Genomic DNA, 57,671 nt, shown 5'->3' with positions numbered 1-57,671 from the left:
CGAGCAATGTCCAGTTCTGAGCATTATTAAGGCGACTCTCTACCTCGGTTGTATCGATCATAGGGGTTTGCTGCATCTTCTCGCCTTTAGCAGCGGCAGGGACGACACCCACATAACCACCTATGACATTATCAAAAGCAATACGTACCAGATGCTCCATCGCAGTCGCCAGTTGTTCTTCATTAGAGGCTACCAGTGCCAAGCTTTGTCCTTCCTCGATAAACCATCCAGCAAACGCAGGTAGCATATTGACAGGTAAGCTCATAGAACCGGGCAGGTGTCCTGACGCATACGCCATTGGTTCACGAATATCGATGAGATGATCAGCATCGCAGTCATTTAGCTGTTTGAGGGAAAGGTTACGCGGACGCATAACCACTGGAGGCGCTTCACCACCTTCCATATTAAGGTGCTCCATCAATCTGAAATAAGGCGGCTGATAATGGTTTTCGCTAGTCTTGAGGTCAATAAACGTCTCACGATCGGTAATCTGTAAACGTGGGTTGTTGATTCTTTCGTGACCGACGGTAGAAAACTCACGTTCCGCCATGCCTGAACCACAGACTGATCCTGCACCATGAGCTGGATAAATAATCGCCTGATCACCGAGCGCTAAAATGTCTTGTAAAGAGTCATAAAGTAAACCTGCAACTTCTCTACGACGCTCAGGATAGAAGTCAGTACGACCGACATCACCTACAAAGAGCGCATCCCCAGTAAAAACGCCAACAGCCCTATCTGGGTACGCCGTGTCAAACAGCGCATAAGCAATATGATCATCAGTATGGCCAGGCGTTTCTAAGACACGGATTTCTAATTGGCCAATTGAAAAGCAGTCTCCATTACGTACTGTCTCAGCGTAGACAACAGGTTGTTCTGGATTAGGTCCATGCAAAACTGTTGCCCCTGTCATTGCGGCCAACATAGGTGCTCCAGAAACCAAATCCTCATTACGATGTGTCTCAAAAATATGAGTAATCTCAAGTCCTGCTGCACGCGCTTTTTCTACATATATCGCACAGTCACGACGTGGATCAATTACCGCTGCTTGACCGCCAGAGCCTACCAAGTAGGATAAGTGCGAAAGTCCAGGGGTCTTAATTTTCTCTAGTAGCATGGTCATTTCCTTATTGTTGTTTTAATCATAATAGTTATTTTAATCAGGTTTATTGGCAGTACAGAGCGAGAGCTACCAGCCAAATTTAGTTTTACTGTTGCATAAACTCTTATTCAATCTAGCATGAACTTATAAGTGTCATCAATATACAATAACATATATTAAACTTGTTATTTACATAAGGCCAAACGTAGAGAGTTTTAGGTTGAAAAGGTGAGGTGATCATTATTTCCACTATTTAGTTAATTGCTTTTACTTGTTGATATATATAGGTTAATTACACAGAGATATCTCTTTTAGAATAAAAATATCTGTAAAACATTGAATTATTTTAATATGTCTGTATTATTGGACATATGGAAATAACTAATGCTATCGCAAGCTTTGCTGCGCTCTCTCAAGATACTCGTTTAAAGGCTTTTAAGCTGCTAGTCAGCCATGAGCCTGAAGGCCTACCTGCGGGCGAAATAGCCCGTCAGCTCTCTGTTCCTCATAACACAATGTCAACCCACTTATCGGTGTTGGCACGAGCAGGGTGGGTGGTCTCACAGCGTCATAGCCGACAGATTATCTATCGTGCTTCGCTATCACATATGGATAACGTCATCCAGTTTCTGCTGCAAGATTGCTGTGCGGGACATCCAGAATTATGTGCGTCACTCATGGATAGTTTGAGTGGCTGCAGAGTAAATGAGTCTGCTGAGCAAAGTAATGATTAAACCAATTATCAATTCAATAAATACATAAAATAGGTGTAAAAACTATGAAGCCATTAATTTTTCATAATCCTAAATGCGGTACATCTCGTAACACGCTTGCTATTATTAAAGCATCAGGTGAAGAGCCAGAAGTGGTGGAATATCTGAAAAATACACCAACGCGCGACCGCTTAGTTGAGCTATTGGCACAAATGCAGATTTCGCCTAGAGAGCTATTAAGAAGCAAAGAAGCTATTAATGATGAGCTTGGTCTGGATAATCCTGAGTTGTCTGACGATCAAATTATCGATGCCATGATAGCGCATCCTATTTTAATCAACCGTCCTATCGTAGTGACTGATAAAGGCGCTGCTCTATGCCGTCCGTCAGAGCGTGTGTTTGAATTACTAGCCAATCCAGTAAGTAGTTTCACAAAAGAAGACGGCGAGGTTGTTACTCATGACAAACACTGAGGTTGACCAAACATTAGCCGTTGATCCTACTGTTTCGCCAGAATTTAGCTTAGACGATTTGCCCAATATTGATATAGATAATCTTCAGCCTATCGATATTGAGTCTTTGGTTGCACCGAATGACTCACGTCATCCGCCGAAAATATTAGTGCTATACGGTTCTGTCCGTGCACGCTCGTTTTCTAGATTGGCCGCTGAAGAGTCAAGCCGGTTGCTACGTTGGTACGGTTGTGAAGTAAAAATGTTTGATCCATCCGGCTTGCCGTTGCCTGACGATGTAGACTCAGACCATCCCAAAGTGCAAGAATTGCGGGAGCTGGCGCAGTGGTCAGAAGGCATGCTGTGGGTGAGTCCAGAGCGTCACGGCAGTATTACCAGTATCATGAAAGCGCAAATCGACTGGATACCGCTGTCACTAGGTGGCGTGCGTCCAACTCAAGGTAAGACACTAGCGCTAATGCAAGTCAGCGGCGGCAGTCAGAGCTTCAATACAGTTAATCAAATGCGTATTCTTGGGCGCTGGATGCGGATGATTACTATCCCCAACCAATCTTCGATACCCAAAGCATTTTTGGAGTTCAACGACGACAATCGCATGGATATGTCTCCGTTATATCTGCGTCTTGTCGATGTCTGTGAGGAGTTAGTGAAGTTTACTTGGCTTACACGCGGACGTTCAGATTATCTTACTGATCGCTATTCAGAACGCGTTGAGAGTGCTGAAGAACTATCGAGCCGCGTCAATCAAAAATCGATCTAACCCCCTAATCGATCTAATTCCCTATATTAAATCGGCTGAATAAAATCAGTTTAAGTAAGGTTGTACAATGCTTGCATTTGCTATTTTTGTGGTCACTTTAGTATTCGTTATATGGCAACCTAAAGGATTGGGCATCGGCTGGAGCGCCATGGGTGGTGCCTTGGTCGCGTTAGCGCTTGGCGTCGTGCAGTTATCAGATGTGGGTATCGTCTGGGATATTGTCTGGGATGCGACCTTTACTTTTGTGGCGCTGATTATCATCTCGCTTATCTTAGATCGAGCAGGGTTTTTCGGCTGGGCTGCATTACATGTGGCACGCCTTGGTAATGGGCAAGGGCGCTTATTGTTTCCGATGATTGTCGTGCTCGGCGCTTTTATTTCTGCCTTTTTTGCCAATGATGGTGCTGCGCTACTACTGACCCCGATTGTCATCGCTATCTTGCTACGTCTGAAATTTTCGCCACCATCAGCTCTGGCATTTATTATAGCGACGGGCTTTATTGCTGATACGGCAAGCCTACCATTGGTCACCTCAAATTTAGTCAATATCGTCAGTGCCAATTATTTTGACATAGGCTTTGGTCGTTATGCGGCGGTGATGGTACCGGTCAATATAGTGTCTGTATTAGCGACGCTACTGGTGTTGTGGGTTGTATATGCACGTCATATTCCAAAAACTTACTCGACTAGCGAACTCAGCGCACCAGAGTCTGCTATTACCGATCCATTGGTATTCCGAGCTGCTTTTCCACTATTAGGCTTGCTACTGGTCGCCTACTTTGCAACAGAGCCGTTGGGGCTACCTATTTCACTGGTCACGGGCATCGCTGCTGTTGCACTAATGGCAATCGCTGGTCGTATATGGCAAGGCGGGCGTGGTGCAGTGGTCTCTGTGAGTGACGTAGTACGTAAAGCGCCTTGGCAAATCGTCCTGTTTTCGATCGGTATGTATCTGGTGGTATATGGTCTGGGTAATGCAGGGCTTACGGCCTATGGTGCACAAGTACTCAACTGGTTAGGACAACAAGGTGCAGTCATTGCTACGGTTGGAACTGGGTTCTTGTCCGCTATAGTTGCTTCTGTTATGAATAATATGCCAGCAACCTTAGTCGGCGCGCTTGCGATTGATCAAGCACAAGTGCCTGCCGCAACGCGAGAGCTAATGATTTATGCCAATGTCATCGGTAATGATTTGGGCCCTAAGTTTACGCCGATTGGTAGTCTGGCTACTTTGCTATGGTTACATGTGTTGGCAGAGAAGGATTACAAAATCAGTTGGGGACAGTATATTAAGATTGGATTAGTGATTACACCGCCAGTGTTGTTAGTGACCTTGTTAGCCTTGGTGTTCTGGTTGCCACTGTTGCCAAGTTAACTGATGAAAAACTTACTACAGTAATATCCTATCGTGACAATGATATTCATTTTTAAATAACATGGTCACTATCAAGTATGAAACAAAGTAGTTATTAGCGTTTATCAAAGCGGCAAAATAGATAAACAATATTAGGGTCTGTTGAACATTCAAATATTAGGACTGCTGATGGCGAAAATCGCATCAAACTAGGCGTAAACCGACGATAATGTCGAGACCTTAACTAGGCTTGCAACAACGTTTGAGGTGATTTTAGCATCAGCCTTTCAGGACAGGGCTGTTTTTTGCCAATATATGGCGAAATTGTCTAACCTAGAACGACTAGGCGTCAAAAATTTCACTGCGTATTGTCTAAAAAATAGTCACTGCCAGTACCACATTTGAATGTTCAACAGACCCTAAATGATACGCATAAAAAAACCCTCATCAAATTGATGAGGGTTTTGGCAAATGCCATAATTGAATCAAAGTTGACTCAAGAAAATTACTACTAAAATGTGGCTCTCCAACCTGGGCTCGAACCAGGGACACACGGATTAACAGTCCGTTGCTCTACCAACTGAGCTATTGGAGAATAGGCTGTAAGTGTTTAATCGCTTACAACGAGCCTTAGAAGTCTCTAACGAGTTCTTGCTAAGTGGGGCGTATTCTAGCAAAGTTAAAAAATACGTCAAGCCTTTTTTTGCATAATTAGTAAAAATTGTCATTTTAATGATGAGATAGCGTGTTTTTCCTAATTATGTCTAAGACTCTCGCAAAAAAAGACGCCCTATAGAATGTATATGGCGTCTTTTTTATGAACAGCGGTAAGACTCGTTGCTTTTTACGATTTATTCAGCAACGTCTAAGTCAGCCACTGCTTTTTCGATACGCGATAGGGCATCTTTCAATGTTGCCTCATCAGTAGCGTACGAGATACGCATATAGCCGCCAAGACCGAACGCATCACCAGGTACGACTGCTACGCCTACTTTGTCCAATAACCATGCTGAGAATTCAGTACATGATGACAGGCCAGCCGCTTTGATGAGCGGTACGATATTTGGGTATACATAGAATGCGCCATCAGGACGCAAGCAAGTAATGCCTTTAATAGCATTTAGACCATCTACGACTAGGTCACAGCGTTTCTCAAAAGCGGCTACCATCGGCTCTAGTACGCTCTGATCACCACTGATAGCAACTTCGGCAGCCACTTGGCTGATTGACGTTGGGCAAGAGGTAGATTGTGACTGCACCTTTTTCATGGCGCCAATTAGCTTAGCAGGGCCACCCGCATAGCCGATACGCCAGCCAGTCATCGCATACGCTTTAGACACACCGTTCAAGATGATGGCGCGATCTTTTAGCTCAGGTGCCGCATTTAAAATATTGTAGAACTTATCGCCTGTCCAGCGAATGTGCTCGTACATATCGTCTGAAGCTACATAAACTTGTGGATGCTTCTTCAATACTTCAGCGATGGCTTTTAGCTCATCTAACGTATAAATCATACCCGTTGGGTTAGATGGGCTGTTTAATACCAACAATTTAGTCTTGTCAGTAATAGCCTCTTCTAGCTGCTCAGGGGTGATTTTGAAGTCTTGCTCAGCTGGACATTTAACGATGACTGGCACGCCTTCCGCGATGATAACCATGTCAGGATAGCTGACCCAGTATGGTGCTGGGATGATGACTTCGTCGCCAGGATTGATAAATGCTTGGGCAAGGTTAAAAAACGACTGCTTACCACCGACCGATACTAGGATTTCGTTTGGCTCATAGCTGATGTCGTTGTCGCGCTTGAATTTCTCGATGATGGCTGTTTTTAGCTCTGGCGTACCATCGACAGCTGTATATTTAGTAAAGCCATCATTGATTGCATCGATCGCTGCTTTTTTGATGTGTTCAGGAGTATCAAAATCAGGTTCACCAGCGCCCAAACCGATAATATCTTTACCAGCTGCTTTTAGCTCTTTGGCTTTATTGGTAATCGCTAGCGTAGGTGATGGTTGGATGTTGTTGACGCGGTCAGACAGTTGCAACTCGCTCATGAGAGATCCTTTTTTATATGAGGGTGGGGTTGGTGAAAATCTGATATTAATTATATAACGTTTTCATTGCTATCAGGACAAGATGTCAGATAGTTTAAGAAAAGATAGCGTCATTTTACCGTGATATGGCGGTCATTCGATTATAGATAATGGTGATGATGCTTCGGCAAACGACGCGATTGCTAATTTTTGCATTGTAGCATGCTGATATTGAGCTGTCTTACGACGCTAGTAACAGAATATTGTGTCGTTGCTTGTGATAGCAGTATCCTTGTGAAAATGACGAACAACACGCTGAGCTTAAGCTTAAGCCCATATGATTGCGAAGACACAACAATAAACCTGTAGCCGACCACTATAACTATTTAGATTTGTTAAATAAAATGGCTTATAGCTTAATGAAATGCGACCAATGATATCTGCCAAGAATAATGATAATAGCTAGCTGTTATCAAAAATCTAAATTTTCATTGAGCAATCAGTTTAAGAGCATTAATTTCATATTATGAAAATACTTAAAAAGATAAGAATACTCAAAAAGGATATTTACGATGACAGATTCTACTGAAAAATTACATATTCTCGTTACTGGGGCGACGTCAGGCATTGGTAAGCAGTTGGCAAAAGACTATCTGCTAGCAGATCATCATGTATATGCAGTTGGCCGTGACGACGAAGCGTTGGCTGAGCTTAAAGCGTTAGGCGCAGAAACGATTGATTTAGACCTCATGGATCGAGAAAAGGTCATCGAAGCTTTTGAAAAAATCGACAATGTCGATCTAGCGATTTGCGGTGCTGGCATGTGCGAGTACTTAGATATGCCGAACTTTGATAGCAGTGTCTTTATGAAAGTGATGTCAGTCAATATGGGTACCTTATCGCATGCGATCGAAGGAGTGCTGCCAAAGCTAATCGCTTCAAAAGGTCGCTTGGTCGGTATCGGTTCAGCGTCTGCTTATGTGCCTTTTGCGCGCGCTGAGGCCTATGGTAGCTCAAAAGCTGCTATCCATTATTTGATGAAGACCCTACAGATTAGCCTTGCTCCGCATGATGTGTCAGTTAGCTTAGTCGTACCTGGCTTTGTTGAGACACCGATGACCAAACAGAATGACTTTCCGATGCCATTTATTCAAACGCCAGCGCAGGCCAGTCACGCCATACGCGATGGTATCGAAAGCGGGCATGAGGTGATTGAATTTCCGAAAAAACTAACCATGCCTTTAAAAGCATTGGGTACGTTGCCTGATTTGGTCTGGCAGCAAGTTAGTGAAAAACTTAATAAAAAGTAATCTACTATCAATAGAACTCTTAGCCAACATATCGACAGAAAAACACAGAAGGGAATGCTTTTATGCCTTTTACTATGCCTTTTACTCGTTTCAAGCGTGCAGGTAACCAAAAAAATGCTACTAAGGTTGCAACAGATTCTGACCATCAGACTACCCCAAAACGTATCGCTATCATCGGCTCAGGTATATCAGGACTGACATGCGCCCATTATCTAGGTACGCAACATGATGTGACGGTGTTTGAAGCCAATGATTATATCGGCGGGCATGTAAATACGATTGATGTGGCACTACAAGACGGTAAAAAAGCAAAGAGTAGCAATGTAGAGAGTAGTGCGATAGATACAGGGTTTATTGTCTTTAATGAGCGCACATACCCGAACTTCTTTCGTTTGCTCCATGAATTGCAGGTGCCTTTTCAGGCAACGGATATGAGCTTTTCTGTCAAAAATACTGCACGTCATTTTGAATACAATGGTCATACGCTCAACACTTTATTATCGCAACGCAAAAACGTACTCAATCCGAAGTTCTGGCAATTTATGAAAGATATTCTGCAGTTTAACAAGCATATCAAACAGCTACGTCAAGATTACGATAGTGCGCGCTCCCAAGGACAAGATGTCAGTAGCTTTACAGAGCAAACGCTCGGCGGTTACTTAGCACAAAAGAAATACGGTCAGCTATTTACCGATAATTATCTACTACCAATGGTCTCGGCTATATGGTCAACCAGCCTAGATGAAGTACAAGAATTTCCACTGGTGTTTTTTGCACAATTCTTTGACAACCACGGTTTGCTCGATGTGGTCAATCGTCCGCAGTGGTTTACGATAAAAGGCGGCTCAAAGCAATACGTCAATAAACTGATTCCGCGCTTTATCAAAGCGGGTGGCAAGATACGGGTCAACAGCCCAGTACAGTCGGTGGTTCGTGATGGCGATCAAGTAACTTTGACGGTACAGAATGCTTTGACAGTGCAGGATAAAGGTAATGCTAACAACCGTAGCGAAAATCTTGTATTCGACGAAGTTATATTTGCTTGTCATGCAGATACCGCACTAAAGATTTTAAAGGATGCGAGCACCGATGAATCTGAAGTATTAGGTCATTTTCGCTTTACCAGAAACACGGCTGTACTGCACACCGATACCAGTGTTTTACCTAAGAAGTCACTGGCATGGGCAAGCTGGAATTACTTAATAGATGAGACAATTTCAGGCAATACTAAGGATGAGCAAGCGGCTGGAAACGCACAGATACCTGCAAAGCCAGTGCTGACTTATCACATGAATATCCTGCAACGTTTGACCAAAAAACACAATTATTTGGTCACCCTAAATCCAGCTGTAGACAACAAAAGCGTCGATGATAAACAGATAGTTAAGAGCATCGATTATAGTCATCCAGTGTTCGATCTTGCGATGATTGATGCGCAGACCAAATGGTCGAGTATCTCTGGTAACGGTTCGCACACACATTTCTGCGGGGCTTATTGGTTTAATGGCTTTCATGAAGATGGCGTGCGAAGTGGCCTACGTGTCTGTCAGGCGCTCGGTCTTGATATTGATATAAAAGACGAGGTTGACCCAGCTCATTTACCTGACGTTGATAGCGCGCATACGCCGTTTCGTTATAAAGACTTACCTATAAAAGCGGATACCAAATTACGTAGGTTAAATAAGCGCGAAGTAACCACAGCGACGACCAATCAGGAACTGGTTGAGTATGCTAATCGTTTGCAGAGTTCAACTGCTGATACGAGCCAATATAAGAAACGTGGCTTATTCGGTCGCCGTAAAACCAAATAATATGATGATTAACGTCGTTATATATTCTAAGTATTTTGAAAGATTCGCCATATAAAAGTATGCCGTTACACAAGAGACTATTTATGACCACGTCCGCTCAAGATACCAATGCTACGCCAAATCATGAGTCTTCTTATGATACAAATGCATTGCCGCATCAGCTGTTTGAGGGTACGACATGGCACAGTCGGCTGCTACCTAGTGTGAATAAATTCGTTTACCCTTATCGCTATTGGGGCGTCAATATTAGCGCGCTAGCGGCAGGACAGGAACTTCTTGAAATTAGTACGGCAGCATTTGATGAGAGTAAGTTTTTAGAAAAATTACCATTACGTAAAGTTTTACCGAAAAAGCTACTAGCAAAAGGTCTGCCTCTATTTTCACTAAAGAAAAAGGCGCTACAACAATTCTGTCCTGATGACTATCTACAGCATACTGACCTACAGAATACCAATAGCCTAAGCAATGCTAAAAAACTTGATAGTAATGGGCAGTCTATTCAAGCACTAGAAAAACGTCTAAGCCGAGCATTTGAAAAACATGCAGGTAGCGCGCCTGAAGGCGATATGTTGGGACTGCTTGTCTGCCGTAATGCGGGCATGTACTTTAGCCCAGTCAATTTTTACTTGGGGTTTGATGCGCAGCAAACGCCCACTCATCTATTGGCTGAAGTCTCTAATACGCCATGGGACAAGCGTCATTACTACGGGTTTCTGTTAGAAGGAGAAGACACTGAGTTCTGTCATAACAAGGATTTTCACGTATCACCTTTTAACCCTATCGATCAGCTGTACCGCTGGCAGGTCACAGTAAAAGGTACTAAAACGGATGAGCTGCCTAATACTGGCTTACAAGTGCATATTGCTATCAATATCAGCGATGAGCGCGGTGAAGTGCTAAAAACTGGTATAAAGATATCAGGGGTGCCAATGACAGAAGAGGCTATTCGTCATAGCTTGCGAAAAAACCCCTTGATGAATATAACGTCTTTAACACGTATTTATTGGCACGCGTTCAAGCTCTATGCGATAAAAAAAGTGCCGTATATCAACTACGATGAAAAGTTGGCCGACAGTCACCAGAAAAGCAGCCATCAGGACAGTAGACAGAAGAAAAGCAGCTAGCAGTATCGAGCGCAAAAGATGTCTTATAGTTACAGCAATTTTTAAATATCAACAATCCAAAAATCTCGTCAATATAATACTAAAAATGAACCACTAAAAATAAAGCATTTAAACAAGGATAAATACACGATGCCAGCACGACCGACCGATCGAGCACCAGTCACAAAACTAGAAAAATTAACTGCTCGTGTGAGCAAAGTAGTTAATGAAAGTGCTGTACTACAGCCAGTCAGCAATAGTATGAATAACTTAGCTAGAAAGCTTATATTTCGTGCGTTACAGCACGTTCAGTTTGGTAGCCTCACGCTGATTGAAACATTTGACGAGCAGGAACCTAAGACAAGTAGCTTTGGCAAAGTAGCTACTAATGACGCTAGTAGCTCGGCGGTTGGTCGCCATTCACTACATGTGACGTTACAGATTCATGATAGCGCTGTCTATCGTCAGCTGCTTTTAGGAGGCTCTATCGCGCTAGCAGACAGTTATATCGATGGTGAGTGGGATACGGATGATCTGACAGGTTTGATTCGTTTGGCGGCTCGTAACTTAGCAGTGCTCAATAAACTAGAAAATCGTTTTGCAGGTATTAGTAAAGCATTTGAAAAAGCGAAGCATCAGCTACGTAGCAATGACAAATCTGGCTCCAAATCCAATATCCTAGCGCATTATGATTTGGGCAATGATATGTATGAGCGGTTTTTGGACGATACGATGATGTACTCATCGGCAGTCTATCCTACGCCTGACGTGACGCTTAGCGATGCTCAGCAGCACAAACTATCGCTTATATGCCAACGTTTACAGCTTAGCGCTGATGATAATGTGATCGAAATTGGTACAGGGTGGGGCGGTTTTGCTATCTTTGCGGCCAAGCATTACGGCTGCCATGTGACCACCACGACTATCTCTGATGCCCAGTATGATGAAGCGAAGCGACGAGTCGATGCAGCAGGTCTGTCTGACAAAATCACACTGCTCAAACAAGATTACCGCGAGCTGACAGGTCAATATGACAAGCTAGTCAGTATCGAGATGATTGAAGCGGTGGGCCATGAGTACTTACCGACTTTCTTTGCCAAGTGCAATAGCTTGCTCAAGCCGACAGGTCTTATGGTATTGCAGGCCATCACTTTTAATGATCAAAATTATCAAGACTATATCGATTCGGTTGATTTTATCCAAACGCATATTTTCCCAGGTGGTTGTCTGCTCTCAAACCAAGAACTGACGACCCAATTTACTGAACAAACCGATATGGTCGTCAAACAATTGCATGATTATGGCTTCGATTATGCGTACACGCTGCGTGATTGGCGTGCTGCGTTTATGGCGCAGCGTGCAGAGATTCAAGCGCTTGGCTATGACGATGCCTTTATCCGCCTATGGGAGTTTTACTTCTGTTACTGCGAAGGGGGATTCTTGGAGCGCACGATCGGTGTGGTTCAAGTCACTGCGGTGAAGCCTAACAATATTGACACGCTGCATTTTTCCGATTTGCCAAGTGCGGTCTTAAAAAACGAAACGGTTTCGAACGATGAGACGGCCTTTCATGATGCAGATATGGCAGACACAGCGACAGTATAAGTTAAGTGATATAGATACGGCTTTTTCATAACACTTATATGGTCTCATACTGTATAGACAGTTTGAGACCCTTATGTTGAGAGGTTGTATATTGAAAAGTTTTACATTGAAAGGTTCTATGATGTTTGCAGGGCACGCTTATCAAGTAGACCTGAATAGCGTGTTACCGCTAATGCCATTAAAGAGATAACAGCACCGATCCAAGCTGTATCTTGCAGTGACATATTTTCAACCACGCTACCACCGATGACTGAGCCCAGTGCAATACCGATATTAAATGCAGCAATGTTCAATCCAGAAGCGACATCGACAGCGTTCGGTGTATATTTTTCAGCTTGTTTGACCACGTAGATTTGTAGACCCGGTACATTACCAAAGGCAAAAGCACCCCATACCAAAATAGTGAGTACAGCAGCGATCTTGGATTGCATAGTAAAGGTGAATAATAAAAGAATGACACTTAAGGCGCTAAATATAATGCTAAGCGCACTAATAGGGCCACGTTTATCTGCAAGTTTGCCGCCCCAGATATTACCGATCGCAACGGACACGCCATATACGAGCATGATGAGCCCAATGGCTGATGGCGCAAATTTGGTCTGCTGCTCTAAGATAGGTGCTAGGTAGGTAAATGCTGTAAACGTACCGCCATAGCCAAGAATAGTCATTAGATAAACCAGTAATAACTGTGGTTTTACAATGACTTGTAATTGCTCTTTGAACGTTGCAGGGATAGATTTTTTTAGGTTTTTTGGTACTAATATTGCGCTACCAATTAAAGCAATTAAACCCAGTACTGAGACGACCAAAAACGTAGCGCGCCAACCGAAATGCTGTCCAATCCATGTGCCAAGGGGTACGCCAGTGACGAGCGCTACGGTAAGCCCAGTAAACATAATGGCAATCGCGCTGGCTTCTTTTTCTTTACTGACAAGGCTAGTAGCAATCATGGAACCAATAGAGAAAAACACCCCATGCGCTAGACCGGTCAAGATACGGGCAAGTATTAAGGTTTCATAACTGGGTGCTTGCCAAGCCAATAAGTTGCCGATGACAAACAGACCCATTAGGCTCATCAGTACTATTTTGCGGTTCCAGCGGCCAGTGAGTGCGGTAAGTATAGGGGCACCGATGGCAACACCGACGGCATATAGGCTGACGAGTAACCCTGCTGAAGGTAAGCTCACGCCCAGATCTGCGGCAATAGTTGGTACCAATCCAACGATGACAAATTCGGTTGTCCCAATTGCAAATGCGCTTAGAGTAAGCGCCCATAAAGCGAGTGGCATAACGACATCCTAATAATTAAATGATGCGCGTAGTTTGACGGACTTATAGTTTGCAAAAAACAGCACAAATGACAAAATACCTTTGTCAATTTTGTAAAGGTAATCATGATGATGGGACATGCTAAAACAGAAGACATAGAGATATTTTTGACGGTAGTAGACACGGGCAGCTTTACTGGCGCTGCCAACTTATTGAATCAGCAAGTAGCCAAAGTATCTCGTGCAGTGTCCAGACTCGAAGATACACTGCAATGTACGCTGCTAAATAGAACGACACGGCGTTTGGAGCTGACGGAGGAAGGGCATGTCTTTATAAGATATGCGCGTGAGAGTTTAAATACGTTATATACCGGTGAAGAAGCGATTAAGCTGTTAAAACAAGCGCCGAGTGGGCATTTACGGATTGACGCCGCGAGCCCGTTTGTCTTTCATCAACTGACGCCTTTGGTTGGTGATTTTGTAGCGCAGTATCCACATATCACTCTCGACCTTACCTCACATGACAATATTATTGATTTACTCGAGCACAAGACGGATCTGGCTATCAGAATTGGCGATTTAAAAGACTCGAATCTGCATGCACGTCTATTAGGTAAAAGTAAGCTGCGGCTAGTAGCCAGTCCTGAATATTTATATCAGCATAATGAGGTGGATCATATTGATGATTTGAATATTGAGGATTTAAGCACTCATAAATTAATTGGCTTTAACGATGCATCAAAACTAAATAGTTGGCCACTAAAAACTCCAGTGAAACTGAATTTTCATATGACTGGCAGTAGCGGCGAGACCTTACGTCAGCTATGTTTGAATCACCAAGGGATTGCTTTACTGTCGCATTTTATGATTGGTGAAGACTTGGAATCTGGCAGATTGGTTGAAATATTGCCCGAGGCGATAGTCAGACCAAACAACCGTGAAGCCATACAGGCGGTATATTACAAAAACAGTGCCGTATCTTCGCGTATTCTGGCATTTTTAGACTTTATTCAACCAAGACTAACACTATAAATTTTATCCGTTTTTATTTATTTTATAAGAGGTAATATCATGGGTTACGTTTTTATTTATCTCGCTGCTGTGGTTATCTTTTTGGGTGTCGATGCTGTCTGGCTGACGACCATGAAAGGCGCCTTTTATGAGTCGCGTATCGGGCATCTATTGGCTGATGAGCCAAACATGATGGCGGCTGGCGTGTTTTATATGTTTTATATATTGGCACTTTGTATTTTGGTTCTATATCCGCAAATTAAAGCTGGTGCATCCGTTGGTCATATCTTCCTACTCGGCGGGCTGATTGGCTTGATGGCTTATGGAACATACGACTTTACCAATTTGGCACTGTATAAAGGTTTTACGTTAGATACGGCGTTGGTTGACTTTGTATGGGGTGGTATTTTGACCGGTTCGGTTAGCGCCATAGTGGCGTGGCTTGCTTATCGCTTCCATTGGTTGAGCTAGCGCTTACATCTTGGCCTATATAACGCTGTTTAAATAGTGCCAATTTACACAATTTAGACTGTCTAATGACAGAGGTCTGTTTGTGCTATACGGCGACCTGCTGTATAAATGGTAGACATAATAAATAAGTGTCAAACCATTAAGGAATATTATGCCGCAATACAATACCAGCTCCACTGCCAAAAAAGCCCCTTTAAACCATGAGTTATACATGTCAGTACTTATGACGCCTGACATGGCGAATTTCATTGGCAATGTGCATGGTGGGGATTTGCTCAAGATGCTTGATCAGGTCGCTTATGCTTGTGCCAGTCGCTATAGTGGTAACTATGTGGTGACACTGTCTGTCGATCAGGTGATGTTCCGTGAGCCGATATATGTGGGCGAGCTGGTTACTTTTGCAGCCAGTGTCAATTATGTTGGTAATACCTCAATGGAAGTAGGTATACGCGTCGAAGCAGAAGATGTACGTGGTCGTACCGTCCGTCATACCAACAGTTGTTACTTTACGATGGTGGCTATCGATGACAATGGTAAACCGACATCCGCACCGCCACTCGATATCAAAAATAAGATGCAGCAGTGTCGAGCTGATGCGGCTAAAGAACGAAAAAAGCTGCGTATGGAAAGTTCACATCGTCCTAGTTGTGACTTCGAAGAAATTAATAAGCAGTTTAACGAACACGAAGAAAATGAAAAGGTAGCAAAGTAGCCTAAGTTATTCAAAGCTATCTAAAGCTATCTGAAATCATCAAGAGTTATCCAGTTTTATTGAATTAATAATTCATACAACGACTCACTAAAAAGACACTGATATTGTAGAGCGCTTATCTTAAGCTGATATATATTTCAAGCCATTTATCTACGGCGACAAATTCTACTATCAATACCTTATTTTAGTGAGTCTAGCATGAGTCTAAAGCCATCTATTGCTAATCCCCAGCGCCATTTACCAGCCTCTCCTAAATCGCAAACACCTCGCGCGCGTGGGGCAGGTAATCCTAAAATTCCAAGTGACCCTGAACTAAAACATACCCTCAATCAAAGCCCTGAAACCAATGATGAGCATTCAGGCTCACTGATCACTGTGTTGATTGCGGTCGGGGCTAATCTGGTTATTGCAATTGCAAAAACCGTTGCCGCCTTTATGACAGGCTCAGCCTCTATGATTGCAGAAGCAGCTCACTCATGGGCGGATGCTGGCAATGGTACTTTGCTCATCGTCGCAGAAAAAAAATCCATCAAACCTGCTGACAAAAGCCATCCGTTAGGCTACGGCAAAGAGTCTTATGTTTGGTCGATGATTGCGGCTTTCGGTGTATTTACGGCAGGCTCGATTGTCTCTATCTATACCGGTATTAAGGAATGGAACGCTACTGAATCTGAGACTAATTATACGATTGGCTTTATCGTATTGGCAGTGGCGTTTGTGCTCGAAGGGATCTCATTGGTTCAGGCATACAGACAGAGTAAAAAACATGGCGAGGCACTTGATATCAGTGCACTTGGCTATGTCGTAGATACGTCTAACCCAACGTTGCGCGGCGTATTCTTTGAAGATTTAGCAGCGGTCATCGGCTTGGTGATTGCCGCTGCCGCTATGGGTATGCACGCTTATACGGGTGAACCGTATTGGGATGCGTTAGGGTCTATCATTGTCGGTCTATTATTGGGCGTCGTCGCCATATTCTTGATTAGCCGTAACCGAGATTTCTTAGTCGGGCATAGAGTCACTGACCGTATGCACGAATACGTTTTGAGCGAGTTGCTAAATCATCCAGATATCGATAGTGTGTCCTATCTGCACTTAGAGTGGGTCGGACCAAAAAAGATATTTATGGTGGCGGCAGTAGATATCGCAGGCAATCAAAAAGAAGAGCATATCGCACAGAAGTTTGAAGAGATTGAAAATCTATTTAGAGGTAACCCAGTCTTTCAAGAGGCTATCTTGACGCTGTCAGAACCTAACGCTGAGCTGCTAAGTTTAGAAAATATTTAATTTAACGGTTTAATAGATTAAGTATGCGATAGAGAAGTTCTATTGAATGTCTTTAAGTACGCTTTCTAAATTCAGAACCCAAAGCACAAAAAAGCCGTCAACTATGACGGCTTTTTTATAACTCTAGTGCTTAGTGACTAGTCAAATTGAGCGCTATTAGTTCTTTGGTGCGTTTGCGCCGATGAACCATGCGTCTTTATCAACGATACGGCTAGCTTCTGTAAATAAGTCAGCGGTGTCTTCATCACCTGCATCGCCAGCTGTAGCAATTGCTTCACGCAGTGTCTCTGCAACTTTTTTATAACGGCTAGTCAGCTCACGAACATGCTGATCTACTTCAGTAATGTCAGTTGGGTAGTCATCTAGAATAGACTCTTTCACTACTCGACTTGCCAAACCGTTTGGTTGGCCACCTAGGATTACAATACGCTCTGCGATAGTATCAGATACTTCAAGGATACGATCTGATGTCTCATCTAGTAATTGATGCACACCGATGAAGCCGGTGCCTTGTAGATTCCAATGACACTGTTTGCCATCTAAGGTTAAATCAATAACGTTTGCTAGGTTAGCGTTTAGCAAATCAATCATTTTTTTCGCAGTTTCGTCTGAAATACCACTTGCGTAACGTTCTCTCATATTTTACTCCGTCATTTATTTAAAATTATTATATTGAATGAAAGTTCAATGTATTTTTATTGGTCTTCTATTCGATGACAATCAAGTTAAAGCTAATGATACGAATTGCTATAAAGCTATTTATTCACTAGTACTGCTCACTAATACTCAAAAGTCATCAACTTGTTAATTCAAGAACGATAATAGCAGCTTAACTCAGTGTTGGAACCCTTGAGTGTTAGGCTTTGTTGAGTGGTCGTGTAACGAGTTTGTTAACCGTGAAAAGCTTTGTAAATTTATCGAATACTGTGTGCGTTTTTTATAACGATGTAAGTTTTATCCGCTAATATTAAGCTTTAATTTCTGATAAACCGTACATTTATACACTCATATTTTTGGGCAGCCAGACAGCGTTTTGACTATAGGATAAGACTCCTTATTCTCCTTTAAAAACTGCTGCTCAGACCCCATATTGTTATAAACCTTAAGAAGAAGAAAGCCATTATGCGAATGCCTGAACCGCGCTCATCGCGTCAGTTAAATCAATTGGCCACTCAGCTCCAAGGCGAAGCTGAAATTAGTGGTGTTAATGCGTCAGGGACGCAAATATCAAGCCGTGCCTTCGAGATGGTTACTGACTTTGAGCCAGCAGGCGACCAGCCGCAAGCCATCAAAAAGCTAGTTAACGGTATCAATTCGGACATGGACGAGCAGTTGCTATTGGGTGTGACTGGTTCTGGTAAGACCTATACCATGGCAAAGGTCATCGCTGAAACTCAGCGTCCGACCATTATCATGGCGCACAACAAAACGCTAGCGGCTCAGCTATATGGTGAGTTCAAATCGTTCTTCCCCAATAATGCGGTCGAATATTTTGTCAGCTATTATGATTACTATCAGCCAGAAGCGTATGTCGCTGCTAGTGATACCTTTATCGAAAAAGACAGCGCTATCAATGATCATATTGATCAGATGCGCCTGTCAGCCACGCGTGCCTTGTTAGAGCGTCGTGATGCGATTATCGTCGCTTCAGTATCTTGTATCTATGGTTTGGGTGATCCAGAAAGTTATCTAAAAATGCTACTGCATGTCGTCGTAGGCGATAACATCGACCGTACGGCAACCATCAAGCGTTTGGTTGAGATGCAGTACACACGTAACGAGCTAGATTTTGGCCGTGGTACGTATCGCTTGCGTGGAGAGCTGTTAGATATCTATCCTGCTGAGTCTGAGCAGCTAGCCGTACGTGTGCATTTATTCGACAACGAAGTCGAAAAGATTACGTGGTTTGATCCTTTAACGGGTAAGACGGTGCGCAGCGTGCCACGTATTACCATTTATCCAAAGTCGCACTATGTGACGCCGCGTAATAAATTAGAAGCCGCCAGCCATACGATTCGTGCTGAGTTAGAGCCGCGTTTGGAATACTTCCGTGACAACAACAAACTGATTGAAGCACAGCGTCTCAAAGAGCGTACTCAGTATGACTTGGAGATGATCCAGCAGCTTGGTTACTGTAACGGTATCGAAAACTACTCACAGCATCTCTCTGGCCGTCCATCAGGAGAAGCGCCGCCGACGTTGTTTGATTATATTCCAGAAGATGCCTTGTTGTTCCTTGATGAGTCACATGTGACGGTTTCGCAGATTGGTGCGATGTATAAAGGCGATAGATCGCGCAAAGAAAACTTGGTCAATTATGGTTTTAGATTACCCAGTGCGATGAATAACCGCCCGATGAAGTTTGAAGAATGGGAGCGCATTAAGCCCAAAACCATTTATGTTAGTGCCACGCCAGCGCTATATGAGCTTGAACACAGCGAGCAAGTTGTTGAGCAGGTCGTCCGTCCGACGGGTCTGATTGACCCTGAAATTGAGATACGTCCTGTCTTGACGCAAGTCGATGATGTGCTATCAGAAATTACCAAACGCCGTGAAAAGGACGAGCGTGTACTGATTACTACATTGACCAAGCGTATGTCGGAAGATTTGACCAGTTATCTTAAAGAGTATGATGTAAAGGTCGCTTATCTACATTCGGATATCGATACTGTTGAGCGTATGCAGATTATCCATGAGCTCCGTACTGGCGTGCATGATGTGCTGGTCGGTATCAACTTATTACGTGAAGGCTTGGATATGCCTGAGGTATCATTGGTAGCGATATTTGATGCCGATAAAGAAGGTTTCTTACGTTCAGAGCGTTCGCTTATTCAAACCATTGGTCGTGCCGCCCGTCACTTGAATGGTAAAGCCATTCTCTATGCCGATCGTATTACGCCAAGTATGCAAAAGGCGATAGACGAGACGGATCGCCGCCGTGATAAGCAGATTGCCTTTAACCTTGAGCATAACATCACGCCAAAAGGGGCTCGTCGTAGTATTACGGACAAGATTGATACGGGTGAAAGCGTGGATGCCAATGACAATCAAGCTATCCCAGTTAAGAGTAACTTACCAGATGTCGATATCAATATCTTGCGTAGTCCTGATCTGCTTGCTAAAGAAATCAAACGATTAGAGAAGCAAATGCAGCAAATGTCGCGTGATTTGAAGTTTGAAGAAGCAGCAAAAACACGTGACAAAGTGCTGGAGTTAAAAGCACATTTAATCTGATCGCTTGGGTTAAATGCTGAGGCTAAAAAGAGGCTAAACAATAGCGAAGGTGAGGTGCTTTTTGAGTACCTCACTTTTTTGTGGTTTATTCAATATCGGAACGTACAGAATCCTTGTAATAATAATCGATGCCACTTACCATATCCGCATAAACCTCACCATCCATATAATATTTCAAAAATTTAAGTCACATGCTAACAAGCCGAGCACGTGTAATGCTCTATTTGGGCTAGGCTCGTTGTTCTTACAGATCACATTGTCAACACAGACTAAATTTTTGGAATGGACATAATCTAGGCGTATTATTCACTGTGCTTACCAACAACTTAATAGAATTAAACTCTAACGAAAACTCACTCGGCATGTCAGATGCGGCCAAACAAGCCGTTATCGACTCTCTAGACATCGGTTTTCGTTATCCTGATGACCAACGTGCGGCCCTGATTACCAAAGTCGCTGAGATAAACGGTGTGACAGAGAGTCAAATCTCACTGGGCAGTGGCTCTAGTGAAAATATTCGTACTGTCGTCCAAATGCTACAAAATAAAGCATTAGTAGCAGGCAAAAAATTCCAAGTTATCGTGCCGCATCCAACCTTTGCCTATGCTGAGTTATATGCGACATCTATCGATGTACCTGTGGTAAAAGTACCGCTGACCACTGAAAACTACGCCTTTGACTTGCAAAGTATGCAAAAAGTGGCTGATGACTTTGACGGTATTAGCTTGTTTTATCTGTGCAATCCAAACAACCCAACGTCGACTATTACTGATACAGTAAAGCTTAAAGAATGGGTAGGGCATGCACCAAGTAACCATTACTTTTTATTAGATGAAGCTTATTCAGAGTATGTGACTGATCCAAGTTTTGAGAGTGGTGTTGCATGGATACGAGAGGAGTACTCAGAAAATATCATTGTGGTACGTACTTTCTCAAAGTTATGCGCACTCGCGGGCATGCGTGTCGGCTATGCAGTTGCTAGCCCGCAAATGATAGCTAGATTAGAAGCATTTATCTCGATTGATAATACCAACTTGGCAGGTGCTGTAGCTGCGTTAGCGACGCTCGATGATGAAGATTTTTTGGCATTGAGCTTACGTACGGCCAATCAATCGCGTCAGCTAGTTGAGCAAACATTAGATGAGCTTGGCTTACGCTACTTGCCATCACAAGCAAGCTTTATATTTCATGAGATACAAGGCGATGTGCAAACCTATATCGACAGAATGCGTGAGCATGGTATTGTTGTTGGGCGTGAGTTTGCGCCAATCACTGGCTTTAATCGCTTAACACTTGGCAGACCTGATGAGATGGCAGTATTTGTAGAGGTACTCAAATCATTTCGTGAGAAAGGCTGGGTTTAATTAAGTCAGTTAATGCAGTTCAATAATAAAAAAGGGAAGTTGCTTATTGGTCGCTTCCTTTTTTTGTGTCTATTTCGGTTGTTGGAACTGTATTGAAGCCAGAGTTAAGCGCACATTTTTACCAACATCAAACGCAGTTTTACATATCGCACCTTAAATAATCTAACACTATCTTATAGGATAACTGAGTAAAGCATGACCCGTTAATCACGCAGATGAATACTGGGTAACAGTCACAGTGCTCGGCATGCTCACGTATCTTATAATTATAAAGTTAGGGATGTACCTATGTTCGATATCAAATCATTTTTTAAACGAGAAGTAGAAAAAAAGCTTATCAATGTAGATGACTATATTTTTATGCCAGAACGCGTAGAGATGGAAATTGAAGGTGGACTATTAAATTGTGTGTTGAATAGTGATGGTCGCGTAGATATTTTTTATAGTAAAGACGGTGTCACTGAGGTGGGTTCAGCTTCGCGCAAGCACCCATTTACAGCATTTGAAAAAGAGCTATATCATGGTATTTATGATGATGTGATTAATGATTTAATTAAGGAAGTAGATAAGATTATTGATAGTACCTCGAAGTATTTCCGTCGTAGCCAATCATTACCTTTTACGGCTTCTATAACTTCTCAAGCATCTGACACAAATAAATTTTAGGCTAATTGATTGAACTAATCTGTTAGCAATAAAAAGGGTGCGTTATGTATAACGCACCCTTTTTATTATTTTTTATTCTAATGAATAACTTAATTGTTCTATTGAACAAAGCTTGTATAGCAGCTCTGTAGAGATTTGGCGACGACTTGTGCGACTAACTGAGTACGGTACTGAGAGTCAATCGCGGCATTGCCCAGCTCAACAATCGTTACTTGCTGCGGTGCTTGCTCACTGACACAGCCACAAACATTGGTTTTAACAGATTCTTGCTGTGCTTCTGTCATGGCGACGCTTGCAACACGCCACGCGTTTTGTTTTTCAATTTGGCTACGGCATTGGTTGTCGATTGCTGCTTTAAAAACATTCATGCCGATCTCATTTGCGGTACCGATTGCTGTACCTGTACCGTTGTTTGTCGCACCTGTTGTGGTACATCCCGCCAAGGCAAAAGTTGCTAGCATCATCGTTGAAGCCAAGATTTTTTTCATAAGTTAGTCCTTTAAGGTGTCTGTCATAAATAAAGCTGTATATTATCAGTAAAACCTAGTAATGACATCATTAACCACAAGCGCATGTTATTTTAGAACTCTATGAGTTATCTGTATAAACCATAAAAAAGCCAGCTAAGTGATCACTTAACTGGCTTGATATAGACTAAACTATTCCGCTTATTTATACGTTTTTGCCATGTTCTTTTTGCTGAATATCTTTTGCTAACTTATAGCATTCGTTGATATGGTCATTAGCGATTTTCTTAAAAATCGTATAACCCATTGTTGCAGCAACTAATTGGCCGCCAAGTGGAATAAACTTAGTTACTTGTTTGGCAGCGATACGACCACCGAAACCTTGGATGGTTTTTTTGACGATACCGCGTGTTGCCATGAGCCCAGCGAAATCTACAGTACGATCTTTTACTGCGCTCCAATGGACTTCGCGAGATTCCAAGTTAATGGCTGATTGACGGTCTTCAATGAGACCAAAACGCTCACTAATCTCTGGAATCAACTGCGTCAACATCCCCGCATCAACTGCCACATCAAAAAATGGTACTGGCACAACCGCTACACCAGCAGAAACTCTAGCGCGTCTTTTTACCATTCCTTGACATTCTTTTTTAACTTTATCAAGGTCTAGGTTAGGGTCGATAGTATTTGGAAGTTTTTCAGCAAGTGGCGTGGTTTTCATAAAGTGTCCTTATAAATAATTAAAATATAAATGATAAAAAGTTCAATAGATAACAAATCCTTCAGTTGCTTACTATTTTATGGATTTATGCACGGCTTACAATCATTGCTTTGTAGCAAAATGAATGAAATTACTCACACTGTGCACCTTTTTTGTAAGTGATTAAACGAAGGTGATTTACATGAGCTATAAAAATGCGGGTATCAATTATCATTAATGTATGAACATTATTCATCAAGTTGTACAATGCCCAATGATATACAGAGGTAGTATAAATTGTCATTGTGAGCCTCTACTAAAGCCAGTAGAATACCCTCATGCTAAATTTAACCCCCCGTTATACCAGCACTCGCATCGACGAGTTGCCCGCCGCGCTGCAACCATTTGCCGCTCAATCATTCACGCTTGCCCGTCTGTATGCAGGGCGAGGTATCATTGCGCCTGATGAGCTGGAGACTAGCTTAGCAGGTCTATTGCCTGCTGAGGCACTGCACGGTGTCACAGAAGCCGTGCGCTTATTAGATGTGGCGATTGATGAGCGTCAGCGTATTTTGATCGTTGGTGACTTTGACTGTGATGGTGCCACCAGTACAGCCTTAATGATGCGTGCGCTCACAAAGATGGGTGCGGTCGTTGATTTCCTAGTGCCAGATCGTTTTAAGTACGGTTATGGCCTGACGCCAGAGATTGTCGAGTTAGGCATTGAGACTTTTCAGCCAGATATGATAGTGACGGTTGATAATGGCATCTCAAGTCATGAAGGGGTAGCGCGAGCCCAAGCTGATGGTATCACGGTGATTATCACTGACCATCATCTCACGACCAAAGAGACGCCGCCTGCGGAAGCGGTGGTCAATCCAAATCAGCTAGGTTGTGACTTTGCTAGTAAAGCACTGGTCGGAGTTGGAGTCGCGTTTTATGTGCTCGGACGATTAGCAAAGCTACGCCGCGAAGCTGGCAAGTCTACGGTACAGGTGAGCCAATATTTAGATTTGGTCGCACTTGGGACGATTGCAGATGTTGGGGTACTCGATAAAAACAACCGTATCTTGGTACATCATGGATTATCAGCTATTCGTCAAGGCCGCTGCTGTATGGGAATACTGGCATTGCTTGAGCAAGCGGGCCGTGATCCCAAGCAGCTTCATGCACAAGATTTCGGTTTTGTATTAGGGCCACGTATCAATGCAGCTGGGCGTATGGATAATATGCGCATCGGTATCGAATGCTTATTAACTGAAGACTGGAGCACCGCACAACGTTTGGCACAAGAGCTTGAGCAGCTGAACCGTACGCGTCGTCATGTAGAGGGCGAGATGCGTGCGCAAGCTGATAGTATCGTACAAGCATTGGCTAATAAAGATGATAGCGACGAGAGTATGAGTGGCGATATCAATGATAATGATAATACCAGTAACGATGACACAATTACTCAAGCTGTCTCCACTTCTAAAGCCAGCAATGCAGGCGCGCGTAGTATTATTCTGTACCAAGACGACTGGCATCAAGGAGTCATCGGCATTGTCGCTGGCCGCCTAAAAGAAAGCCATTATTTACCCAGTATCGTTTTTGCACCAGCAGACACTGAACAAACGGATGAAGATAGTGCCATTAAAGGTTCTGCGCGTTCTATCGCTGGCGTACATATTCGTGATGCGATTGAACAAGTTGCTGAGCGTTATCCAGACTTGATCAGTCACTTCGGTGGGCATGCGATGGCGGCAGGTTTAACCCTCAAGCGCCGCAACTTTGAGGCATTTGTCACAGCTTTTAATGAAGTGATGGCTCAGATGGATGATGAGGTATTTGCAGAGCAAAAATTCACCGATGGACCTTTGCAAGCAAGCGATTTTAGCTTATGGTTTGCCGAGCATTTAGCCGATGCCAGTATCTGGGGTCATGGGTTTGCACCGCCAATATTTGATGGTGTGTTTGAGGTATTAAGCTTCAAGATTTTAAAAGACAAACATCTTAAGTTATCGCTGCGCTATCCAGACGTTCAATATCCGATAGAGGCCATTTGCTTTAACTTCGATAATGATGCTTGGGATTACCGTGCTAAGCAAGTCCATTTGTTATTTCAGCTAGACATCAATGAATGGAATGGCAAGCAAAGCTTACAGCTGATGGTCAAAGATTTGGCTGTGATAGAGCAAGGGTAAAGCGACAATGTCAAACTGATAATACTAGACGCGCTCAAATATGGGCGCGTTGGCATTATTAATGCTCAATTAGTCTAGGGTGTGTCTTCAACTCACCCGATAGTCATCTATATGGGCTAAAAATGGCTAAATCTTGCCAAACATCGTCAAATAGCTGGTTAATATACCGATATTATCTGCGCTATTTTTCTTGTTTGACGGCAATATATCTCATTTTTATCACCATTTTTGAAATGAAGCCACGCCCTAGCATCAGTATTTCCACTCTAGTGTGGGGAACTGCCAATCGTAACGAATAGCAAGCATACGCAAAGTAAAAATCGTACTCATCGTAGAGATGTCAGCTACCCAATCTGTCACGCTTAAATTCTTTAGAGCAAAGTACAGCACGCCACCCGTCAACGCTGCGGTAATATAAATCTCTTGCTGTAGTACCAATGGAATCTCATTGCAAATCATATCGCGAATGATGCCACCAACCACGATGGTAATCACACCTAATAACAGCGCTACAGGCACATTGGCACCCATACTATCAGCGACTTTGATACCGATCAGCGTAAATGCTGACAAGCCAATGGTGTCGGAAAGTTTGAGGAACTTATCTACTCGTCTAGAGTTTGGATGAAAAAATATCTGCATCGCTAGCGATGAAATCGTAATGAGGGTCAGATAGCTCATATCTACCATCCAAAATAACGGATGTCGATCCAGAATGACATCACGTACCGTACCGCCGCCGATAGCAGTGACAATAGACACGAGCAGACAGCCGAAGACATCGAAGTTTTTGTGCTTGGCAAGTATCGTCCCTGAGACGCTACAGGCGATGATGCCAATCATATCAAAGAAATATATCAAAGAGCGCGGGTCAAAAGTAGTGATCAGTACGGTAGGATCCAATACGATAGCCAACATGGGCAGTTCTCACTATTTTCAATTATTGTCAGTCAAACAAAGGCTATCTAAGTAGAGTTTTGCTCAATTAATCAGTTTACGAGTCGAATAGAAGGCAGATGCCAGTCGAATCTGAGCGCGAGCATACGAACTGCAAAGATCACAAACAGCATAATAAATTCGTTGAGACTGGCACCGACTCCGAAATACTGTAAGCATAAATAAGTCACAGACCCTGCGATACTGGCAGTAATATAAATCTCACGCTGTAGTACTAGCGGAATCTCATTACAAATGATATCACGTAGCAAACCACCGATAATGGCAGTCCAGACGCCCATCATAATAGCAATGAGGGGAGACATGTCTAGGGTTAAGGCCACCTTAAAACCAATGACACTAAAAGCGGCCAAACCAATGGCATCAAAGAGCTTTAACGCATTATCAATCTTATGATAAAGATGAAAGAAGATTTGTAAAATAAGAGAGGTCACCGTGATAACGATCACGTAATTAAGATCAGTCATCCAAAATAGAGGATGACGGTCGAGAGCCATATCACGTAAAGTACCACCGCCGATGGCATTGACCATCGCCACCAAGATACACCCAGCAATATCAAAGCCTTTATGCTGCGCAAGCAAAGTCCCTGCAATCGCGCAGGCAACAATGCCAACCATGTCCAATAAATATAATAGAATATCAGGAAAAATCAAAGCATTACCCATGGTTATAGTGCCAAATCGAGATCATCAAAGTGATAGGTGTTTTTTAGGCGATTATTCAATGCATGACTTTAACGAAATAGGCGTAGTGTTGTAGTGCCATTTAACCGTCTTTTGCAAAGAATATCAGCCCTACAATAATCAGCCCTATACCGACCAGTCCCATCGCCGAAGGTATGGCGTTATCTAACAATAATATACCCCCAATCAAAGCAAAGATAACTTCACTGGCTTGGGTTGAGTCAACGCCTGCAACCTCGCTTGAAGTAACAGCTTGCTCGCGCGCATACAAAAATATAGTGGTCGCTGCCACGCCTGCTAATAGAGCAACGAGCAACGTATTGATTATTTGTGAGGCGTGGGGCTGGTCAGGGCGCACTATAATGCCCAAAAACAGCCAAAATGGCAAACACCCAAGAGTCATTAGCCACACTTTGTTAAAGGCATTTTGCAGTAGCGTGGTTTCGATAGAAGGAATACGAGCAATTAGATTTTGTAGGGATGAGGTTGCCGCAGTGTTGTTACTTTGAAGTACGCTATCAATATCGGTGGCATCATATGTCGTAGCGGGCAAATCATAAGCTTCGGATATGAGCGGTTCACTCTGCTCACTGATATCAATACCAACACTGATGCTAGCTCGTTGAACGTTTAAATCTGCTGCCTTCTGTAATTCAGTATTGCGCTGGCGGGCATTATGAGAAGCCTGCCAAACCAGCTGGTTGCCAATTGGGTAGCTAAAAGCAGCGATAAGAGCAGGTAGCGCACCGTAAAGCAGCATGTCAGACATGGGGACGGTGTCGGTTATAGAAGCAGCATGCAGACCTTCACTGATATTGACGAGCGCCACACCGATAAAGACAATGACAGCATATACGATGAATTTTTTGTCAAAACGTTGACCAAATGCCAATAGCACAAGCAAACTGGTGACGACGGTAAACATAAAGGTAGCTGCTACTACCCATCCCGCAACATGATCTGCGGCATAGCAAATACCAGTATAAAACAGTCCAAACCCAATACTGCCAGTAATGCACCAAAAGCCCCAATGCTGAAGAAAAATCCCCATTAGCGCTTTAATACGACCAAAGCCATGTTGCATCGTAATAACGGCGGTAATAATCAACAGCATGAAGACATAGCGTAGACTCGCTGACCAAAACCAATGTCCGCCTGCGCTACTCATAAGCTCATTTAAGATAAATGTCGAGCTAAAAAACGCACCTGCTAGCAAGCCCAATAAAATGAGTTTGATCATACCGCTACCTTATCCATGGCACTCTACGTGTTCACACTTTTTGTTTGTTACTTGCTGATAATTACTTGCTGATAGTTACTTGCCTTTGGCATCTGCCCAAATGATCTTATGCAATTGTAGCTGAAAACGAACTGGCAAGGCATCAGCCAACATCCATTCTGCTAGCTCGCGCGCCAATACAGGTACTTCAGGGCTGAGCTGTTCATCGACATCATCTGCGACATTAAACATCGGAGAGAACCATACCGTACCGACCAATTCGTTTAGCTTATACTCGGTCAATTTAGCTTTTGCCCAGTCGTAATCTGTACGATTCATAATGACAAACTTGATTTGATCGTGCTGAGTGAGATAGTCGAGGTTTGACCATAGATTTTTATCGACTTCGCCTGAGCTTGGCGTTTTGAGATCCATCACCTTACTGACTGCTGCTGGCACGTTTTCTACCGTGAGTGCGCCTGCGGTCTCAAGGGATATCTCATACCCGTCGCTTAGCAAACGTTTCATCAATTCAATGGCATTTGGCTGTGCTAACGGCTCACCGCCAGTCAGACAGATACGCTTGCACGGATAACCTTTGATGGTTTCTATGATGGTTTCTAATGATTGACGTTCGCCGCCAGTAAAAGCATATTCAGTATCACAATAGACGCAGCGCAATGGACAGCCCGTTAGACGCACAAATATCGTCGGCAAGCCTGAAGTGATCGCCTCACCTTGTAGGGAATAAAAAATCTCAGTCAGACGTAACCCTGCTTCGGGGTCAGTGACAGGGATAGCGGCGGTGCGTAATGATGGTTCACTCATAATATTTCAAATACAGTTAAAGGTCGATAAGGCGATGAAGCGCTTATCAAGCGTAATAAAAAGGCAGGGGATGGTACGAATGATTTTGTGTTTGTATACAGACAAACTAAAAGAGGATTATAACGTAACACGCTATATTAAGCTGCAAAAAAGATGCTGGAGTCATCCTCCAGCATCTTCATATAAAACAATATTATTCAATAAACAACGGTACTTGCCAAATATTTAGGCTAAGCGTAATAGCTCATTTACTGATGTTTTTGCACGAGTTTGCGCGTCAACTTTTTTCACGATGATAGCAGCATACAAGCTGTGCGTGCCATCTTCTGACGGTAAGCTACCTGGTACGACAACAGAACCTGCTGGTACACGGCCACGATGAATCTCGCCAGTCTCGCGATCATAGATGCGCGTCGATTGACCGATGTAAACACCCATAGAGATGACAGCGCCTTCTTCAACGATAACGCCTTCAACGATTTCAGAGCGTGCACCGATGAAGCAGTTGTCTTCAATGATGGTAGGGTTTGCTTGCAATGGCTCTAATACGCCACCGATACCAACGCCACCTGATAAATGCACATTTTTACCGATTTGAGCACATGAACCAACAGTCGCCCATGTATCAACCATCGCACCTTGATCGACATAGGCACCGATGTTGACGTATGACGGCATCAATACTGCGCCTGCTGCGATGAATGAACCTCTACGAGCAACAGCTGGTGGTACAACGCGTACGCCTGCTTCTTTAAACTGTGCTTCGGTCCAGTTAGCAAATTTAGTCGGTACTTTGTCATAGAACTGTACGTGTTCGCCAGCAGCTTGGACATAGTTGTCGTTTAGACGGAAAGACAATAATACGGCTTTTTTGGCCCACTGATTGACAACCCATTCGCCATCTTTCTTTTCTGCTACGCGCAGGCTACCGTTATCTAGTTGCTCAAGTACTTGATTGATAGCATCACGCACGTCTTGTGGCATATTGGCTGGGCTGTATTCGTTGCGATTTTCAAATGCTTGTTCGATGGTTTGTTGTAATGACATAAAGGTTCCTAAAATGAATGAAAGGGAGGGTGATCTTAATGTTATGGTTAAAGACTTATATGACCCAGCCTAAAGAAAATTCAAGGTATGGCTTGGTCCAAAAACTTGCTTGCCGTATTGTCGCTAATTTGACCGCTTTTAGCAAACGCGTTGAGGGTCTTATTGTGACAATATTGAATGAGTTGTTTTCAGGTATCCTCTCAAAACAACTCATTTATCATGATTTAATCGTCTGTCGTGTTGGTCTCTATCCACTCTAAAATATCTTGATAAACGGTCTGTTTATCCTTTTCATGCAGCACTTCATGGCGCATATTAGGATACAGCTGAATATCGACATGACTGAAATGACGCTTGTCCAAACGCGTGACAACCCTACGTATACCGCGACCCATTTCGCCAATCGGATCATCTTCACCGCTGATAAATAGCATTGGGAAATTTTTGGCAATAGTGGTAGCCCAGTTTTTATTCAGCCCAGTATCCATGAGCGTAAACAATGTCATAAAGCCATTATTGGTAAAGTCAAAACCAGTCTTAGGATCGGCTTCATAGGCTTCAATGTTTGCAGTATTTTCACTGAGCCACGCAAACTGTGAGGACGAATTACGATCAGGTAGTTGGCTGTTAAGGACTTTGTTCATCACTTTGGCAAAAACTGTATTCGGTTGTCTTGGGGCGACTCTGGCGAGTAGCTTGTTAATAGGTAATAACACCTTAGCTAGTGGGTTGGCGTCTGCGGAACCCATTAGAATGGCGCCTGTGAAATTATGCGCATGATGCTTGAGTACGTTGCGCACGATAAATGACCCCATCGAGTGACCCATCACAAAATGCGGGACGTCTGGATGACGATCTTTTAGGCTATCGGCCATCACAATCACGTCTTTTAGTAACGACTGTACCGGATGCTCTTCACCAAAAAACCCAAGATCGGCCTCAGTCTTGATAGTCTGTCCATGACCCAAATGGTCATAAGTCGCCACAGCGATACCATTATCTGCCAAAAACTGTGCAAAATCGCTATAGCGCCCGCTGTGCTCTGCCATGCCATGCACAATCAGTAAAGTCGCGCTAATCTCGACGTCTTTGCTACTTGGTTCAAAAAAATCATGGTGCAAGTAGTGAATATTGTCAGAAGACAAAATGTGATCGTTACTGGTATCGATATTGGTACTCATGTAATGTTCCTTGATTACTTATAATTTTCATTAACGGTTTTGACGATGTTTCTCAAATAATGGGTCAAGCAGCGCAATTTATCATGCGGCTCTTATAATGTCCTATTGTACTGGGCGATGATAAATAATTTCATCTTATTTTATGATTTTAATTCAGTTATACAAAATATCATTCTACTAATAATGGTTAACGCAGTGACTATCGCTGAATCCGTATAAGCCACATATAAGCCATTTACGCTCTTACTGTTTGCCCGCAACAGACTGGTCTTATTTATATGATACTTTTAAATGAGTTTTTAAAGTCATTTATATCAATCAACATTCGATCAAACACTAACAGCAACTAACCACCTTGATAAAATCATCTATGACGAAATTTTCACCGAAAAAGACACTACTATTGGCAGGCGCAGGTCACGCTCACATTGGTATATTACGCCGACTTAGCGCAGCGCGTTTAAAGGATGCCGATACGATAGAGGCAGACATTCACTTAATTAGTGAGCAGCCGCAAACCATCTATTCTGGCATGTTACCGGGTTGGATGGCAGGGCATTATCAGCTGCATGATATCAGTATCGATATCAAATCGCTCTGTGTGCGAGCAGGTGTGCGCTTTATTCAGCAGTCGCTTGTACAAGTAAACGCAGCGTCAAACAAGGTGGTTACGACTGGCGATGAACAAACGCATTTTGATTACGATGTCTTGTCTCTAAATACGGGCGCAGATACAGACATGCGTTGGCTACGTGACCACAATGGCTACAACGAGCATAAAAGCGATAGTGATGATAGTGATGTTGGCGCTGTTAATACCTATGCTAATACTGACGTGATTGCTATACGACCGTTATCAACATTTATCACTCAATGGCAGCAGATTCTAAAAGATGCTCAACAGTCTGAAAGGTATCAATTGGCTATTATTGGGGCAGGAGCTGCGGCCATAGAGTTGGTCATGGCAGCCCAAGTCGCGCTACGGAACATCAACCGTAATCATCAAGTGACGTTAGTATGCGGTGAGAATCTCTTGTCAGGGTTTAATTCAGGCTTTCGACAGCGGGTTATTAAGCAGTTACATCGCCATGGCATTACGATAATTCGAGAACGAGCGAGCGATTATCGTGACGGTAAATTATCGACTACGCATAAATTATTGCCAATGAATGCTGTCATCGCTGCGACTGGCGTCATAGGCTCGGCATGGACGGCTTCTACGGATTTGGAGATAGAAGGTAATGGGTTTGTCGCGGTAAACGATAAGCAGCAAAGTGTCTCTCATCCTAATGTGTTTGCGGTTGGTGATGTGGCGACACGAATCGATAAATACGTGGCGCATTCGGGGGTTCACTCAGTGCATGGCGGTGCTGTCGAAGCCGATAATTTGTTGGCTTATCTGGGTAACAACGTAATGAAGAGCTATCAGCCAAAGTCGCGCACGCTATATCTGCTGTCTTGCGGTGATAAATACGCCATTGGTAGTTGGGGTAATGTAAACCTACAGGGTCGCTGGGTATGGCGTCTCAAGAAGTATATCGATAAGCAATTCATCGAAGCTGATAAGAACTAACGAAGGTTAATGCTCATTTGGAATAAACCATAAAATCCATATGATTAGTTGTCAATGCTTATTGATAATCAGGTATGATTGATTAGATAAACCGTAAAGTGAGCAATCAGGTTTTACATTGTCAAACTTGAAAATAAACAGTAAAAGCAATGCGCTATCTGTGTTTTCTAATCTTTAATGTCACGTTGCTATCCTTTTTTAGTTGTACTGCTAACAGGATTTTAGACCACCATGAAATCAACTATCGAGCTACTTGAGCATACTGATTTTCCAGCGATAAAACGACGTCAATTGACGATATTACAAGTCAATATGGGCTACTTATGCAATATGTCCTGCGTGCACTGTCATGTGGCCGCAAGCCCTTATCGTACTGAAATGATGTCACGTGAGTTGGTTGAGCTGATACCAGAGGTATTACAAGCACAAAACATCGATACGCTTGATTTGACGGGCGGTGCGCCTGAAATGCATGAGGATTTTAAGTATTTAGTCACGGCAGCTCGGGCATTAGGTGTCAAAGTGATAGACCGCTGTAACCTGACTATTCTGATGGAAGAGGGTTATGAGGATATGGCGCAGTTTTTAGCAGACAATCAAGTGGAAGTGGTGGCTTCTTTGCCTTGCTATTCCCTAGAAAATGTAGATAAGCAGCGCGGTAAAGGCGCGTTTGACGACAGTATATTAGGATTGCAGAAGCTCAACAGCTTGGGGTACGGCAAGCCTGATTCAGATTTGACATTAAACTTGGTTTTCAATCCGCAAGGCGCGACGCTACCGCCCAATCAACAACAGCTTGAAGCAGATTATAAGCGTGAGTTAAAAGCGCACTTTGATATCGAATTTAATCATCTGTTTGCCCTAACAAATATGCCGATACAGCGTTTTGGGGCGGTGCTATTGGCGAAAGACCAGTTCCACCCATATATGGATTTACTCAAAGCTAATTATATGGCTGCCAATTTAGCCGAGGTTATGTGCCGTTCGACCATTAGTGTCAATTGGTTGGGTGAGTTATTTGATTGTGATTTCAATCAGCAGTTAGAGATTCCTGTCCCAAACAAGTCACGGCGACACCTAAGTGATTTGTTAACGCAAAACCCGTCTGGTGATGACATTGCCATTGCTGACCACTGCTATGGCTGTACAGCAGGACAGGGCAGTAGTTGTGGCGGCGCGTTAGAAGAGGAAGCAGTAGAGCCAGCGCTAGTAGCCACGCCTTAGCCGTTCTAATGTAAGTACTTTTAATATAAGCACTTTAAACATAGGTGCTTAAAGCCTAAGTGCTTTTAGCACACATAAAAATTTAGATAAAAAAATCAGTGTAAACGGAGTAAGCCTTATGTCAGTATTTAACTTTTCTGCGAAGACGTTTTTCGCCCAACCAGTGATTGCTACGACTATTTTATTAGCAAGCGTGGCTGCTCATGCTGACTTCAACCATCAGAGCTGGGATAGCTTATTAAATAAGCATGTGACCATGACCAACGGTGGCAAAGCTTCAGTAGTCAATTATGCTGGTATGAAAGCAGATCAAAGTAAGCTGACAAGCTATCTAGAAGCGACGAGCAAGGTATCTCAATCAGAGTTTAATCGTTGGAGTAAAAATGAGCAGTTGGCATTTTTAATCAACGTTTATAACGCTGGTACGGTAGATTTGGTATTGACGAAATATCCAAACGTCAAATCTATCAAAGATATTGGCGGACTGTTTGGGTCACCATGGAAGCAAGAGTTTGTTTCGCTACTTGGTAAGACGCGCTCACTTGATGATATCGAGCATAACCTGATTCGTGGTTCTAAACGCTACAACGATCCGCGCATTCACTTTGCAGTCAATTGTGCCAGTATCGGTTGCCCTGCATTGCAAGATGATGCCTTTACCGGCAAGCGATTAGACAATCAATTAGAGCAAGCAACGTCCAAGTTTTTAGCAGACAGTAGCCGCAACAGTCTCAAAGGCGATACGCTCAAAGTGTCACCAATTTTTAAATGGTATAAAGAAGACTTTGCAACCAACTGGCGCGGCACAAAAGATTTGGCAGGGTTTTTAGGTCGTTATAGCTCGTCATTAGGATTGAGCAAAGCTCAGACAGCAGATCTCAAACAAGGCAAGGTAAAAATAAGCTATACCGATTACAACTGGAATTTGAATAAAAAATAAGCCAGCTTTTAATCTTACTCGCTGATTAATGTGACGGTATACCCATTGAACCTATCAATTATTATTCCTTTATTAAACGAAGCGGGCAACTTGCCTGAGCTTATCGCTCATATTGTCCGTCTCGATCCAGCACCGCAGCAAGTGATATTGGTCGATGGTGGTTCAGTGGATGGTTCGGTTGCTATTACTAACAATGTGCTCAAAAGTACAGAGACTGCTCAATCAGCTATCAACTGGCGTATTATCGAATCTACGGTAGGGCGTGCACAGCAGATGAATGCGGGCGCTATGTTGGCAACAGGTGACGTGTTGCTATTTTTACATGCCGATACCGAGCTGCCAGCTGACGCGATAGATAACATTCGACAAGCAGTAGCTCAGTATGACTGGGGACGTTTCGATGTGGGCTTAGACAGTCGTGAGCCATTGTTAAAAATCGTTGGATTAATGATAAATCAGCGCTCACGTCTGATGAGTATCGCCACTGGTGATCAAGCAATATTTATCAAAAAATCCGTGTTCGAGCAGATTGGTGGCTATCCTGATCAGCCACTGATGGAAGATATCGAACTGTGTAAACGGCTAAAGAAAATTGCTCGACCAGCTTGTCTAAAAAGCAAAGTCATAACATCTGCGCGGCGTTGGCAGCAGCATGGTACATGGCGGACGATTTTCTTGATGTGGCATTTACGCTTTGATTATTGGCGCGGCGTATCGCCTAATGTTTTAAAGCAACGTTATTATAAGTAGTGAGATTGTTTGATTTATAAATATGATAGACAAAAGAAGAAAGAGCTCGTCCTTGTACATTTGACTAATTGAGAGACCGTTATAGTGACAGCTGATTCATCTGCAAGACAGCAAGATACCTGCATCATTCTGTTTGCAAAATATCCAGCACGCAACAAGGCAAAAACCCGTTTGCAGCCAGCGCTAGGGGTAGATGGCGCTGCACGTATGGCAAGGCAACTATTATTGCATAGTATTGAGCATGCCGTTGATACGGGCTTTGCTGTCGAGCTATGTGTGAGTCCAGCACCAACAGATCCATGCTGGCAGGCGCTTGATTTGCCTGACTCGTTGCGTTGGTCTACGCAGGCCAATGGTGATTTGGGTTTACGTATGCTGATAGCCAGTCAGCGCGCATTGCAACATTTTGACAAGGTTGTGTTAATTGGCACGGACTGTCCTAGTCTTACGACAGCATGTATTCAGACAGCGGTACAGCAGCTAAATCAACACGATGCGGTCATGATTCCAGCGACTGATGGTGGTTATGTGCTGTTAGGGTTTAGAGAGGTTGATGACAGCCTGTTTTCGGACATTGTTTGGAGTACGGCTAGCGTAGCCGCTGTCACCAAGCAGCGCATGGCGGCACTAGGTTGGACACTGGCGCTATTTGATCCTTTGCACGATATCGATGAGCCTAAAGATCTAAAGCATTTGCCGTCAGGCTGGCTATATTCTCAAATCAATATCAAAGTCGATAACGACTGATAACGGATAATTGATAACTAGGTCAATAAATTCACCAACATAGTTGTATGTTCTAAGATGATTTACTAAGATTTTTAACTGGATGGCATATTCAATAAGGATATTGTTATGCATGACGTCGTGCAAAATTACTATGGCAAAGAGTTACAGAGTACCAATGATCTAAAGACCTCGGCTTGTTGTGATATCAGCAATATGCCTGAGTGGCTCAAGCCATTACTCGCGAATATTCACGATGAAGTATTGAGTCGGTATTACGGTTGCGGTTTGGTATGTCCAGCGCTGCTCGAAGGCTGCCGAATTTTAGATTTGGGCAGTGGCTCAGGCCGAGATGTCTATGCACTAGCACAATTGGTTGGCGAGAGTGGGCACGTAGTCGGTGTTGATATGACCGATGAGCAGTTAGCCGTTGCCAAACAGCATCAAGCCTATCATGTCGATAAGTTTGGCTATGATAATGTGACGTTTTTACATGGCTATATTGAAAAGCTAGATGAACTAGACCTTGAGGCTGATAGATTTGATATTATCGTCTCAAACTGCGTTATCAATTTATCACCAGATAAAGCCGCGGTCATGGCCAGTGTGCAGCGTTTGCTGAAACCTGGTGGAGAGTTTTATTTTTCTGACGTCTATGCCGATCGCCGTATACCGCAACACTTGATTGACGACCCAGTCTTATATGGAGAGTGTTTGAGCGGTGCGTTATATTGGAAGGATTTTAACCGTTTGTCACGAGATGCGGGATTCTTGGACGTATGTTTGGTTTAAGATCGCCCACTTGAGATTACAGATCCTGCTTTGGCGGCTAAAATTGGTGATATTCAGTTTTTCTCTGCGACTTATCGCTTATTTAAAATCGACTCGCTTGAGGATGCTTGCGAAGATCACGGACAAGCGGTGATATATAAAGGAACTATCGAGCAGTCCCCACATCGGTTTGATTTAGATAAACATCATGCTATCGAAGCTGGTCGGGTATTCCCAGTATGTGGCAATACGTTTCGCATGCTGCAAGAATCACGCTTTGCGCCGCATTTTGAGTTTATCGGTGATTACAGTCGTCACTACGGTATTTTTGCGGGCTGCGGTGAGTTAATGCCATTTACTCAACCTATGGTGCTGGCAACTGGCTTGGGCGGTTGTTGCTGATATCAAAGTGATGTATTTAGTATAAATTTCGAATATACATGCTAAATTATAGAAAAGGCCATTATTTTAGTTAATGGCCTTTTTTGACTTGATTGAAGTCAGATTAAGACTAAACCGATTGAAAGTATTTAGTTCAAAATGGAAAGGACGCATTACAATCATGTTAGCAAGGCGGCCAGTCTAATCTTGGTATGCTCGTCCATCGCATCTATAGGTGTGACTAGCGCTTGTGCGAGGGCATTGTGAGCGATTGAATCAGGCAGTTCAGCGGCAATTAAAGCAACGGCTTCTTTAATCACTTTTTGAGCATTGTCCGCATTTTTCATTAGGTTCTTTATCGCATAGTCGGCACTGACGGCTTCTTCCGTTGGATGCCAACAGTCGAAGTCTGTCACCAGAGCTAACGTGGCATAAGCAATACTGGCTTCACGTGCCAATTTGGCTTCTGGCATATTGGTCATGCCAATAATATCTGCCTGCATCTGACGATACCATTCTGACTCTGCCCGAGTTGAGAATTGAGGCCCTTCGATACAGACATAAGTCGCCTGTGGGTGACTAGTGCCTTCTGTAATATCCGCTTTGTCATAAGCGCGCGTCAAGAGTTCTGCTAGGGCAGGGCATAGTGGGTCTGCCATCGACACATGGGCGACGGCACCTTCACCGAAGAACGTACTCACTCGCTGCTTGGTCATATCAATCATTTGATCAGGCACGACCATATCTAATGGCTTAAGATGCGCTTGCAATGAACCAACTGCTGATACGGAGACGATATAGCGCACCCCAAGCGTCTTTAGCGCATAGATATTGGCTCGATAAGGTACTTCGGACGGCGTCAGTCTATGTCCCTGACCATGCCTCGTCAAAAAAGCAACGGTCACACCTGCTAACTCGCCAAGGACAATATCATCAGATGGACTGCCATAAGGCGTCTGTATCGTCACACTGCGTTTGTTGGTCAGTGATGACATTTGGTAGAGACCGCTGCCACCGATGATAGCAATATCAGCAGATAATGTTGCTAGTACTTCCGTGTGAGGTATTGTCATAAGGACTATCCGAATGGGTTAATAAAAGAGAGACACAGACTAGTGCCATGTAATATCCTGAACCAAAAAATAGCTCAGATAAAATATAGCAGAACTTTTGTCCTTATAGTTATAAATTGAGATAGTTATAAATCGAGAATTCTCATTAATTTGCTATATCTAAAAATTCCTAAGAAATAATGCGATATGGCGATATTTGCTAGATATCGATAAAGGTTTACAATAGCGACAATTTTTGTTTTAATGTTTATTAAATGGAACTTTGTTTCGCATAGCAAAACATACGTATATATTAGCTCAATTAATGAATGGCCTATATTTTCTCTAATAGCTGTAAATATAAGGTATTGAAAGAAAAAGAGAAAGTAAGCTAAGGTTTATTTATCGGTAGAATTGCTATATTATTACTCGTCTGTAACGTATTTATGTATCAATACGGATATTGTTAAACGTATAAAACCGATTACTTCAAGGATGAATTCAATGCTTAATTCTTTAAAATCCCCATTACTTTTGTCAGCTATGTTGAGTGCTGCGTTAGGTTTGACTGCATGCTCATCTCCAAGCTCAGAGGGCAGTGATACTGCATCTGCAGATAGCGCGGCAACAGATACTGCAGCAGATAAGCTTGATACTAAGTTTTTGACCATCGCTACTGGCGGTGCGTCTGGCCCTTACAACATCATTGGTACTTCATTGTCTGAAGTCTATGTCAAAACCTTTGGCGTAAACTCAAAAACTCAAACCACTGGCGCATCAGTTGAAAACGTCAATCTATTGACCCAAGGCAAGGTCGACATGGTCTTGGCACTAAGTGACGTAGTGACGGATGCTGTCGAAGGTAAAAACAACTTTGAGCAGCCAATCACTAACATTCAACAGATTGCTGTTTTATACCCTAATGTCGTGCAAATCGTAACCTCAAAAAAATCTGGTATCAAAAACATTGAAGATTTACGAGGCAAGCGTATTGCTGTAGGCGATCAAGGTTCTGGTACAGAAGTCAATGCTCGTACTTTACTTGAAGGTTTTGGTATCACATATGATGACGTCACCGTTGATTATCTAGGCTTTGCTGAAGCTGCTGATGGTATGAAAGCAGGTAAGATCGAAGCGGCATTCTTTAGTAGTGGCCTACCAAACTCATCTTTGATGGAGTTAGAGCAAGGCTTAGATTTACAGATTGTCACTATCAACCAAGACAAGCTAAAAGAAATCATCGCGACCAAGCCTTACTTCAAAACCTTTGAGATTCCTGCTGGCACTTATGGCAACGAAACAGCCGTACCAACTGCAGCAATCATGAATGCACTATTGGTTAGCTCTGATCTATCTGAAGCGGATGGTTATAAATTAACCAAAGCATTGTTCGATAATTTAGATGGTCTAAAAACAGCTCACCAAGCGGCCAATGATATCAGTCTAGAAACCGCTCGTGATGGCATGGTAGCCCCAATCCATCCTGGAGCTAAAAAGTACTATGACGAACAAGCAGCCAAGTAATTCATTATGGTTATCAACTGGCGCGGCATTTATTGCAGCGCTGGTTTTTTTTACGCTATGGTTAGGCTCTACGCTTCAGTCTGTCGTTGAAGTGCGAGTCGCAGGCGTAGACGGTGCTGATGATAAGGTTTGTTATTTCACTGAGCCTGATTTTCAGCTACGTTGGATACATTCTGTAGAAAAACAGTGGTGGGAAGAACAGTATCAACGCATAGACGGCAGCAGTACAGAAGGTGCGGAGCTGTTACTGACCACGACCTATTTTGAAGCGTTCGGTGCAGGGACGCCCTCCACCGAAATGCTCGCTCCTATACAAAAGCCTGGCTATCTGGGTTATCAAATCAACGAAAAACTGCCTCGCCTTAATTGGGTCGTATCTAGACTGACCAAAGGGGAAATGGATTATGGTGGTCATCGTTTCTTGATTCACCAGTGGGTGCCAGACTATTCTGAAGTGGTGATCATGCCTAAGACGTATGATTTAATTGATAGATTTAAAAAGGACTTTTGTCATGAACTCCCAAGTGACGGATCAAGGTAGTGTGACTACCATGCCAGATGCTCAAGTTGATAACGATGCTGAGGCGGATGCGGTCAACCGAGCAGTATTGGAAAAATATGACCGAGAGTCAATCACGCGTCATATCACTCAAGGACCAGTGAAGTATTTTATCGCTGGCATTTGTATACTCTATTCACTGTTTCATTTATATATCACTTTTAATCCAATGCCAGCACTGTTACAGCGCTCTGTACACGTGGGTGTTGGTTTTGCATTGATATTCCTCATTTTTCCAGCTAGTAAAAAAAGCAGTCGTAAGCGAGTGGCATGGTATGACTGGATTTGGTTTGCCTTGTCTCTATCTGGTATGGGCTATCTCATCTATGAATATCAAGATATCGTGACCTCGCGTGGCGGTATGGCCAATCAGGTCGATGTGATATTTTCCTTAATTACGGTAGTTTGCGTGTTAGAAGGCAGCCGCCGTATCACTGGGTGGATTTTGCCAATCTTGGCAGGCATATTTTTGGCCTATCCATTTGTCAGTCATCTAGGCTTTATGCCTGATAGGCTTTTGACTCGCCCCTATGATATGGGTGATATCTTTGGTCAATTATTCTTGAAAACAGAAGGTTTATATTCTGTTGCGATTGGTGCATCGGTAACGTTCATTTTCTTGTTCATTCTATTCGGTGCGTTTTTAGCACGTTCGGGAATGGGGCAGTTATTTAATGATTTGGCATTGGCTATCGCTGGTCATAAGAAGGGCGGACCTGCAAAAGTAGCAGTCATCTCTAGTGGCTTTATGGGCAGTATCAACGGCTCAGCTTTATCAAATGTGGTTAGTACGGGTGCCTTTACCATTCCGTTAATGAAAAAGGTCGGTTATCACAAAGATTTCGCAGGTGCAGTTGAGGCCAGTGCTTCGGTTGGTGGACAGATTTTGCCACCGATTATGGGTGCCAGTGCCTTTATTATGGCTGAGACAACAGGCTTGCCGTATAGCACGATTGCCTTAGCAGCATTATTACCAGCGATCTTGTACTATTTAGGCGTCATTGCGCAGGTGCATTTCCGTGCTGGACGTCGAGATCTAAAAGGTATTGCTAAAGAAAATTTACCAGCGGTAAAAGAAGTATTAAAAGCCCGCGGTCACATGTTATTGCCGATTGTCTTCTTGATTTTCTTATTAATCAGAAACGTACCTGTGGGATATGCAGCAGCTTATACCATTGGTTTTACCGTTGTGATCAGTATGCTACGCGCCGAAACGCGCATGAGCTTTTCTGATATTTTGGGTGCATTAGAAGATGGTGCGCGTCAGTCACTTGCAGTCATGGCGGCCTGTGCTGTTGTTGGTATTATCATTGGGGTGGTGAGTCTGACCAGTTTTGGTACAGTGATGACATCCTCTATCGTCACACTAGGCGCAGGATCATTATTCTTTACGCTTATCTTAACGATGTTGGCATCAATGGTTTTGGGCATGGGATTACCATCTATTCCTGCCTATATCATTACGGCGACCATGGCTGCACCAGCATTGGCCGGTTTTGATATTCCAATCTTGTCAGCGCACATGTTTGTTTTCTATTTTGGTATCTTTGCCAATATTACACCGCCTGTGTGTCTCGCAGCCTTTGCGGGTGCAGGTATATCCGGTGGAGATCCGATGAAGACAGGGTTCTTGTCCCTCAAACTTGCTCTCGCGGGATTCATCGTGCCGTTTATGTTTATTTATAATCCAACGATGTTGATGATAGATCCAACCGGCCTAGCAGTCACGGCAAAAGATTTCCCGCTGCCACCTATTGTAGATATCATTACAGTAGTAGTGACTTCGGTGACGGGTGTTATTGCGCTAAGCTCAGCACTTGAAGGGTACTTCAGAGGCAGTATGAATACGGTAACTCGTGTCATCTTAGCTATTGGTGCTTTATTGCTGATTTATCCTGAGATTACGACTGGTATCGCAGGTGGTATTATTGTCCTTGGTATTGCTGCATTCAATATAAAAACAGCTGGAAAGCCAACGCCAACTTTAACCGTGTAAAGCGTTAGGTTTAATCATTCGTAAGTCTAATAAAGCTAAAAAAAGGGTGAATAACAAATTTGTTATTCACCCTTTTTAATATTCTTAAGAAATGTTTTAGCGACTGCTGTTCACAATTATTTTCGCATCACTTTATTGCTAAATTAGCAGCCAAGTTTGCCTTCAGCTTCTAATACTTTTTTGCTACGGATAGGTGCTGGGCAATCTTCGCCATAGTATTGACGATCGGCAAAGTAGCTTGAGCGTACCATTGGACCTGCCCAAATGCTAAAGAAGCCAATCTTTTTACCGTAGTCCATATAGCGTTGGAACTCGTCTGGATGGACATAACGATCGACAGGCGCATGGTTTTTACTAGGCTGTAGATACTGACCGATAGTGATCATATCTACATCATGAGCCTTTAGATCATCGAGTAGCGCATAGATCTCTTCTTCTGTCTCGCCAAGACCAACCATAAAGCCGCACTTGGTGGCGATATCAGGACGACGCTCTTTATAAATCTTAAGCAAATCTAGCGAATGCTGATAGTCAGAACCTGGACGGAAGGCTTTGTATAGACGTGGCACGGTTTCGATGTTGTGGTTAAACACATCTGGTGCAGTCTCTGTCAATAAATCCAATGCAATATCCATACGACCACGGAAATCTGGTACTAGGATTTCAATCAAGCAGTTTGGGCTAAGTGCTCTTGACTCGTTTAGCACTTCCACAAAATGTCCCGCACCGCCGTCTTTTAGATCATCGCGATCGACAGAGGTGATTACGGCATACTTAAGTTGTAGACCTTGAATCGTCTCAGCGGTATGACGCGGCTCATCCTTGTCTAGCTCATTAGGACGACCATGACCTACATCACAGAACGGGCAGCGACGCGTACAGATATCACCCATGATCATAAAGGTGGCTGTACCATCAGCGAAGCACTGTGGCAGGTTAGGGCAGGCTGCTTCTTCACAGACGGTATAAAGCTTTTGCTCACGCAAGGTTGCTTTGATACGAGCGACTTCAGCAGGCGAGGACATTTTTACCCGAATCCAATCAGGCTTTTTCTTTGCCTCGACAGTCGGGATCACCTTAATTGGGATACGGGCAACTTTGTCGTAGCCACGTAGCTTTTCGCCTTGGATGGCTTTTTTTGGTTTGGCCTTAGCAGCAGGTACATGTGTTTGTACGGCAGTTGTCATAATGGAGTTATCTCTTAACCCTTTATATTATAAGGGTTTATGGAATTATCAGAATGTTTTATGAGTGCAGATATTATAGCAGAAATTTGGTCGTCAATTTTTAAACAATATTGTTAAGATTGCGATTTTGTTAAGGGTACTACGATTGCTTTGACGACCATAGTTTTAAATATCTATATCGATTTCCAACTCATTCAGTATATCTATGGCAGCGCGAAACGCTTCTTGAGTAGCAGGTGCACCGCAGTACGGCAAGCTGTGCATGAGCACTTCTCTAATCTCGGCGACACTGGCCCCGTTGTTAATGGCACCGCGTATATGACCTTTCAACTCATTTGGGCTTTTTTGAGCAATTAAAAAGGCAATAGTGATTAATGAGCGATACTTGCGTGGTAATACTGAGTCATCTTGCCAAGTGCTGCCCCAAGCGTGTTCAATAATCCAGTCTTGCAGTGGCTGGGTAAATCCTGTGGCCGCATCAAGCGAGCGTTTGACATGCTGCTCACCCATCACCTCAGTGCGTACCTTGAGACCATTATCATAGTTAGGATTGTTGTCCGTATTGCTATCAGTCATATCGTCGTCCTTAATATTTTTACCAAAATGTTTTTACCAAATCGACTGTTAATACATCGATATTGCTACATTTCTTTAAGCGAGATTTTATCGAAGTTGTTTCTTACAAAATCGTATATCAGTCATATGGTGTCTGCTCAGTCATAAAGCAAGCGCTTATTGATAAGCGTAATCAGGCAAATGCCAGTTATAATGAGCGCTACAATCATATTATTGATGGCACTATTTTTATAATAAATGTTCAATATGGCCTTACTATGCGCCTTTTCAGAGCTGAGCCATTAACATTTAAAGCGTTTTAAGCTATGATTGCACGGATAATTATTTCATATAGTATATAGACGCAGGCAGTCATGCTGACTACCCACGTAATGTGCTACACCCCAACTGACGAGGACGACTATTGTGTTAGAAGCTTATCGTAAACATGTCGAAGAACGTGCTGAGCTAGGAACTGTACCCCTACCACTAAATGAAAAACAAGTAGTAGAGTTGGTTGAATTATTAAAGAACCCGCCTGCAGGCGAAGATGCGTTCTTGATGAACCTATTAGAAAACCGTATCCCTGCTGGTGTTGACCAAGCAGCATACGTTAAAGCGGCATTTTTGGCTGCTATCTTAAAGGGTGAAACATCATCACCACTTATCAGCAAGCAAAAAGCTGTTGAAATTCTAGGCACTATGCAAGGTGGCTACAACGTTGAGCCACTAGTTGCTGCACTAGATGATAGCGAAGTTGCACAAGACGCTGCTGAAGCATTAAAGAAAACTTTGCTAGTATTTGACGCGTTCAATGACGTGACTGAAAAAGCTGAAGCTGGCAACACTATTGCTAAAGAAGTAATTCAGTCTTGGGCTGACGCAGAATGGTTCTTGAACCGTGCTGAAGTACCAAAGAAAACCACTTACACGACGTTTAAAGTAACTGGCGAGACCAACACGGATGACTTATCACCTGCGCAAGACGCATGGAGCCGTCCTGATATCCCATTGCATTCACTAGCCATGCACAAAAACTCTCGCGACGGCATCAATGCTGACGAAGAGGGCGTTGTTGGCCCAATGAAGCAAATCGAAGCGCTTAAAGAAAAAGGCCATCCGCTAGCCTATGTTGGTGATGTTGTTGGTACTGGTTCTAGCCGTAAGTCTGCCACCAACTCAGTATTGTGGTTGATGGGTGAAGATATCCCTAACGTGCCAAACAAACGTGGCGGCGGTCTAGTACTTGGTAACAATATCGCTCCTATCTTCTTCAACACGATGGAAGACTCTGGCGCATTGCCAATCGAAAAAGTGGCAGTGGATAACCTAAACATGGGTGATGTGTTTGACATCTATCCGTACGAAGGCAAAATCACTAAGCATGACTCTGATGAAGTACTATCAACGTTCTCACTGAACTCACCAACATTGCTTGATGAAGTTCGTGCTGGCGGCCGTATTCCATTGATCGTTGGTCGTGGTTTGACTAACCGTGCTCGTGAATACATGGGTCTTGGTCATTCAGACATCTTTGCTAAGCCAGAAGAGCCAGCTGATACTGGTAAAGGCTTTACGCTTGCCCAGAAAATGGTTGGTAAAGCTTGTGGCCTGTCAGGCGTACGTCCAGGTATGTACTGTGAGCCTAAGATGACGACTGTCGGTTCTCAGGATACCACTGGTCCGATGACACGTGATGAGCTAAAAGACTTGGCATGTTTGGGTTTCCAAGCAGACTTAGTGATGCAGTCATTCTGTCATACTGCTGCTTATCCAAAGCCAGTTGACGTTGAGACTCAGCACACACTACCTGACTTTATCATGAACCGTGGCGGCGTAAGCTTACGTCCAGGTGATGGTATCATTCACTCATGGTTGAACCGTATGCTACTTCCAGATACCGTTGGTACTGGTGGTGACTCGCATACTCGTTTCCCAATGGGTATCTCGTTCCCAGCGGGTTCTGGTCTAGTTGCTTTCGCAGCTGCAACTGGTGTAATGCCACTTGATATGCCTGAATCTGTTCGTGTTCGTTTTGTTGGTGAGCGTCAAGCTGGTATCACCCTACGTGACCTAGTACATGCTATCCCTTATCAAGCGATCAAAGAAGGTTACTTGACGGTTGATAAGAAAGGTAAAATCAACGAGTTCAACGGCCGTATTCTTGAAATCGAAGGTCTAGAAGATTTGACTGCTGAGCAAGCGTTTGAATTGTCTGATGCCTCAGCTGAGCGTAGTGCTGCTGGTTGTACCATCACTTTATCTGAAGCGTCAGTGACTGAGTACCTAAACTCAAACATCACACTGCTTAAGTGGATGATCTCAGAAGGCTATGGCGATGCACGTACGATCAGCCGCCGTGTTGAGCAAATGCAAGAGTGGTTGGCTAACCCAAGCCTCATGCGTGCTGATGATGATGCTGAATATGCTATCGACATCACTATCGATATGAGCGAAATTAAAGAGCCTATCCTTTGCTGCCCGAACGATCCAGATGATGCAAAAACGCTAGCAGACGTGGCTGGTGATACCATTGATGAAGTATTCATTGGTTCATGTATGACTAACATCGGTCACTTCCGTGCCGCTGGTAAATTGCTACAAGACGTACCAGCAGGTAGCCTGAAAACTCGTCTATGGATTGCACCACCTACTAAGATGGATGCACGTCAGTTGATGGAAGAGGGTTACTACAACATCTATGCACAAGCCGGCGCTCGTACTGAAATGCCAGGTTGTTCACTATGTATGGGTAACCAAGCACGTATCGCACCGAAATCTACGGCGGTATCGACCTCAACTCGTAACTTCCCGAACCGTCTAGGTCAAGGCGCTAACGTATACCTAGCTTCTGCAGAGCTTGCAGCAGTCGCAGCGGTACTTGGTAAACTACCGACTAACGATGAGTATCAGCAATATGCTGGCATGCTAAATAGCATGGGTGATGAAGTCTATCAATACATGAACTTCGACCGTATGGAAGACTATACTGAAGAAGCAGACAAGATTAACGTTGCTCAGTTGACCTAATCTTGAGTATATAAGCTTTTAAAATTAGAAGCTTTATACTAAAAACTTTATACGTAAATAAAGAAACCCCGTATCGTCATGATGCGGGGTTTTTTATTGATGACTCTAAGAAAACTAGTATTCATTTACAAACTTTTATTGAGTATCTATAATCAAAGCCAATTGTTGATAATTTTCACTGACGATTTCTACAACTGACGATTTCTACTTTTCACGACTGAGATAAAAAGCCCTATGGAAAATAATATCAAGCTCGATAAAGCGACACCGCCGCCACTGCCCAGATCTACGATGGCTAACAATCATAATGCTGAAGCAAATTATGGCATCATTGATTGGTTTAAAAAGGGCATGAGAAATTACACGAATTTTTCTGGTCGTGCGCGCCGTAAGGAGTATTGGTATTTCTTTCTAGTGCAAATGGGGGTGATGATCGTTGCAATGTTGCTAGACGCAATAATATTCAGCTCAGAGACAGGTTTATTTTACATAGTAGCAGTACTTGGTTTATTTCTGCCTGGTCTTGCCGTGACTATCCGCCGCTTGCATGATACTAGCCGCTCAGGATGGTGGTTTTTGATAGGGATAGTGCCACTGATAGGCTCTATTATATTGCTAGTATTTCTAGTGAGTGATACCAAGCCTGAAACCAATAAATGGGGTCTACCGGCAAAATAGTCCGGTTAAAACAGGCGATAATCGTTAATAAAACGGCTTACATCTGTTTACAAATGTGCTCACTGATTTTTGAGTTTTGTTTCTGTATAATATAGGGGCAGGCGGAAACCGTGGCTCTGCACTTTATTTATCTTTTCTAACTCGGGACGGACCGATACTTTGATACGCACCTTGCTGTTTAAATACAGGTGCTTTGGAGTCTTGGTTAATGACCTTATCACCGCTTAAACGTCGCTTAATTTATGTGACCGCTTTCGAAATTATCGCGATTATCTTATCTACCCTTATATTGATGAAACTCAGTCACAGTGATGCATCAGAATCCTTACCAATCGCCGTAATGATATCGGTAGCAGCCGTTGTTTGGAACTTTATATATAATACCGCTTTTGAAGCGTGGGAACGTCGCAGGTGCATTGTACGTCGCACGTTATGGATACGTAGTGTTCATGCTTTTGGTTTTGAAGGTGGGCTAGTGTTGATCTGCTTGCCACTGTATATGTTTTGGTATCATGTAGGTTTGCTTCAAGCCTTTATGATGGAAGTAGCGCTACTGCTATTTTTCTTAGTTTATACGTTTACGTTTACTCTGATTTTTGACAAGATATTTACTTTACCTTATCATTCTAAACCCGCGTCCGCTTCTTAATTAAAGGCATTAACAAAAAAAGGGCTACCATATTGGCAGCCCTTTTTTGATAGCATCACTACAGACCATCTAGTCAAAACAAGTTCAGCGTTCAAATCGAACAGCTTATTGTCTCGTTATTTAAATTGCTATTTACCTTGATATACAGGCTTACGTTTTTCGATAAAGGCGCTAACCCCTTCGATAAAGTCATCGGTTTTTGCCATTACTGTCTGTTGCTCTACTTCCGTATCTAACGCCGCGCTCAAACCAGCGAAGGCGTGTACATTGAAGCTCTCTTTCATAGCGGCCAACGCTTTGCCTGGCAGCTGGCTCAATCGTAGCGCCAATGCTTGTACGGTGGCTTCTAGCTCGTCAATACTTACCACGTTGTTTACTAGGTTTAAGCGCGCCATGTCTTCGGCTTTCAGTTTATCACCTAGCATCACAAGCTCAGTGGCTTTTGCTGCACCAACCAATTGGTTTAATAAGTAAATGCCACCTGCATCTGGAACTAGGCCAATATTAACGAACGCTTGTACAAACTTTGCGTTGTCTGCGGCAATTCGGAAGTCGCAAGTGAGTGCCAAGTTCATGCCAGCACCTGCCACGGCACCTTCTAGTTTGGCAATAATCGGCTTATGGATATGACGCAATTTTAAGCTGACTTCGCCTGCACCTTCTACCATGCCTCTTAATTTGTTTGAAACAATATCCTTGTCTAATCCTTCAGACAACATCTCTTTAATATCGCCGCCGCTTGAGAAGTTACCACCAGCCCCTTGTAAAATAATCACTCGTACTTGATCATCTGCGGCCGCTTTATCTAGCGCTATCAAGACTTGGTTTTTTAAGGGTGTGCCAAAAGCGTTTAAGCTTTTTGGATCGTTAAAGGTAATGGTAGCAATGTGCTCTGCAACTTGATAATCGACGAGAGACTGTGACATTTGAGATTTCCTTATTTTAAATGACTGTTTTAATATGTTGTATCAATGACAACGCTTTTAGATAAAGGTGAAAATGGTTCAATGCTGATTACTATAGCAGCTTGCTACGATTATAAAAGCGTGTTTTGTGGGCGCGTAAGACACATCTAAATACTGGTAAACTTTACTATTCTATCGTAAAAGCTGATGCTAGCTAATGGGACAAAACGACTGGCTCGTAAAAAGGCTATGACCTAAGGGGCTAATGGATTATGCTAATATGCAAGGTTGAGCGTAAAAGAGTCGTAAAAGACACAAGGGTACGCTCGAACTTTTCATTGATCAAACAAGGATGTGGTTATGCCAACTATCACTGTAAATAACGCTGATATTTATTACGAAGACAGCGCACCGAATGACACACAAAAGCCTGTTATCGTATTTGCTCATGGTCTACTGTGGAGCTCACAGATGTATGACAAGCAAGTGGAGCACTTTCAAACAGACTATCGTTGTATTGCTTTTGATTTTCGCGGGCAAGGTCAGTCGCAGGTTACTAAATCTGGCTATGATATGGAGACGCTGACTGACGATACGCTTGGCTTACTTGCAGCGCTTGGTATTGATAAGTGTCACTTTGTTGGGCTATCTATGGGCGGGTTCGTGGCTCAACGTATCGCGCTCAAACGCCCTGAATTGCTATTGTCATTAACGCTGTTAGAAACCTCTGCTGACCCTGAAGATCCAAAAAATATACCTCAGTATCGCAAGCTGGTCAAAGCGATTCGCTGGCTAGGTATGAAGCGTGTGAGTAATAAAGTGATGCCAATCATGTTTGGCAGTACGTTTTTGGCGGACAAACTGCGCAAATCTGACCGTAAGCAGTGGCTAACAATGCTACAAAGCAATCGCAAGGGCGGTGTGGTCAAAGCAACAATGGGCGTTATTGAGCGTACAGGTACTTATGAGCAGTTGGGTAAGATTACAACGCCAACACTGATTGTGGTTGGTGATGAAGACGCCGCTACGCCTTATGCCAAATCTGAACGCATGCATTTTGCTATCGCTGGGTCCAAGCTTGCTATTATCAAAGGTGCGGGTCATACATCGACAGTAGAAGAGCCTGATCAAGTGAACAAAGTACTTCGTCAGTTTTTGGAAAGTTATGCTTAGTAGATATTGTTCGAGAGCTTTGAAGCCTCATATCTATAGAAGGTCCTAAGCATATATCTATAGGAAATCCTGAGCATATATCTATATAAAAAAGCCGCTACCTGTTATTTGATAGCGGCTTTTTGTATGGTGCAAGTTGTTAAATGGCAGACAGCCATTATCGGCAATGAAAGCTACATTCGTGAGCTGTATTGGCTATGTCCATCATCAATGGTTCCAAAGGCTTCTGCACGATTGACAATTTCAGTCGCCCAAGCACGGTGCGTCGCAGGCTCTAGCATTGTATTATTGTACTTAAATACCGCTTTGGCCTCAGTGTGAAGGATCGCTTGTGCTTCATCCAATGTACTCAGTGGCACACAGTAAGCTTGCTGTACCAATGCAATTTGGCTTGGATGAATGACAGTTTTGCCTACCATTCCTAGGCTGACGTCTCGGTTCAGCTCTTGCATAAACAGCGTCGGTTGATCTAAATACTCAAATACTGGCGCGGTAAGATAAAAACCATGCGGCACAAAACAGCCAAGCATTTGATAAGCCAACGTACCGATAGGCGAGTCATAGACAATACTGTTTTTTGGGCGACGTAAGCGCAGTGCTGCAAATAAGTCATTACCACCGATACGCAATGCAAAAACTGGCTGGCTAAATGCTTCTTTAAAAGCGATGGCAAGCTCCTGATTGTGATGCGGATTAAACAGCGCTGCGGTTTCGAGCGTCGGCATAAGTAGTTGATCTACTTTTAGGTTCTGACAAGCCATGCGCCAGTTAGATAGGCTATACATATCAACTTTCGGCATGACGAAACCATCGATGAGATCGATATGAGTATAGTCAGCCAGTTGCTGTAGCATCATTGGGCTACGTGGACGTATAAAGACCAGTGGACGTGTCGGGTGTTGAGCATGAATCTTCGCTGATTTAGATGGCGCATTGATGCTATTCACATGCTCAGCCCATGTCTCCAGCAGGGTTCGCAAACGCTCAAGCGCCAACTCTACATCCTGCTGACTGACCGCATCCTCTAGACAGATAATAATACTATTGATCGTCGGTAGTTTATCTCGCTTAATGACTTGCCAAATATCTTGGCGAGTCGCAGGCATGTATAAGCTAGCACCAAGCTGATATGGATGGTGCGTGTGCGGTTTGACCATCGCATGACGCTCAGTGATCAGATGCGCATAAGATTGGGTATCATTGTAAAGGTCTGACTCGGTTTTTAGCATATCTGACATAATTGGCATCATAAGTAGAGAGTATAAGAGAACGAAAAAGAAAGTATTTAATACCGTTAAATGTATTAAGTGTCTTGGGAGCGCTGCTTGATAAGCGTGATGGCTTGATAAGGCAGTATTTTATCACCTAATACACTAATATTGATGTTTCGTTGTGCACATAAATGGCGTAGCAGTACGGTATCAGGGTGCTCAGCAGTGGCGAGCAATATACGCTCGGGATCACGGCGCAATATGGCACGTGTTGCCTCGGCAATTGTTGGTTTAATACGGTTGCGATTGATAATCTTATAGTCTGCTGCCAACGTCTCTATCAACACCGCAGTCTGGTAGCGTGGCTGCTGGTAAATCGGTAAACGTACTGGAGTAGTAGCCAATGATCGTCTCGCTGCATCGATACGATCAATAAATGCCAAGCTGTGATCTGCTGCTATTAAATCATCATAAAAGACACTGCGATGCAGGCCTGATGACGGCTCTGTATACAAGCTACGTGAAATAAGCCCTGATACGGTACTGTTCAACAAACCCGATGGGATTAACCAGTCTTCTTCACTTGCCGCGAGCCAAGCAACGCCAGCCGGATCAGCAAGGGTCAGTAGCGGAATGACGTTAGCGCCTTGATGAAAAATGTTGGCAAAATTAACATTAGTAGAATCGCTAAACGTCTCTAGACTACGAGCCAACTCTTGATATATGGCCCCTTTACCTGTCCAACCATCGACGAATACGATTGGACTGTTTGGATAAGCATCCAGTAGCATTTGCAAAGCCACTGGATCAAGACCACGATCGCGAATGATACTGATGCCATAATGTACACTTGGCAAGCGATAGCTACTGTCTGTATCCGACAGCGCACGCTGCAATAACACACCAATTGGCAGACCAGCTCGCACCAAACTGACCAAAACCAGTGGATGCTCATCACTCACATTCTGCTGAAAAACATGATGTAGCGTATGAGACAAATGAGCGATATCAGTCGCGGTCCTTGTTGACCCTTGCTCTAACGCCTGTATGTATAGCTGCTCATGCATTGCAGTAGGTGCTTGCTCTAAGGTCAACATGTCAGAGTAATGGCGTTGTCCACTTTGGATAAGCGCTTCTTTTCGACTGACGGGCACATCGGTAACCGCGTCCTTATCTACCATGTCGAGTAGGACAGTGACATCGCTTGCAAGATAGCTGCCTGAGCCATAGTTTTTTAAATCGGCTCTTTTGGTCTGTATATTAGGTAAAGTCATAGTATGAATAATAGCACTCTTAATGATAACAGTGGATTTGCGTGACTGCAGTTTAAACTAATGGTTTAGCCTGACGATTTAGACGGGTATTGCTCATGCAATTGGCCATGATTGGGCATACCGTACCAGTCCAATAACTGTAAGAAAGGCAGATCAGCTAAGCTATCACCAAAGCCAAAACTGGGACGCTGATGGTCTAAATGATGCTCTAATAAAAACTGTACCGCATGACGCTTGTGAACCGCATGGGGCAATATCGCTAAGTTATTGGCATTCACATGCACATAGAAATCTTGATCAAAATCACGTATCAAAGTGGGCAGTTTCTCAGCTAAATCTACGAGGGCTTGATGATCTTTCTGTGCATGTTTGATAGCCAGATAAATGGTTAGCTCTTTATCAACAGAGCCATTGTTAAAGCTATCGATATGCGGTGTAAATACTAAATGACTTTGCTCGCTTTGACTATGACTGGCAAATAACTGGCTTAACTTAGTAAGCTTAACTTGCAATGTCGCAAGCTTACTATACATATGCTGCTGCCAACTGCTCAGCAGCGCTCCGTCAGACGTTAAAATAATTGCTCCATGGGTCAATACTTGCCAGCTATCAAAGGGCAATTTAACGCGTTTTATTTCACTACGATCCCTTGCCGTCACTACAATTAATTCAGTACTAGCAAGCAACCAATTAAAAAAGGTTGCTTGGCGCTGGCTCATAAAGCTCAAAGGCTCGTCTTGCTTATTGACTGTTGCACATACCAAAGATTCAGGCTCAGTAGTGGGTAAGTCCCATGCATCAATTTTACGCTGGGTTTGGAATAGCGTGTCGTCCAAATCCATCAAGGCATAAGGCTTAATAATGTCTGGGTTGGCTTTAAAAAAGGAGGTAGTCATGGTGTCGTCCGTAAATAATAGGTTTGAAAATTAGAGAGCAGTTTAAAGACTAGGGCTCACCACCAGCACGTTATCCAAACCTCGCCACATAGCATCCACACTATCAGCTGATGTTTCTATACACAACACAATCAAATCCCAATCACTAGGCTCAACGTTATAAGCAAAATTGGTCATACCAAGCCCGTAATTATCGCTAAAGCTCAGCATCGTGGTAATCGCCCCACCAAGCGCAATCGGTGAGCGGGTTAATGCGCTAAAATTGACAGTCGCAGCTGTATCTTCGTTGAGCTTGCCGGACTCTGTTTCAAGCCATTCAGCCAATAGAAACGGAAACCAAACAAACTCATTGCTGCCCAAGACTAAGATTTTTCTTGGTAGCTGAGTAACATCAAAGTTTTCTTGGCTATTAAAGCGGGTAAATGCAGTCTGAAAACTTGAAAGATAGTTAGCAAACCCCTCTGTGCTGTCTAGTGTTGGAAAACGCCCCCAGTTGCCCGTATCACCGAGCGCCTGACTACCAGCGGCAGTAGTATCAACCGATGGCATCATAATGGGTTCAGGATTAGGGGCATCTGTCCATTGCCATGCGCCAGACAGTAAATGATGTCGATGAAACTCAATACCAGCGAGACGATCCGCCATACGTGCAGGCTTAGCGTCTGACTGTGGATTAGGTGTTTCTTGGTCTAATGACCAGTCGACTAATGTTGTTAGATGCACTTGCTCTAACTGGGTCAGTCCTGCTTCACGTAGTGCAGTGACGACATTAACGCAGGTATTACCCGTTGAGGCTTCATCATCGACCATAATCAGTGTTTTACTGGCCAGTAGCTGCGCTTGAGTAACGCTATCTTTGCTTTGATAAATCAAATGCTGGCTGGCATGACTGTGATCTTCGCAAAACGTCGTCAGTAAAGAGTCAGTACCATTGGCATCACTACTTTTATCGTGCTGTGTATGACGCGTAGAGTTCAATAGCAGGGCTTGAGGATAGCGCGTTTGTAGCGCTTGATGTACACCAGCAGATAGACCAACAGCGGTCTCTGCCATACCAATGACTAGAATAGGTTGAGGTAACTCACTAGGTACTAAGTTAGCCAAATCAGTAAATGCCTCTCGCATGGTGCTTGGCGCAACGGGAATATGACGACCTAGCACTTTTGAGACAAACAAAAACGCCCGTTTTGGGTTGATACGCTGGGCAAATCCTAGCAAATCTTCTAATTGATAATGCTCGTGTTGTTCAGCGCTATTTTGATTGATGGCTGATTTGTTAGTGGCTGAGTTGGTTTGGTAAGTTAGATCTAGCGTACCACGGGGTAGGGTGATGGTCGTACTGTGTTGCTCATTTAACATTCATATTCCTTGGCGCTTTTATTTGTATGTCGTCGTAGATTTTTAACCCTGACAGCCAACCAGCCATAAGGCACTGCGACTTTGCTTGCTTAGCTGAGGTGTGGTAAGAGGCGTAGCACTGGTCAAATCAGACGTGTTCTCCAAACTGATACCAGCGCTCGCCAGTAGGGCAGATAATAACTGAAATTTCACCGCATAGTTCATATTTTGTGCATGTTCATGAACCAGACTTGATGTGACCATACCGACGACCTCTCCAGTCGGCAATAATAAAGGACTACCACTAGATCCAGGCTGAATGGGTGCGGTGAATTGCATATGACGGATATCGTTATTTAAACCTGTCAGTCCTGATATACAGCCTTGAGTGACTTGCAGTTGGCTACTCAGTCCTGATAACGGAAACCCCAGCGTGGTAATAGTCTCACCCAATATATCAACACATTGCTGCGCCAGTGGGAGGTAGCTAGGCAAAGGATCGCTAACTCTAATAATAGCTGAGTCGCTTCCGATATCGCTGAGTACGACTTGTGCCTCGCGATCAGGCTGACCTTGCTGACGTATGCCAACCATCGCTGCTGACTCAATTACATGATAGCAGGTCAACAGATGATAGGGATCAATAGCAAATGCTGTTCCTGTCCAAGTCTCGCCTGCTTGTACATGACGGGGAGGGCGAGCTTCGTTATTTAGTTGAATACGCTGCTGCTGTTGCGCTTCTTGAATAAGCGTATGTGTGCTAGGCGGACGAACATTCAGACTAACCTGTACATGATGTTCAAGGCTCGCTAAGCCTTGGGTTGATGCCTCGCCAAGCGCACGACATTTAAACAGTCCATTACGCTGATATATTTCTAATATAATCGCCGCTTTGACATGCCGCTCGTTTGTTGTGAAGTGATAGCGAATATCTCCGTTGTTGAGCGTGAGGCTTACGTCGTTTAACTCTACCGCTGGTAAGTTTAGGCTTGGCTCATGATAAACATAAGCAATCAGTTGTAAGAAACTAACATTATTTTTATCAAATAACTGGGGTAAATCTAACTGCCATGCGCTTGGATTATCCTTGCTATCGAGCTGAGCCCAGTCTTTAGACTCATGTAAATAAGCAGGACTACAAACGGCTTTACGATAGGCATCTAATGGCAACCACAATAGTCCAAGCTGCTGTCCAAACTCTAATGGTTTAGTAGTAGAAAATGCGATCGCACACTTTGTATTTTCGATAACCGTATTGGCTCCTAGCACTAATTCGACTTGCTTCGACATCACATTTCCTTAGTTTATTTGCGCGATTATAATTATTTTTATTGTTTAATGATTTTATCTTTGAGACTAAAGTCTGAATACATAAAGGGTTTTGATTTTATTTTGAACCTACCATTCTATGAAGAGAAAACATTAATAGGTGTTTTAATATACAGTTAAGATTAATTGCATAATAGATATATCAAGATATATAGGTTGAAATAGTTTCGGGATTCCTTTTAATAATTAATTGTTTTTATAAAATAATGATAGGGTTTTATAGTCTAGCCATTTGTCGGTTAATGTAGCCACTTATCGGACAAAGCCATGTAGTGTATTGCTACAAAACCAAATTCCAGTGATAATACAATCAAAATCTATTGCTATTTAGTAACTCTACTGTGACCAAGTGTTATCTGTAAAGTTTAAAAATAGTATTTGATTTAAACCTATTAATTCTAATCT

At 43.3% G+C, this 57,671-nt stretch carries 51 protein-coding genes and 1 tRNA gene (1 of these 52 running past the window's edge); 30 read left to right on the top strand and 22 right to left on the bottom strand.

Annotated features, from left to right (window positions below; all coding sequences use genetic code 11):
- Nucleotides 1-1,117, bottom strand: the 5' portion of a protein-coding gene (locus CXF62_RS03395) for an MBL fold metallo-hydrolase (protein ID WP_102092914.1). The gene continues 233 nt to the left of window position 1, outside the view; only the first 1,117 of its 1,350 coding nucleotides appear in the window; its start codon is at nt 1,115-1,117; its stop codon lies off the left edge, out of view.
- Nucleotides 1,118-1,473: 356 nt separating this feature from the next.
- Here CXF62_RS03395 and CXF62_RS03390 point away from each other — a divergent pair, with 356 nt between their 5' ends.
- From CXF62_RS03390 to CXF62_RS03375, 4 genes are all read left to right on the top strand, one after another.
- Entirely contained in the window at nt 1,474-1,836 is a 363-nt protein-coding gene (locus tag CXF62_RS03390) for an ArsR/SmtB family transcription factor (RefSeq protein WP_102092913.1), read from the top strand.
- A gap of 44 nt (nt 1,837-1,880) precedes the next feature.
- Nucleotides 1,881-2,288, top strand: coding sequence for an arsenate reductase (glutaredoxin) (arsC, locus tag CXF62_RS03385; RefSeq protein WP_057760920.1), 408 nt, complete (start codon nt 1,881-1,883; stop codon nt 2,286-2,288).
- Entirely contained in the window at nt 2,275-3,048 is a 774-nt protein-coding gene (gene arsH, locus CXF62_RS03380; RefSeq protein WP_228153152.1) for an arsenical resistance protein ArsH, read from the top strand. Before arsC ends, arsH begins: the two co-directional genes overlap by 14 nt.
- A 67-nt stretch (nt 3,049-3,115) precedes the next feature.
- Nucleotides 3,116-4,423, top strand: coding sequence for an arsenic transporter (locus tag CXF62_RS03375; RefSeq protein WP_102092912.1), 1,308 nt, complete (start codon nt 3,116-3,118; stop codon nt 4,421-4,423).
- A gap of 498 nt (nt 4,424-4,921) precedes the next feature.
- Here the strand turns inward: CXF62_RS03375 and CXF62_RS03370 are convergent.
- Together CXF62_RS03370 and CXF62_RS03365 are read right to left on the bottom strand one after the other, a co-directional pair.
- A tRNA-Asn gene (locus CXF62_RS03370) sits at nt 4,922-4,997 on the bottom strand.
- A 256-nt stretch (nt 4,998-5,253) separates the two neighbouring features.
- Nucleotides 5,254-6,456: a pyridoxal phosphate-dependent aminotransferase gene (locus CXF62_RS03365; RefSeq protein WP_057760918.1), complete on the bottom strand. Its 1,203-nt coding sequence runs from the start codon at nt 6,454-6,456 to the stop codon at nt 5,254-5,256.
- A 551-nt stretch (nt 6,457-7,007) separates the two neighbouring features.
- On the opposite strand from CXF62_RS03365, the gene CXF62_RS03360 reads away from it, so the two are divergent.
- The 4 genes from CXF62_RS03360 to CXF62_RS03345 all read left to right on the top strand — a co-directional run bounded on the left by CXF62_RS03360 (nt 7,008) and on the right by CXF62_RS03345 (nt 12,264).
- Nucleotides 7,008-7,745 (top strand): SDR family NAD(P)-dependent oxidoreductase, encoded by a 738-nt coding sequence (locus CXF62_RS03360; RefSeq protein ID WP_102092911.1) that lies wholly within the window; start codon nt 7,008-7,010, stop codon nt 7,743-7,745.
- Between the two features lie 62 nt (nt 7,746-7,807).
- Complete coding sequence (locus CXF62_RS03355; protein ID WP_102092910.1) at nt 7,808-9,556, top strand: NAD(P)/FAD-dependent oxidoreductase; 1,749 nt, start codon at nt 7,808-7,810, stop codon at nt 9,554-9,556.
- Nucleotides 9,557-9,639: 83 nt separating this feature from the next.
- On the top strand, nt 9,640-10,680 hold the full coding sequence (locus CXF62_RS03350) for a DUF1365 domain-containing protein (RefSeq protein ID WP_102092909.1): 1,041 nt from the start codon (nt 9,640-9,642) through the stop codon (nt 10,678-10,680).
- A gap of 129 nt (nt 10,681-10,809) precedes the next feature.
- Nucleotides 10,810-12,264, top strand: coding sequence for an SAM-dependent methyltransferase (locus tag CXF62_RS03345; protein ID WP_102092908.1), 1,455 nt, complete (start codon nt 10,810-10,812; stop codon nt 12,262-12,264).
- 116 nt (nt 12,265-12,380) lie between these two features.
- Here CXF62_RS03345 and CXF62_RS03340 read toward each other — a convergent pair whose 3' ends face one another.
- On the bottom strand, nt 12,381-13,553 hold the full coding sequence (locus CXF62_RS03340) for an MFS transporter (RefSeq protein WP_102092907.1): 1,173 nt from the start codon (nt 13,551-13,553) through the stop codon (nt 12,381-12,383).
- 105 nt (nt 13,554-13,658) lie between these two features.
- Between CXF62_RS03340 and CXF62_RS03335 the strand changes: the two genes are divergently transcribed.
- The 4 genes from CXF62_RS03335 (at nt 13,659) to CXF62_RS03320 (ending at nt 17,013) form a co-directional block, all read left to right on the top strand.
- On the top strand, nt 13,659-14,564 hold the full coding sequence (locus tag CXF62_RS03335) for a LysR family transcriptional regulator (protein ID WP_228153151.1): 906 nt from the start codon (nt 13,659-13,661) through the stop codon (nt 14,562-14,564).
- Nucleotides 14,565-14,603: 39 nt separating this feature from the next.
- A complete protein-coding gene (locus CXF62_RS03330) occupies nt 14,604-15,014 on the top strand; it encodes a DUF2177 family protein (protein ID WP_057760908.1) in 411 nt (136 codons plus the stop codon).
- Nucleotides 15,015-15,165: 151 nt separating this feature from the next.
- Nucleotides 15,166-15,726 carry an acyl-CoA thioesterase gene (locus CXF62_RS03325; protein WP_102092905.1) on the top strand — a complete coding sequence of 187 codons (561 nt, stop codon included), beginning with the start codon at nt 15,166-15,168 and terminating at the stop codon, nt 15,724-15,726.
- Between the two features lie 198 nt (nt 15,727-15,924).
- Entirely contained in the window at nt 15,925-17,013 is a 1,089-nt protein-coding gene (locus CXF62_RS03320; protein WP_102092904.1) for a cation diffusion facilitator family transporter, read from the top strand.
- A gap of 156 nt (nt 17,014-17,169) precedes the next feature.
- On the opposite strand, the gene dps is transcribed toward CXF62_RS03320, so the two are convergent.
- Entirely contained in the window at nt 17,170-17,652 is a 483-nt protein-coding gene (gene dps / locus CXF62_RS03315) for a DNA starvation/stationary phase protection protein Dps (RefSeq protein WP_101206410.1), read from the bottom strand.
- 483 nt (nt 17,653-18,135) lie between these two features.
- On the opposite strand from dps, the gene uvrB reads away from it, so the two are divergent.
- The 3 genes from uvrB to CXF62_RS03300 all read left to right on the top strand — a co-directional run bounded on the left by uvrB (nt 18,136) and on the right by CXF62_RS03300 (nt 22,277).
- Complete coding sequence (gene uvrB, locus CXF62_RS03310) at nt 18,136-20,247, top strand: excinuclease ABC subunit UvrB (RefSeq protein WP_102092903.1); 2,112 nt, start codon at nt 18,136-18,138, stop codon at nt 20,245-20,247.
- Nucleotides 20,248-20,558: 311 nt separating this feature from the next.
- On the top strand, nt 20,559-21,611 hold the full coding sequence (locus CXF62_RS03305) for a pyridoxal phosphate-dependent aminotransferase (protein ID WP_228153150.1): 1,053 nt from the start codon (nt 20,559-20,561) through the stop codon (nt 21,609-21,611).
- Between the two features lie 288 nt (nt 21,612-21,899).
- On the top strand, nt 21,900-22,277 hold the full coding sequence (locus CXF62_RS03300) for a hypothetical protein (RefSeq protein ID WP_101206413.1): 378 nt from the start codon (nt 21,900-21,902) through the stop codon (nt 22,275-22,277).
- A 98-nt stretch (nt 22,278-22,375) separates the two neighbouring features.
- Here CXF62_RS03300 and CXF62_RS03295 read toward each other — a convergent pair whose 3' ends face one another.
- Entirely contained in the window at nt 22,376-22,765 is a 390-nt protein-coding gene (locus tag CXF62_RS03295) for a hypothetical protein (RefSeq protein ID WP_102092901.1), read from the bottom strand.
- Between the two features lie 184 nt (nt 22,766-22,949).
- On the bottom strand, nt 22,950-23,465 hold the full coding sequence (locus CXF62_RS03290) for a hypothetical protein (protein WP_057760892.1): 516 nt from the start codon (nt 23,463-23,465) through the stop codon (nt 22,950-22,952).
- A 317-nt stretch (nt 23,466-23,782) separates the two neighbouring features.
- Here CXF62_RS03290 and recJ point away from each other — a divergent pair, with 317 nt between their 5' ends.
- Nucleotides 23,783-25,627: a single-stranded-DNA-specific exonuclease RecJ gene (gene recJ, locus CXF62_RS03285; protein ID WP_102092900.1), complete on the top strand. Its 1,845-nt coding sequence runs from the start codon at nt 23,783-23,785 to the stop codon at nt 25,625-25,627.
- A 252-nt stretch (nt 25,628-25,879) separates the two neighbouring features.
- On the opposite strand, the gene CXF62_RS03280 is transcribed toward recJ, so the two are convergent.
- From CXF62_RS03280 to CXF62_RS03255, 6 genes are all read right to left on the bottom strand, one after another.
- Entirely contained in the window at nt 25,880-26,545 is a 666-nt protein-coding gene (locus CXF62_RS03280) for a trimeric intracellular cation channel family protein (RefSeq protein ID WP_185156587.1), read from the bottom strand.
- A 71-nt stretch (nt 26,546-26,616) separates the two neighbouring features.
- Nucleotides 26,617-27,252, bottom strand: coding sequence for a trimeric intracellular cation channel family protein (locus tag CXF62_RS03275; RefSeq protein ID WP_057760886.1), 636 nt, complete (start codon nt 27,250-27,252; stop codon nt 26,617-26,619).
- A 100-nt stretch (nt 27,253-27,352) separates the two neighbouring features.
- Entirely contained in the window at nt 27,353-28,510 is a 1,158-nt protein-coding gene (locus CXF62_RS03270; RefSeq protein ID WP_102092898.1) for a multidrug resistance efflux transporter family protein, read from the bottom strand.
- Between the two features lie 75 nt (nt 28,511-28,585).
- Nucleotides 28,586-29,317, bottom strand: a complete 732-nt coding sequence (gene queE / locus CXF62_RS03265; protein WP_102092897.1) for a 7-carboxy-7-deazaguanine synthase QueE — start codon at nt 29,315-29,317, stop codon at nt 28,586-28,588.
- Between the two features lie 225 nt (nt 29,318-29,542).
- Nucleotides 29,543-30,364 (bottom strand): 2,3,4,5-tetrahydropyridine-2,6-dicarboxylate N-succinyltransferase, encoded by an 822-nt coding sequence (dapD, locus tag CXF62_RS03260; RefSeq protein WP_057760881.1) that lies wholly within the window; start codon nt 30,362-30,364, stop codon nt 29,543-29,545.
- A 224-nt stretch (nt 30,365-30,588) separates the two neighbouring features.
- Nucleotides 30,589-31,545, bottom strand: a complete 957-nt coding sequence (locus CXF62_RS03255) for an alpha/beta fold hydrolase (RefSeq protein WP_057760879.1) — start codon at nt 31,543-31,545, stop codon at nt 30,589-30,591.
- Between the two features lie 370 nt (nt 31,546-31,915).
- On the opposite strand from CXF62_RS03255, the gene CXF62_RS03250 reads away from it, so the two are divergent.
- The 7 genes from CXF62_RS03250 to CXF62_RS14830 all read left to right on the top strand — a co-directional run bounded on the left by CXF62_RS03250 (nt 31,916) and on the right by CXF62_RS14830 (nt 37,931).
- Nucleotides 31,916-33,118 carry an FAD-dependent oxidoreductase gene (locus tag CXF62_RS03250; RefSeq protein ID WP_102092896.1) on the top strand — a complete coding sequence of 401 codons (1,203 nt, stop codon included), beginning with the start codon at nt 31,916-31,918 and terminating at the stop codon, nt 33,116-33,118.
- Between the two features lie 231 nt (nt 33,119-33,349).
- On the top strand, nt 33,350-34,342 hold the full coding sequence (gene arsS, locus CXF62_RS03245; RefSeq protein WP_102092895.1) for an arsenosugar biosynthesis radical SAM (seleno)protein ArsS: 993 nt from the start codon (nt 33,350-33,352) through the stop codon (nt 34,340-34,342).
- 118 nt (nt 34,343-34,460) lie between these two features.
- Nucleotides 34,461-35,282 (top strand): DUF547 domain-containing protein, encoded by an 822-nt coding sequence (locus CXF62_RS03240; RefSeq protein WP_102092894.1) that lies wholly within the window; start codon nt 34,461-34,463, stop codon nt 35,280-35,282.
- A gap of 45 nt (nt 35,283-35,327) precedes the next feature.
- Nucleotides 35,328-36,032, top strand: coding sequence for a TIGR04283 family arsenosugar biosynthesis glycosyltransferase (locus tag CXF62_RS03235; protein WP_228153149.1), 705 nt, complete (start codon nt 35,328-35,330; stop codon nt 36,030-36,032).
- Between the two features lie 84 nt (nt 36,033-36,116).
- Nucleotides 36,117-36,779 (top strand): TIGR04282 family arsenosugar biosynthesis glycosyltransferase, encoded by a 663-nt coding sequence (locus tag CXF62_RS03230; protein ID WP_102092892.1) that lies wholly within the window; start codon nt 36,117-36,119, stop codon nt 36,777-36,779.
- A 108-nt stretch (nt 36,780-36,887) separates the two neighbouring features.
- Nucleotides 36,888-37,550: a methyltransferase domain-containing protein gene (locus tag CXF62_RS14835; protein ID WP_228153148.1), complete on the top strand. Its 663-nt coding sequence runs from the start codon at nt 36,888-36,890 to the stop codon at nt 37,548-37,550.
- Between the two features lie 30 nt (nt 37,551-37,580).
- Nucleotides 37,581-37,931 carry a hypothetical protein gene (locus CXF62_RS14830; protein WP_228153147.1) on the top strand — a complete coding sequence of 117 codons (351 nt, stop codon included), beginning with the start codon at nt 37,581-37,583 and terminating at the stop codon, nt 37,929-37,931.
- Nucleotides 37,932-38,089: 158 nt separating this feature from the next.
- Here CXF62_RS14830 and mtnP read toward each other — a convergent pair whose 3' ends face one another.
- Nucleotides 38,090-38,983 carry an S-methyl-5'-thioadenosine phosphorylase gene (mtnP, locus tag CXF62_RS03220; protein WP_102092891.1) on the bottom strand — a complete coding sequence of 298 codons (894 nt, stop codon included), beginning with the start codon at nt 38,981-38,983 and terminating at the stop codon, nt 38,090-38,092.
- 483 nt (nt 38,984-39,466) lie between these two features.
- Between mtnP and CXF62_RS03215 the strand changes: the two genes are divergently transcribed.
- From CXF62_RS03215 to CXF62_RS03205, 3 genes are read left to right on the top strand one after another with little or no spacing between them, the layout of a single operon-like run.
- Nucleotides 39,467-40,486, top strand: a complete 1,020-nt coding sequence (locus tag CXF62_RS03215; protein ID WP_057760864.1) for a TAXI family TRAP transporter solute-binding subunit — start codon at nt 39,467-39,469, stop codon at nt 40,484-40,486.
- Nucleotides 40,464-41,027: a DUF1850 domain-containing protein gene (locus CXF62_RS03210; protein WP_102092890.1), complete on the top strand. Its 564-nt coding sequence runs from the start codon at nt 40,464-40,466 to the stop codon at nt 41,025-41,027. The genes CXF62_RS03215 and CXF62_RS03210 overlap by 23 nt, the downstream gene beginning before the upstream one ends.
- Before the next feature lie 10 nt (nt 41,028-41,037).
- A complete protein-coding gene (locus CXF62_RS03205; RefSeq protein ID WP_102092935.1) occupies nt 41,038-43,041 on the top strand; it encodes a TRAP transporter permease in 2,004 nt (667 codons plus the stop codon).
- A 143-nt stretch (nt 43,042-43,184) separates the two neighbouring features.
- Here CXF62_RS03205 and lipA read toward each other — a convergent pair whose 3' ends face one another.
- The gene (gene lipA, locus CXF62_RS03200; protein ID WP_102092889.1) at nt 43,185-44,228 is read right to left on the bottom strand and encodes a lipoyl synthase; all 1,044 of its coding nucleotides are present in this window, start codon (nt 44,226-44,228) and stop codon (nt 43,185-43,187) included.
- A gap of 165 nt (nt 44,229-44,393) precedes the next feature.
- A complete protein-coding gene (locus CXF62_RS03195) occupies nt 44,394-44,804 on the bottom strand; it encodes a carboxymuconolactone decarboxylase family protein (protein ID WP_057760859.1) in 411 nt (136 codons plus the stop codon).
- Between the two features lie 405 nt (nt 44,805-45,209).
- Between CXF62_RS03195 and acnB the strand changes: the two genes are divergently transcribed.
- The 3 genes from acnB to CXF62_RS03175 all read left to right on the top strand — a co-directional run bounded on the left by acnB (nt 45,210) and on the right by CXF62_RS03175 (nt 49,140).
- A complete protein-coding gene (gene acnB / locus CXF62_RS03185; protein ID WP_102092887.1) occupies nt 45,210-47,813 on the top strand; it encodes a bifunctional aconitate hydratase 2/2-methylisocitrate dehydratase in 2,604 nt (867 codons plus the stop codon).
- A gap of 234 nt (nt 47,814-48,047) precedes the next feature.
- Entirely contained in the window at nt 48,048-48,491 is a 444-nt protein-coding gene (locus CXF62_RS03180; protein WP_228153146.1) for a DUF805 domain-containing protein, read from the top strand.
- A 208-nt stretch (nt 48,492-48,699) separates the two neighbouring features.
- On the top strand, nt 48,700-49,140 hold the full coding sequence (locus CXF62_RS03175; protein WP_102092886.1) for a PACE efflux transporter: 441 nt from the start codon (nt 48,700-48,702) through the stop codon (nt 49,138-49,140).
- Between the two features lie 128 nt (nt 49,141-49,268).
- Here CXF62_RS03175 and CXF62_RS03170 read toward each other — a convergent pair whose 3' ends face one another.
- A complete protein-coding gene (locus CXF62_RS03170; protein WP_102092885.1) occupies nt 49,269-50,066 on the bottom strand; it encodes an enoyl-CoA hydratase/isomerase family protein in 798 nt (265 codons plus the stop codon).
- Nucleotides 50,067-50,405: 339 nt separating this feature from the next.
- On the opposite strand from CXF62_RS03170, the gene CXF62_RS03165 reads away from it, so the two are divergent.
- The gene (locus CXF62_RS03165) at nt 50,406-51,218 is read left to right on the top strand and encodes an alpha/beta fold hydrolase (RefSeq protein ID WP_102092884.1); all 813 of its coding nucleotides are present in this window, start codon (nt 50,406-50,408) and stop codon (nt 51,216-51,218) included.
- A gap of 173 nt (nt 51,219-51,391) precedes the next feature.
- Here the strand turns inward: CXF62_RS03165 and CXF62_RS03160 are convergent, their stop codons facing one another.
- The 5 genes from CXF62_RS03160 to CXF62_RS03140 all read right to left on the bottom strand — a co-directional run bounded on the left by CXF62_RS03160 (nt 51,392) and on the right by CXF62_RS03140 (nt 57,227).
- Nucleotides 51,392-52,456 carry an HpcH/HpaI aldolase/citrate lyase family protein gene (locus tag CXF62_RS03160; protein ID WP_228153145.1) on the bottom strand — a complete coding sequence of 355 codons (1,065 nt, stop codon included), beginning with the start codon at nt 52,454-52,456 and terminating at the stop codon, nt 51,392-51,394.
- Between the two features lie 65 nt (nt 52,457-52,521).
- Complete coding sequence (locus CXF62_RS03155; protein ID WP_102092883.1) at nt 52,522-53,703, bottom strand: cysteine protease StiP domain-containing protein; 1,182 nt, start codon at nt 53,701-53,703, stop codon at nt 52,522-52,524.
- A 65-nt stretch (nt 53,704-53,768) separates the two neighbouring features.
- Entirely contained in the window at nt 53,769-54,599 is an 831-nt protein-coding gene (locus CXF62_RS03150; RefSeq protein WP_102092882.1) for an HAD hydrolase family protein, read from the bottom strand.
- A gap of 42 nt (nt 54,600-54,641) precedes the next feature.
- Nucleotides 54,642-55,958: a phosphoribosyltransferase domain-containing protein gene (locus tag CXF62_RS03145; protein ID WP_102092881.1), complete on the bottom strand. Its 1,317-nt coding sequence runs from the start codon at nt 55,956-55,958 to the stop codon at nt 54,642-54,644.
- A 42-nt stretch (nt 55,959-56,000) separates the two neighbouring features.
- The gene (locus tag CXF62_RS03140) at nt 56,001-57,227 is read right to left on the bottom strand and encodes a S1 family peptidase (protein WP_102092880.1); all 1,227 of its coding nucleotides are present in this window, start codon (nt 57,225-57,227) and stop codon (nt 56,001-56,003) included.
- Nucleotides 57,228-57,671 lie beyond the last annotated feature (444 nt).

It is taken from the genome of Psychrobacter sp. MES7-P7E, assembly GCF_002863645.1.
GTDB lineage: Bacteria > Pseudomonadota > Gammaproteobacteria > Pseudomonadales > Moraxellaceae > Psychrobacter.
Note: the sequence above shows the minus strand (reverse complement) of the source record. Positions and strands in the feature narration are given on the sequence as shown.

What these genes read in the sequence shown, in the direction of transcription:
- CXF62_RS03250 (WP_102092896.1), top strand. Translation starts at nt 31,916, where the DNA reads ATGACGAAATTTTCACCGAAAAAGACACTACTATTGGCAGGCGCAGGT.
- CXF62_RS03320 (WP_102092904.1), top strand. Translation starts at nt 15,925, where the DNA reads ATGAGTCTAAAGCCATCTATTGCTAATCCCCAGCGCCATTTACCAGCC.
- CXF62_RS03215 (WP_057760864.1), top strand. Translation starts at nt 39,467, where the DNA reads ATGCTTAATTCTTTAAAATCCCCATTACTTTTGTCAGCTATGTTGAGT.
- CXF62_RS03210 (WP_102092890.1), top strand. Translation starts at nt 40,464, where the DNA reads ATGACGAACAAGCAGCCAAGTAATTCATTATGGTTATCAACTGGCGCG.
- CXF62_RS03175 (WP_102092886.1), top strand. Translation starts at nt 48,700, where the DNA reads ATGACCTTATCACCGCTTAAACGTCGCTTAATTTATGTGACCGCTTTC.
- uvrB (WP_102092903.1), top strand. Translation starts at nt 18,136, where the DNA reads ATGCGAATGCCTGAACCGCGCTCATCGCGTCAGTTAAATCAATTGGCC.
- CXF62_RS03140 (WP_102092880.1), bottom strand. Translation starts at nt 57,227, where the DNA reads ATGTCGAAGCAAGTCGAATTAGTGCTAGGAGCCAATACGGTTATCGAA.
- CXF62_RS03325 (WP_102092905.1), top strand. Translation starts at nt 15,166, where the DNA reads ATGCCGCAATACAATACCAGCTCCACTGCCAAAAAAGCCCCTTTAAAC.
- queE (WP_102092897.1), bottom strand. Translation starts at nt 29,317, where the DNA reads ATGAGTGAACCATCATTACGCACCGCCGCTATCCCTGTCACTGACCCC.
- CXF62_RS03280 (WP_185156587.1), bottom strand. Translation starts at nt 26,545, where the DNA reads ATGTTGGCTATCGTATTGGATCCTACCGTACTGATCACTACTTTTGAC.
- arsH (WP_228153152.1), top strand. Translation starts at nt 2,275, where the DNA reads ATGACAAACACTGAGGTTGACCAAACATTAGCCGTTGATCCTACTGTT.
- CXF62_RS03355 (WP_102092910.1), top strand. Translation starts at nt 7,808, where the DNA reads ATGCCTTTTACTATGCCTTTTACTCGTTTCAAGCGTGCAGGTAACCAA.
- CXF62_RS03290 (WP_057760892.1), bottom strand. Translation starts at nt 23,465, where the DNA reads ATGAAAACCACGCCACTTGCTGAAAAACTTCCAAATACTATCGACCCT.
- arsS (WP_102092895.1), top strand. Translation starts at nt 33,350, where the DNA reads ATGAAATCAACTATCGAGCTACTTGAGCATACTGATTTTCCAGCGATA.
- CXF62_RS03150 (WP_102092882.1), bottom strand. Translation starts at nt 54,599, where the DNA reads ATGACTACCTCCTTTTTTAAAGCCAACCCAGACATTATTAAGCCTTAT.
- CXF62_RS03170 (WP_102092885.1), bottom strand. Translation starts at nt 50,066, where the DNA reads ATGTCACAGTCTCTCGTCGATTATCAAGTTGCAGAGCACATTGCTACC.
- arsC (WP_057760920.1), top strand. Translation starts at nt 1,881, where the DNA reads ATGAAGCCATTAATTTTTCATAATCCTAAATGCGGTACATCTCGTAAC.
- CXF62_RS03275 (WP_057760886.1), bottom strand. Translation starts at nt 27,252, where the DNA reads ATGGGTAATGCTTTGATTTTTCCTGATATTCTATTATATTTATTGGAC.
- CXF62_RS03335 (WP_228153151.1), top strand. Translation starts at nt 13,659, where the DNA reads ATGATGATGGGACATGCTAAAACAGAAGACATAGAGATATTTTTGACG.
- CXF62_RS03375 (WP_102092912.1), top strand. Translation starts at nt 3,116, where the DNA reads ATGCTTGCATTTGCTATTTTTGTGGTCACTTTAGTATTCGTTATATGG.
- CXF62_RS03255 (WP_057760879.1), bottom strand. Translation starts at nt 31,545, where the DNA reads ATGAGTACCAATATCGATACCAGTAACGATCACATTTTGTCTTCTGAC.
- lipA (WP_102092889.1), bottom strand. Translation starts at nt 44,228, where the DNA reads ATGACAACTGCCGTACAAACACATGTACCTGCTGCTAAGGCCAAACCA.
- CXF62_RS03360 (WP_102092911.1), top strand. Translation starts at nt 7,008, where the DNA reads ATGACAGATTCTACTGAAAAATTACATATTCTCGTTACTGGGGCGACG.
- CXF62_RS03160 (WP_228153145.1), bottom strand. Translation starts at nt 52,456, where the DNA reads ATGTCAGATATGCTAAAAACCGAGTCAGACCTTTACAATGATACCCAA.
- CXF62_RS03240 (WP_102092894.1), top strand. Translation starts at nt 34,461, where the DNA reads ATGTCAGTATTTAACTTTTCTGCGAAGACGTTTTTCGCCCAACCAGTG.
- mtnP (WP_102092891.1), bottom strand. Translation starts at nt 38,983, where the DNA reads ATGACAATACCTCACACGGAAGTACTAGCAACATTATCTGCTGATATT.
- CXF62_RS03205 (WP_102092935.1), top strand. Translation starts at nt 41,038, where the DNA reads ATGCCAGATGCTCAAGTTGATAACGATGCTGAGGCGGATGCGGTCAAC.
- dps (WP_101206410.1), bottom strand. Translation starts at nt 17,652, where the DNA reads ATGAGAGAACGTTACGCAAGTGGTATTTCAGACGAAACTGCGAAAAAA.
- CXF62_RS03270 (WP_102092898.1), bottom strand. Translation starts at nt 28,510, where the DNA reads ATGATCAAACTCATTTTATTGGGCTTGCTAGCAGGTGCGTTTTTTAGC.
- recJ (WP_102092900.1), top strand. Translation starts at nt 23,783, where the DNA reads ATGCTAAATTTAACCCCCCGTTATACCAGCACTCGCATCGACGAGTTG.
- CXF62_RS03145 (WP_102092881.1), bottom strand. Translation starts at nt 55,958, where the DNA reads ATGTTAAATGAGCAACACAGTACGACCATCACCCTACCCCGTGGTACG.
- CXF62_RS03390 (WP_102092913.1), top strand. Translation starts at nt 1,474, where the DNA reads ATGGAAATAACTAATGCTATCGCAAGCTTTGCTGCGCTCTCTCAAGAT.
- CXF62_RS03155 (WP_102092883.1), bottom strand. Translation starts at nt 53,703, where the DNA reads ATGACTTTACCTAATATACAGACCAAAAGAGCCGATTTAAAAAACTAT.
- CXF62_RS03350 (WP_102092909.1), top strand. Translation starts at nt 9,640, where the DNA reads ATGACCACGTCCGCTCAAGATACCAATGCTACGCCAAATCATGAGTCT.
- CXF62_RS14835 (WP_228153148.1), top strand. Translation starts at nt 36,888, where the DNA reads ATGCATGACGTCGTGCAAAATTACTATGGCAAAGAGTTACAGAGTACC.
- CXF62_RS03365 (WP_057760918.1), bottom strand. Translation starts at nt 6,456, where the DNA reads ATGAGCGAGTTGCAACTGTCTGACCGCGTCAACAACATCCAACCATCA.
- CXF62_RS03300 (WP_101206413.1), top strand. Translation starts at nt 21,900, where the DNA reads ATGTTCGATATCAAATCATTTTTTAAACGAGAAGTAGAAAAAAAGCTT.
- dapD (WP_057760881.1), bottom strand. Translation starts at nt 30,364, where the DNA reads ATGTCATTACAACAAACCATCGAACAAGCATTTGAAAATCGCAACGAA.
- CXF62_RS03180 (WP_228153146.1), top strand. Translation starts at nt 48,048, where the DNA reads ATGGAAAATAATATCAAGCTCGATAAAGCGACACCGCCGCCACTGCCC.
- CXF62_RS03330 (WP_057760908.1), top strand. Translation starts at nt 14,604, where the DNA reads ATGGGTTACGTTTTTATTTATCTCGCTGCTGTGGTTATCTTTTTGGGT.
- CXF62_RS03195 (WP_057760859.1), bottom strand. Translation starts at nt 44,804, where the DNA reads ATGACTGATAGCAATACGGACAACAATCCTAACTATGATAATGGTCTC.
- CXF62_RS03165 (WP_102092884.1), top strand. Translation starts at nt 50,406, where the DNA reads ATGCCAACTATCACTGTAAATAACGCTGATATTTATTACGAAGACAGC.
- CXF62_RS03295 (WP_102092901.1), bottom strand. Translation starts at nt 22,765, where the DNA reads ATGAAAAAAATCTTGGCTTCAACGATGATGCTAGCAACTTTTGCCTTG.
- CXF62_RS03345 (WP_102092908.1), top strand. Translation starts at nt 10,810, where the DNA reads ATGCCAGCACGACCGACCGATCGAGCACCAGTCACAAAACTAGAAAAA.
- CXF62_RS03340 (WP_102092907.1), bottom strand. Translation starts at nt 13,553, where the DNA reads ATGCCACTCGCTTTATGGGCGCTTACTCTAAGCGCATTTGCAATTGGG.